This window comes from Polaromonas sp., assembly GCF_029945925.1.
In the GTDB taxonomy this organism is placed as follows: Bacteria; Pseudomonadota; Gammaproteobacteria; order Burkholderiales; family Burkholderiaceae_C; genus Polaromonas.
Map to the genome: position 1 here is coordinate 1 of NZ_JAQSDN010000062.1, position 55,936 is coordinate 55,936.

General features: G+C 62.3%; 55 protein-coding genes (1 of these 55 cut by a window edge). 31 read left to right on the top strand and 24 right to left on the bottom strand.

Annotated features, from left to right (window positions below; genetic code table 11):
- The first annotated feature begins 345 nt into the window (after positions 1-345).
- Positions 346-1,053, top strand: coding sequence for a 7-cyano-7-deazaguanine synthase QueC (gene queC / locus PSV40_RS20410; protein WP_300541337.1), 708 nt, complete (start codon positions 346-348; stop codon positions 1,051-1,053).
- Here the strand turns inward: queC and PSV40_RS20415 are convergent, their stop codons facing one another.
- Entirely contained in the window at positions 1,054-2,883 is a 1,830-nt protein-coding gene (locus tag PSV40_RS20415) for an ABC transporter ATP-binding protein/permease (RefSeq protein WP_300541338.1), read from the bottom strand.
- A gap of 101 nt (positions 2,884-2,984) precedes the next feature.
- Between PSV40_RS20415 and PSV40_RS20420 the strand changes: the two genes are divergently transcribed.
- Positions 2,985-3,797, top strand: a complete 813-nt coding sequence (locus PSV40_RS20420) for a crotonase/enoyl-CoA hydratase family protein (RefSeq protein WP_300541340.1) — start codon at positions 2,985-2,987, stop codon at positions 3,795-3,797.
- Between the two features lie 119 nt (positions 3,798-3,916).
- On the opposite strand, the gene PSV40_RS20425 is transcribed toward PSV40_RS20420, so the two are convergent.
- The 6 genes from PSV40_RS20425 to ilvA form a co-directional block, all read right to left on the bottom strand.
- On the bottom strand, positions 3,917-4,885 hold the full coding sequence (locus PSV40_RS20425) for a 5'-nucleotidase (RefSeq protein WP_300541342.1): 969 nt from the start codon (positions 4,883-4,885) through the stop codon (positions 3,917-3,919).
- A gap of 13 nt (positions 4,886-4,898) precedes the next feature.
- Positions 4,899-5,465: a histidine phosphatase family protein gene (locus PSV40_RS20430; protein ID WP_300541344.1), complete on the bottom strand. Its 567-nt coding sequence runs from the start codon at positions 5,463-5,465 to the stop codon at positions 4,899-4,901.
- 118 nt (positions 5,466-5,583) lie between these two features.
- A complete protein-coding gene (locus tag PSV40_RS20435) occupies positions 5,584-6,432 on the bottom strand; it encodes an adenosylcobinamide-GDP ribazoletransferase (protein ID WP_300541346.1) in 849 nt (282 codons plus the stop codon).
- Positions 6,433-6,612: 180 nt separating this feature from the next.
- On the bottom strand, positions 6,613-7,668 hold the full coding sequence (cobT, locus tag PSV40_RS20440; protein WP_300541348.1) for a nicotinate-nucleotide--dimethylbenzimidazole phosphoribosyltransferase: 1,056 nt from the start codon (positions 7,666-7,668) through the stop codon (positions 6,613-6,615).
- Positions 7,631-7,873, bottom strand: a complete 243-nt coding sequence (locus tag PSV40_RS20445) for a cysteine-rich CWC family protein (protein WP_300541350.1) — start codon at positions 7,871-7,873, stop codon at positions 7,631-7,633. Before PSV40_RS20445 ends, cobT begins: the two co-directional genes overlap by 38 nt.
- Positions 7,874-7,884: 11 nt before the next feature.
- Entirely contained in the window at positions 7,885-9,498 is a 1,614-nt protein-coding gene (gene ilvA, locus PSV40_RS20450; protein ID WP_300541352.1) for a threonine ammonia-lyase, biosynthetic, read from the bottom strand.
- Between the two features lie 244 nt (positions 9,499-9,742).
- On the opposite strand from ilvA, the gene PSV40_RS20455 reads away from it, so the two are divergent.
- A complete protein-coding gene (locus tag PSV40_RS20455) occupies positions 9,743-10,213 on the top strand; it encodes an OsmC family protein (protein ID WP_300541354.1) in 471 nt (156 codons plus the stop codon).
- A gap of 257 nt (positions 10,214-10,470) precedes the next feature.
- On the opposite strand, the gene coq7 is transcribed toward PSV40_RS20455, so the two are convergent.
- Together coq7 and PSV40_RS22905 are read right to left on the bottom strand one after the other, a co-directional pair.
- A complete protein-coding gene (gene coq7 / locus PSV40_RS20460; RefSeq protein ID WP_300541573.1) occupies positions 10,471-11,100 on the bottom strand; it encodes a 2-polyprenyl-3-methyl-6-methoxy-1,4-benzoquinone monooxygenase in 630 nt (209 codons plus the stop codon).
- The gene (locus tag PSV40_RS22905; protein ID WP_366915055.1) at positions 11,097-11,327 is read right to left on the bottom strand and encodes a hypothetical protein; all 231 of its coding nucleotides are present in this window, start codon (positions 11,325-11,327) and stop codon (positions 11,097-11,099) included. Before PSV40_RS22905 ends, coq7 begins: the two co-directional genes overlap by 4 nt.
- On the opposite strand from PSV40_RS22905, the gene PSV40_RS20465 reads away from it, so the two are divergent.
- The 10 genes from PSV40_RS20465 to PSV40_RS20510 all read left to right on the top strand — a co-directional run bounded on the left by PSV40_RS20465 (position 11,236) and on the right by PSV40_RS20510 (position 22,394).
- Entirely contained in the window at positions 11,236-11,475 is a 240-nt protein-coding gene (locus tag PSV40_RS20465; protein ID WP_300541356.1) for a hypothetical protein, read from the top strand. The two genes, PSV40_RS22905 and PSV40_RS20465, sit on opposite strands and share 92 nt — an antisense overlap.
- 205 nt (positions 11,476-11,680) lie before the next feature.
- Positions 11,681-12,766 carry a porin gene (locus tag PSV40_RS20470; protein ID WP_300541358.1) on the top strand — a complete coding sequence of 362 codons (1,086 nt, stop codon included), beginning with the start codon at positions 11,681-11,683 and terminating at the stop codon, positions 12,764-12,766.
- A gap of 82 nt (positions 12,767-12,848) precedes the next feature.
- A complete protein-coding gene (locus PSV40_RS20475; protein WP_300541360.1) occupies positions 12,849-13,667 on the top strand; it encodes a DUF3047 domain-containing protein in 819 nt (272 codons plus the stop codon).
- Between the two features lie 163 nt (positions 13,668-13,830).
- On the top strand, positions 13,831-15,411 hold the full coding sequence (locus PSV40_RS20480; RefSeq protein ID WP_300541362.1) for an ABC transporter substrate-binding protein: 1,581 nt from the start codon (positions 13,831-13,833) through the stop codon (positions 15,409-15,411).
- A gap of 129 nt (positions 15,412-15,540) precedes the next feature.
- On the top strand, positions 15,541-16,521 hold the full coding sequence (locus tag PSV40_RS20485) for an ABC transporter permease (RefSeq protein WP_300541364.1): 981 nt from the start codon (positions 15,541-15,543) through the stop codon (positions 16,519-16,521).
- On the top strand, positions 16,521-17,759 hold the full coding sequence (locus PSV40_RS20490) for a M20 aminoacylase family protein (RefSeq protein ID WP_300541366.1): 1,239 nt from the start codon (positions 16,521-16,523) through the stop codon (positions 17,757-17,759). Before PSV40_RS20485 ends, PSV40_RS20490 begins: the two co-directional genes overlap by 1 nt.
- A gap of 28 nt (positions 17,760-17,787) precedes the next feature.
- Positions 17,788-19,371: an ABC transporter substrate-binding protein gene (locus tag PSV40_RS20495; protein WP_300541368.1), complete on the top strand. Its 1,584-nt coding sequence runs from the start codon at positions 17,788-17,790 to the stop codon at positions 19,369-19,371.
- Positions 19,372-19,380: 9 nt separating this feature from the next.
- Positions 19,381-20,292, top strand: a complete 912-nt coding sequence (locus PSV40_RS20500; RefSeq protein ID WP_300541370.1) for an ABC transporter permease — start codon at positions 19,381-19,383, stop codon at positions 20,290-20,292.
- A gap of 108 nt (positions 20,293-20,400) precedes the next feature.
- On the top strand, positions 20,401-21,378 hold the full coding sequence (locus PSV40_RS20505; RefSeq protein ID WP_300541372.1) for an ABC transporter ATP-binding protein: 978 nt from the start codon (positions 20,401-20,403) through the stop codon (positions 21,376-21,378).
- The gene (locus PSV40_RS20510; RefSeq protein WP_300541374.1) at positions 21,375-22,394 is read left to right on the top strand and encodes a dipeptide ABC transporter ATP-binding protein; all 1,020 of its coding nucleotides are present in this window, start codon (positions 21,375-21,377) and stop codon (positions 22,392-22,394) included. Before PSV40_RS20505 ends, PSV40_RS20510 begins: the two co-directional genes overlap by 4 nt.
- Before the next feature lie 508 nt (positions 22,395-22,902).
- Here the strand turns inward: PSV40_RS20510 and PSV40_RS20515 are convergent.
- Complete coding sequence (locus PSV40_RS20515; RefSeq protein WP_300541376.1) at positions 22,903-23,751, bottom strand: SIS domain-containing protein; 849 nt, start codon at positions 23,749-23,751, stop codon at positions 22,903-22,905.
- Positions 23,752-23,889: 138 nt separating this feature from the next.
- The gene (gene zwf, locus PSV40_RS20520) at positions 23,890-25,356 is read right to left on the bottom strand and encodes a glucose-6-phosphate dehydrogenase (protein WP_300541378.1); all 1,467 of its coding nucleotides are present in this window, start codon (positions 25,354-25,356) and stop codon (positions 23,890-23,892) included.
- Between the two features lie 121 nt (positions 25,357-25,477).
- On the opposite strand from zwf, the gene tal reads away from it, so the two are divergent.
- The 3 genes from tal (at position 25,478) to PSV40_RS20535 (ending at position 29,086) form a co-directional block, all read left to right on the top strand.
- Positions 25,478-26,425, top strand: coding sequence for a transaldolase (gene tal / locus PSV40_RS20525; protein WP_300541380.1), 948 nt, complete (start codon positions 25,478-25,480; stop codon positions 26,423-26,425).
- An 8-nt stretch (positions 26,426-26,433) separates the two neighbouring features.
- Complete coding sequence (pgi, locus tag PSV40_RS20530; RefSeq protein ID WP_300541382.1) at positions 26,434-27,999, top strand: glucose-6-phosphate isomerase; 1,566 nt, start codon at positions 26,434-26,436, stop codon at positions 27,997-27,999.
- A 115-nt stretch (positions 28,000-28,114) separates the two neighbouring features.
- Positions 28,115-29,086 (top strand): MBL fold metallo-hydrolase, encoded by a 972-nt coding sequence (locus PSV40_RS20535; protein WP_300541384.1) that lies wholly within the window; start codon positions 28,115-28,117, stop codon positions 29,084-29,086.
- 90 nt (positions 29,087-29,176) lie between these two features.
- Here PSV40_RS20535 and PSV40_RS20540 read toward each other — a convergent pair whose 3' ends face one another.
- Genes PSV40_RS20540 through phnC form a run of 4 tightly spaced genes read right to left on the bottom strand, consistent with a single transcriptional unit; the run spans position 29,177 to position 32,727 of the window.
- Positions 29,177-30,169: an NAD(P)-dependent oxidoreductase gene (locus tag PSV40_RS20540; RefSeq protein WP_300541386.1), complete on the bottom strand. Its 993-nt coding sequence runs from the start codon at positions 30,167-30,169 to the stop codon at positions 29,177-29,179.
- Positions 30,170-30,191: 22 nt separating this feature from the next.
- On the bottom strand, positions 30,192-31,004 hold the full coding sequence (gene phnE, locus PSV40_RS20545; RefSeq protein WP_300541388.1) for a phosphonate ABC transporter, permease protein PhnE: 813 nt from the start codon (positions 31,002-31,004) through the stop codon (positions 30,192-30,194).
- Positions 31,001-31,870: a phosphate/phosphite/phosphonate ABC transporter substrate-binding protein gene (gene phnD, locus PSV40_RS20550; RefSeq protein WP_300541390.1), complete on the bottom strand. Its 870-nt coding sequence runs from the start codon at positions 31,868-31,870 to the stop codon at positions 31,001-31,003. Before phnD ends, phnE begins: the two co-directional genes overlap by 4 nt.
- Positions 31,867-32,727: a phosphonate ABC transporter ATP-binding protein gene (gene phnC / locus PSV40_RS20555; protein WP_366915053.1), complete on the bottom strand. Its 861-nt coding sequence runs from the start codon at positions 32,725-32,727 to the stop codon at positions 31,867-31,869. Before phnC ends, phnD begins: the two co-directional genes overlap by 4 nt.
- Positions 32,728-32,857: 130 nt before the next feature.
- On the opposite strand from phnC, the gene PSV40_RS20560 reads away from it, so the two are divergent.
- Together PSV40_RS20560 and PSV40_RS20565 are read left to right on the top strand one after the other, a co-directional pair.
- Positions 32,858-33,766, top strand: coding sequence for a LysR substrate-binding domain-containing protein (locus tag PSV40_RS20560; protein ID WP_300541392.1), 909 nt, complete (start codon positions 32,858-32,860; stop codon positions 33,764-33,766).
- Between the two features lie 129 nt (positions 33,767-33,895).
- Entirely contained in the window at positions 33,896-34,207 is a 312-nt protein-coding gene (locus PSV40_RS20565; protein ID WP_300541394.1) for a DUF805 domain-containing protein, read from the top strand.
- Between the two features lie 97 nt (positions 34,208-34,304).
- Here the strand turns inward: PSV40_RS20565 and groL are convergent, their stop codons facing one another.
- Both groL and groES read right to left on the bottom strand, forming a co-directional pair.
- On the bottom strand, positions 34,305-35,960 hold the full coding sequence (gene groL, locus PSV40_RS20570; RefSeq protein ID WP_300541396.1) for a chaperonin GroEL: 1,656 nt from the start codon (positions 35,958-35,960) through the stop codon (positions 34,305-34,307).
- Positions 35,961-36,130: 170 nt separating this feature from the next.
- The gene (gene groES, locus PSV40_RS20575) at positions 36,131-36,421 is read right to left on the bottom strand and encodes a co-chaperone GroES (protein ID WP_300541398.1); all 291 of its coding nucleotides are present in this window, start codon (positions 36,419-36,421) and stop codon (positions 36,131-36,133) included.
- A 364-nt stretch (positions 36,422-36,785) separates the two neighbouring features.
- On the opposite strand from groES, the gene PSV40_RS20580 reads away from it, so the two are divergent.
- On the top strand, positions 36,786-36,998 hold the full coding sequence (locus PSV40_RS20580) for a hypothetical protein (protein WP_300541400.1): 213 nt from the start codon (positions 36,786-36,788) through the stop codon (positions 36,996-36,998).
- Positions 36,999-37,109: 111 nt separating this feature from the next.
- On the opposite strand, the gene metK is transcribed toward PSV40_RS20580, so the two are convergent.
- On the bottom strand, positions 37,110-38,291 hold the full coding sequence (gene metK, locus PSV40_RS20585; protein ID WP_300541402.1) for a methionine adenosyltransferase: 1,182 nt from the start codon (positions 38,289-38,291) through the stop codon (positions 37,110-37,112).
- A 169-nt stretch (positions 38,292-38,460) separates the two neighbouring features.
- Between metK and PSV40_RS20590 the strand changes: the two genes are divergently transcribed.
- Positions 38,461-39,348 carry a lysophospholipid acyltransferase family protein gene (locus tag PSV40_RS20590; RefSeq protein ID WP_300541404.1) on the top strand — a complete coding sequence of 296 codons (888 nt, stop codon included), beginning with the start codon at positions 38,461-38,463 and terminating at the stop codon, positions 39,346-39,348.
- Positions 39,349-39,374: 26 nt separating this feature from the next.
- Entirely contained in the window at positions 39,375-40,241 is an 867-nt protein-coding gene (locus tag PSV40_RS20595; RefSeq protein WP_300541406.1) for a lipid A biosynthesis acyltransferase, read from the top strand.
- Positions 40,242-40,319: 78 nt separating this feature from the next.
- Here the strand turns inward: PSV40_RS20595 and PSV40_RS20600 are convergent, their stop codons facing one another.
- Together PSV40_RS20600 and yihA are read right to left on the bottom strand one after the other, a co-directional pair.
- Positions 40,320-41,246: an alpha/beta fold hydrolase gene (locus PSV40_RS20600; protein WP_300541408.1), complete on the bottom strand. Its 927-nt coding sequence runs from the start codon at positions 41,244-41,246 to the stop codon at positions 40,320-40,322.
- 107 nt (positions 41,247-41,353) lie between these two features.
- Complete coding sequence (gene yihA, locus PSV40_RS20605) at positions 41,354-42,079, bottom strand: ribosome biogenesis GTP-binding protein YihA/YsxC (protein ID WP_300541574.1); 726 nt, start codon at positions 42,077-42,079, stop codon at positions 41,354-41,356.
- Between the two features lie 220 nt (positions 42,080-42,299).
- Here yihA and PSV40_RS20610 point away from each other — a divergent pair, with 220 nt between their 5' ends.
- The 5 genes from PSV40_RS20610 to PSV40_RS20630 all read left to right on the top strand — a co-directional run bounded on the left by PSV40_RS20610 (position 42,300) and on the right by PSV40_RS20630 (position 48,473).
- Complete coding sequence (locus PSV40_RS20610; RefSeq protein WP_300541410.1) at positions 42,300-42,944, top strand: c-type cytochrome; 645 nt, start codon at positions 42,300-42,302, stop codon at positions 42,942-42,944.
- A gap of 177 nt (positions 42,945-43,121) precedes the next feature.
- A complete protein-coding gene (locus PSV40_RS20615) occupies positions 43,122-45,338 on the top strand; it encodes a cytochrome c biogenesis protein ResB (protein ID WP_300541412.1) in 2,217 nt (738 codons plus the stop codon).
- Complete coding sequence (ccsB, locus tag PSV40_RS20620) at positions 45,335-46,684, top strand: c-type cytochrome biogenesis protein CcsB (protein WP_300541414.1); 1,350 nt, start codon at positions 45,335-45,337, stop codon at positions 46,682-46,684. The genes PSV40_RS20615 and ccsB overlap by 4 nt, the downstream gene beginning before the upstream one ends.
- Positions 46,685-46,761: 77 nt before the next feature.
- Positions 46,762-47,760 (top strand): protein-methionine-sulfoxide reductase catalytic subunit MsrP, encoded by a 999-nt coding sequence (msrP, locus tag PSV40_RS20625; protein WP_300541416.1) that lies wholly within the window; start codon positions 46,762-46,764, stop codon positions 47,758-47,760.
- Between the two features lie 68 nt (positions 47,761-47,828).
- On the top strand, positions 47,829-48,473 hold the full coding sequence (locus PSV40_RS20630) for a protein-methionine-sulfoxide reductase heme-binding subunit MsrQ (protein ID WP_300541418.1): 645 nt from the start codon (positions 47,829-47,831) through the stop codon (positions 48,471-48,473).
- 71 nt (positions 48,474-48,544) lie between these two features.
- On the opposite strand, the gene PSV40_RS20635 is transcribed toward PSV40_RS20630, so the two are convergent.
- The 3 genes from PSV40_RS20635 to PSV40_RS22910 all read right to left on the bottom strand — a co-directional run bounded on the left by PSV40_RS20635 (position 48,545) and on the right by PSV40_RS22910 (position 51,092).
- On the bottom strand, positions 48,545-49,372 hold the full coding sequence (locus PSV40_RS20635; RefSeq protein ID WP_300541420.1) for an MBL fold metallo-hydrolase: 828 nt from the start codon (positions 49,370-49,372) through the stop codon (positions 48,545-48,547).
- 86 nt (positions 49,373-49,458) lie between these two features.
- Positions 49,459-50,748 carry a diaminopimelate decarboxylase gene (gene lysA / locus PSV40_RS20640; RefSeq protein ID WP_300541422.1) on the bottom strand — a complete coding sequence of 430 codons (1,290 nt, stop codon included), beginning with the start codon at positions 50,746-50,748 and terminating at the stop codon, positions 49,459-49,461.
- Between the two features lie 11 nt (positions 50,749-50,759).
- A complete protein-coding gene (locus tag PSV40_RS22910; protein WP_366915054.1) occupies positions 50,760-51,092 on the bottom strand; it encodes a lipoprotein in 333 nt (110 codons plus the stop codon).
- On the opposite strand from PSV40_RS22910, the gene cyaY reads away from it, so the two are divergent.
- The gene (gene cyaY, locus PSV40_RS20645; RefSeq protein ID WP_300541424.1) at positions 51,066-51,422 is read left to right on the top strand and encodes an iron donor protein CyaY; all 357 of its coding nucleotides are present in this window, start codon (positions 51,066-51,068) and stop codon (positions 51,420-51,422) included. The two genes, PSV40_RS22910 and cyaY, sit on opposite strands and share 27 nt — an antisense overlap.
- Here cyaY and PSV40_RS20650 read toward each other — a convergent pair.
- Positions 51,412-53,838, bottom strand: a complete 2,427-nt coding sequence (locus PSV40_RS20650; protein WP_300541426.1) for a penicillin-binding protein 1A — start codon at positions 53,836-53,838, stop codon at positions 51,412-51,414. The genes cyaY and PSV40_RS20650 overlap by 11 nt on opposite strands.
- Before the next feature lie 41 nt (positions 53,839-53,879).
- Between PSV40_RS20650 and PSV40_RS20655 the strand changes: the two genes are divergently transcribed.
- The 4 genes in view from PSV40_RS20655 to PSV40_RS20670 are tightly spaced (at most 40 nt apart) and all read left to right on the top strand, a layout consistent with a single transcriptional unit that may run on beyond the window.
- Entirely contained in the window at positions 53,880-54,065 is a 186-nt protein-coding gene (locus tag PSV40_RS20655) for a hypothetical protein (protein ID WP_300541428.1), read from the top strand.
- Between the two features lie 40 nt (positions 54,066-54,105).
- Entirely contained in the window at positions 54,106-55,185 is a 1,080-nt protein-coding gene (locus PSV40_RS20660) for a pilus assembly protein PilM (protein ID WP_300541430.1), read from the top strand.
- On the top strand, positions 55,182-55,835 hold the full coding sequence (locus PSV40_RS20665) for a PilN domain-containing protein (protein ID WP_300541432.1): 654 nt from the start codon (positions 55,182-55,184) through the stop codon (positions 55,833-55,835). Before PSV40_RS20660 ends, PSV40_RS20665 begins: the two co-directional genes overlap by 4 nt.
- Positions 55,836-55,863: 28 nt before the next feature.
- On the top strand, positions 55,864-55,936 hold the start of the coding sequence (locus PSV40_RS20670; protein ID WP_300541434.1) for a type 4a pilus biogenesis protein PilO. Its footprint extends 602 nt past the window's final position; the window shows 73 of its 675 coding nt (coding positions 1-73); its start codon is at positions 55,864-55,866; its stop codon lies beyond the right edge, outside the window.

The following is a 55,936-nucleotide window of genomic DNA, read 5'->3' on the forward strand; positions in this document are numbered from 1 at the left end:
ATGGCGGCAACGAGAGTTTACACATGTTTCGTTATTTATGTGTCAATGTACTAGTACTGCAGCACGGAAGTAGCGAAACAAAATGAAAGTGATGACTTCGTGCCCAGGGCAAGGCGCAAGCCGCAGCGAAGGCTGTGCGCCTTCGCAAGGATTGCAACGCCGCCATGGGTGCGAAGGCGCGCTTTCATGTTTCGATATTTTCGGGTTGCAGTACCAGGGATCTTTCCAATTACACGACAGTGAATTGGGCCGCCTTCACCCTCGCCCTTTGTGAGAGGGCCGGGGTGAGGGAGGGGGCGGCGCGGGCACAATAGCCGCTCCCGCACAACGCCCCGACTTCTTCCCATGCACACCACCGCCCTTGTCCTGTTCTCTGGTGGGCAGGACTCCACCACCTGCCTGGCCCAGGCGCTGTCGAAATACGAACGTGTGGAAACCGTGGGTTTCGACTACGGCCAGCGCCACAGCGTCGAGTTGCAGGCGCGGCTGGTGGTGCTGCGCGAGATCCGGTCGCAGTTTCCGCAGTGGGCGCACAAACTTGGTGAAGACCACCTGCTGGACCTTGCCGTGCTGGGCCAGGTCAGCGAAAGCTCGCTGACGCGCGACACGGCTTTCAGGATGGAGAGTTCGGGCCTGCCCAACACTTTTGTGCCGGGGCGCAACCTGCTGTTCCTGACGCTGGCGGCGGCGCTGGCCTACCGGCGCGACCTGCAGGTGCTGGTCACCGGGGTCTGCGAAACCGATTTCTCCGGCTACCCCGACTGCCGCGACGACACCATGAAAGCCATGCAGCTTGCCTTGTCGCTGGGCATGGACAAACGCTTCCTGATCGAGACACCCCTGATGTGGATAGACAAGGCGGCGACCTGGGCACTGGCCGAGGCGCTGGGCGGCCGGCCGCTGGTTCAACTCATCATCGAACATACGCACACCTGCTACCTTGGCGACCGCACGCACCGCCACGCCTGGGGTTATGGCTGCGGTCAGTGCCCGGCCTGCGAGTTGCGCTTGCGGGGTTATGCGGCCTATGCGGCCGCGCCGGCCGGGCGCTGATCAGGCGCGGGTTTCCGTCAGCCGGTACAGCGCCGGTGCGCCTTCCGGCAGTTTTTCAAGCTCCCAGCGCTTGCCGTGAAACGCTGCCACCGTGGGTCGATGTGCTATGGAAACAATAGCGCCTCCCGCTTGCCGGGTCTGGGCCAGCAGCCGTTCGTACAGTGTTTTTTCCGCGTCCTCGTCGAGCGCGCTGGTGGCTTCGTCGGCAAACAGCCAGGCCGGCTTTTTCAGCAGCACGCGGGCAATCGCCAGGCGCTGCTGCTCCCCGCCCGAGAGTTTCTGGCTCCAGGCGTCCTCGTCATCGAGGCGCTGCGTCAGCTTGGGAAGCAGTGCTTCTTCCAGTGCCTGCCGCAGTTGCGCGTCGCTGTAGCTGGCGGCCGGTTGGGGGTAGGCCAGCGCATCGCGCAGGCTGCCGTTCGGGAAGTAGGGGCGTTGCGGGATGAACATGGTGTTGGCCGGCAGACGGGTAGAGCCGCGGCTGAAGGGCCAGATGCCGGCCAGCGCGCGAAACAGCGTCGATTTGCCGCTGCCCGACGGGCCCTTGATCAACACGTTCTCGCCCGCTTCGGCATGCAGCGAGACGCCTTCCAGCAGCACCGCCCCGGTGGGCAGCGCCAGCGTCAGGTCCTGCGTTTCCAGGCTGGTGGCGGATTCGTCGGTTGCTACTGAATTCATAGCTGTCTGCGCCCGCTGCGCCTGGGTCAGGGCCGTAAAACTCTCTTCAAAACTGGTCAGCCGGTCGGTCGTGGCGCGCCAGGCGGCCAGGCTGCTGTAGTTGTCGACAAACCAGCTCAACGAGTCCTGCACGCGGCCGAAGGCCGACGAGATCTGCATCAGCTGCCCGAGCTGGATGGCGCCGCTGAAAAAGCGCGGGGCGGCCACGACAAAGGGAAAAACCACGGCGGCCTGGCCAAAGAAGTTGGTGAACCAGATCAGGTTTTTCTGTTTCTTGATCAGGGTCAGGTAGTTGCCCAGCACGGTGGAAAAGCGGCTTTCCAGGTGCACGCGCTCGACGGCCTCGCCCTTGTCGAGCGCAATCGATTCGCTGTACTCGCGCACCCGCACGAGGTGGTGGCGGAAGTCGGCCTCGTAACGCTGCTGCAGGAAATTGAGCCGGATCTGCGGCCGGCCGATATAGTGCGTGATGATGCTGCCGGCCGCGCAGTACAGCACCGCCATCCAGACCATGAAGCCGGGAATGTTGTAGCTGGTGCCGCCCAGCGTGAAGCCAAACGGCCCCGACAGGCTCCACAGGATGCCGACAAAACTCAGCAGCGTCACCACGGCATTGAGCAGGCCCATGCTCAGGGAGATGGTGTAGGTGGTGAACAGGTTGAGGTCTTCCTGGATGCGCTGGTCGGGGTTGTCCGGTGCGGCCGTGCTGTTGCCGCCATTGCCATTGGTGCCACTACTCGCATAACGGGCCAGCTCCATCCGGTAGAAGGCGTGGTCGGCCAGCCAGCGCTGCAGGTAGTGGGCCGTCATCCAGGCGCGCCAGCGGATTTCCAGCAGCTGCGTCAGGTAAAAGCGGTAGACCGCGATGATGATGAAGGCAAAGGCCAGGTAGGTGAAGCGCCCGAGCTGCTCCCAGAACACCGGCTGGTTCTTGTCCTGCAGCGCGTCGTAGAACACCCGGTTCCATTCATTGATCAGCACCAGCATGTACACCGCGCCGAGGTTGAGCAGCACGATGGCGACCAGCAGCCCGCGCGCCCTCCATTTGTCCTCGGACGCGAAGTAGGGCCGTGTCAGCGCCCAGGCCTTGCGGCAGAAGTCCTGGAAGGCGGCGAACTTGCCGTGCACGGTGGGGACCAGGGGCGTCAGGGGCATGGAAGTCATCCTTGGAGGAGGCGGAAATGGAAGCCAGTGTAGTGCCGCGCCCTGTCGCGCGAGTGAACATCCGCAGCGCGGGAACTCGCTAGCATGCCGGCATGAACACCTCCACGTCCCCTTCCCCCGAAGGCAGCATCGACTGCACCGTGCGCGGCCCCTTGCTGCTGATCGCCATCAACCGTCCGGCCAAGCGCAACGGCTTCACGCCGAAGATGTTCCGCGAGCTTGGCCAGGCTTACACGCGCCTCGATGACGACCCTGCCTTGCGAGTGGGCGTGCTGTACGCGCTGGGCGAGCACTTCACCGCCGGGCTGGACCTGCCGACGATCGCGCCGCTGATGCAGCGCGGCGAAAAAGCCGTGCCGCTGGGCCTTGTCGATCCGCTGGACCTGGGCATGGAAGGTTACCGCCGCCGCAGCAAACCCATGGTGGTCGCGGTGCAGGGCATCACCTACACGCTGGGCATCGAGCTGATGCTGGCGGCCGACATCGTGGTGGCCGCCGACGACTGCCGCTTCTCGCAGCTCGAAGTGAAACGCGGCATCATGGCCACCGGCGGCGCCACGCTGCGCATGGCCGAACGTGCCGGCCTGGGCAATGCGCTGCTGCACCTGCTGACCGGCGACGAGTTCGGCAGTGCCGAGGCCCTGCGGCTGAACTTCGTGCAGAAGGTGGTGCCCGCCGGTCAGGCGCTGGACGAGGCCCTGCGGATTGCCGACGCCATTGCCGCCCAGGCGCCGCTGGCGGTGGTGGCCACGCGAAAAAATGCGCTCAAGGCGGTGGAACACGGCCCGGTGCTGGCCATGCAGGACTTCATCGCGGTGCAGCAAGGCCTGTCGCGCAGTGAAGACGCGGCGGAGGGGGTGCGCTCGTTTGTTGAAAAGCGGCCGGCGCGGTTTGTGGGGCGTTAGGCCTTATCTGTCATCCCGGGCGTGACCCGGGATCCATGCCGCATGAACTACCGGCCTATCGGTCTGCAGGCATGGATTGCGGATCAAGTCCGCAATGACAAACCTTTGGCAATGCGGTCTCACGATAGCTGGTTGGACACGCCGCTGACCACATGCCCCGAAGGCACATGTTGCGAAGCCGAATCGACATGGCCGGTCTGGTCGTCGAAGAAGAAGTCGGGCTCGAACTCGCGCAGGAATTCGCCCTTGGCCAGGCCGCCGAGAAACATGGCTTCGTCGACCTCGATGTTCCAGTCCATCAGTGTGCGGATCGCGCGCTCGTGCGCCGGCGCGCTGCGCGCCGTGACCAGCGCCGTGCGTATGCGCATGCGCGAGGTGCCCACCTGCTGCAGCCGGTGCAGCGCTTCGAGCAGCGGCTTGAAGGGGCCGGCCAGCAGCGGCTGCGTGGCCTTGTCGCGTTCATGCGCCTGGAAGGCCGACAGGCCGTGCGACTGGAACACACGTTCGGCCTCGTCGGAAAAAATCACCGCGTCGCCGTCAAACGCGATGCGCACTTCATGGGGGTGCTGGTCGCTGGCATGGGCCGACTGCGGATAAACCTGCGCGGCTGGCACGCCGGCGGCCAGCGCCTCGCGCACATCGCTGAGGTGGGTCGACAAAAACAGGTTGGCATGCAGGGGTTTCAGGTAGCGCCAAGGCGGCTCCCCGCGGTTGAAGGTGCCGCGCTGGATGGCCAGCCCGTAGTGCTGGGCCGAGCGGAACACCCGCATGCCCGAGACCGGGTCGTTGCGTGAGAGGATCACGACCTCGACGCGCTGGGCCAGCTTGGCGGCGCTTGATGCGTCGTCCAGGCTGTCGGGCGCGTCGTTGAAAGCCAGCAGTTTTTTGACCAGCGAAAAGGCCACGCCGGGTTTGGCCGGCACGTCGAGCCGGTCCAGCTGCAGCTGCATGTAGGCGGCATCGCGTTTGGTGCCGGGCGCGGGCGGCTGGCCCAGGCCGTCTTCGAACACCCGGTTTTCTTCCTCAAAATCAAACAGTGCGCGCGATGAAATCGCCACCACCAGTTGTCCGTCGAGAGTTGCTGCCATGAGGGTTACCTGTTTACTGCGGGGATGGATTCAACGATAGCTCAAGTGTGCGCCATTGCCCGCACGCCACGCCCTCGGGCGGCCACTGGTCGGCACGTGTGACTTCGCGGATGCCGCCGGCCAGCAGCTGCGCGGCCCGGATGATGCCGGCGTGGGTGATCCAGACGGTGGGCGGCCCGGCCGGCAGTTCATCGAAAGCCCGGGCCACGCGCGCCATCACGGCGCGCACACTTTCGCCATGGCCGCCAACGGCGTGGCCGGCAAAGTCGGCCGTCCAGGCGTCGAACTCGCTGCGCGTGATGTCGCTCCAGCGCCGGCCTTCCCAGGCGCCGAAGTTCATTTCCTGCAGCCGGGCATCGGTTTGAAGGGTCAAATCGGGCCGCAGCCCAAGCAGCGCCTGCGCAAGCAGCTCACATCTTTGTAGCGGCGAGGTGCTGATGCGTGCACCGCCGGGAAGCACGGCGGCCAGGGCCGCGGCGCTGTGTTGCGTCGCTGCCCGGTCCGCCGCCACATCCAGCGCGCCGTAACAGGTGCCCGGCGCCAGCAGGACCTGGGCGTGGCGCACCAGCCAGAGGGTCATGCCGTTTCCGGCATGAGGCCGCGAGACGCGGCAATTTTCCGCAGGGCCGTCCCAAGGAAAATTAGCCCCCCTGGGGGGCAGAGAGCTACACGCAGTGACGCGAACGTGGGGGCCATGTTTACAAGGCGATGGCCAGGCCGAGGTAAAAGGCGATCTCGCAGACCTGCTGCGTGGCGCCCAGGCAGTCGCCGGTGAAACCCTGCAGGCGGCGGGTGAACAGTCGGCCCATCCACAACAGGGCAATCACGGAGAAGCTGCAGGCTACTATCAAAGTCATAGCTGGCAGCGCATAACTGGCAAGGGCCAGGGCCGAAAATGACCATACAAACGCCACCCCCAGGCTGGTCAGCGTGATCTGGTCGGCCAGCGGTTTGGACTTGGAGCCCGCAGCATCGCCGACATGCGGCAGCGCGCGGATCAGCAGCAGCGGCAGGGTGCGCGAGACCACATGCGCGGCAAACAGGGCCGCGGCGACCAGCCAGCCGTCCAGGGGCAGGTCGGCAGGCGCTTCTTCCACGCCGGACAGGGCGGCTTCGATCGAGCCGAGCAGCGCCAACAGCGCCACCTTGCCCAGCAACGCGAGTACCAGCGCCATCGCGCCAAAAGCGCCGACCCGTGAGTCCTTCATGATCTCCAGGGCGCGGTCCCTCTCGTAACTGCCACCCAGGCCGTCCGTCACGTCGGCCAGCCCGTCTTCGTGAAAGCCGCCGGTCAGCAGCACCGTCGCCACCGTGGACAGGACGGCGGCCACCAGCGGTGCGAAGTTGGTGGCGGGCAGCAGCGCCAGCAGCAGGCTGTACACGCCGGCCGCCACGGCACCGACCAGCCAGCCGATGCCGGGGAAGTGCGCGGCACTGGCGCGCAGCATGGCCGGGCTGTAGCCGACCCAGTTGGCCAGGCGCCCCGTGACCGGAATGCGGGTGAAAAACTGGACGGCCAGCAGGTAGTGACGCAGGAACTGGCTCATAACTCAGTACTGCTTGCTTGTGTTAATCCCATGGTGCTGGAACGGCAACGGCGTTTAGCTGTCATTGCGGGCTTGACCCGCAATCCATGCTGGATCACTACAGCTGTTGGTAGAGGCGGCATGGATCCCGGATCGAGTCCGGGATGACAAACCAGGCGCATGGGCATCGGTCATGAACTGTTATTCCCTCGTTTTACCGCTGACCCCGGCCGAATCAAAACTCGCCATCTCGGCCATGAACAGCGCCGCCGACTGCAGCAGCGGCCAGGCGAGCAGGGCACCCGTGCCTTCGCCCAGGCGCATGTCCAGGTTGAGCAGCGGCACCGCCTTCAGGTGGTCCAGCAGCAGGTGGTGGCCGCGCTCGGCCGAACGGTGGCAAAACACCAGGTAGTCCAACACCTGCGGCACCAGGGCGCGCGCCACCAGCGCGGCCGCGCCGGCAATAAAGCCGTCGACCAGCACCACGCGGCGCTCGCTGGCGGCCTGCAGCATGGCGCCGGCCATCATGGCGATTTCAAAGCCGCCCAACGCCGCCAGCACGGCCAGCGGCTCATGCACATCGGCGTGGCGGTCCAGGGCACGCTGCAGCACGGCCTGTTTGTGCGCCAGTTGCGCATCGTCCAGCCCCGTGCCGCGCCCGACCACGTCGCTGATCGGCAGGCCGGCCCGCCGCGCCAGCAGCAGGGCGGCGGGCGAGGTGTTGGCAATGCCCATCTCGCCAAAGGCCACGACGTTGCCGGGCAGGCCCTGCATGACATCCATGCCGGCTTGCAGCGCGGCGTGGGCCTGGGCCAGCGACATGGCGGGACCCTCGCACATGTTGTGTGTACCGGGCGCTATTTTTCGCTGTTGCAGTTGCGGGTGATCGGCCAGGTCGGCGGCCACGCCGGCGTCCACCACCTGCAGGGCAAAACCGTGCTGGCGTGCAAACACATTGATGGCGGCACCGCCTGCCAGCATGTTGCCCACCATCTGCACCGTCACGGCCTGCGGAAAGGCCGACACGCCCTCGCTGGCAATGCCGTGGTCGGCGGCAAACACCACCATTTGCGGCGACTCGAAGGTGATGGCCTCGCTGCGCTGGATCAGGCCGAGCTGCAGCGCCAGCGTTTCAAGCTGGCCCAGCGCGCCCAGCGGCTTGGTTTTCTGGTCGATTTTGTGCTGCAGCCGGGCGGCCAGCGCGGCGTCGGCGGTCGGTTCAATCGCGGGCAGGAGAAGTGTCTTGTTGTCGGTCATCGGTGATTTTCTGGAGGCAGGCGGGGCAAAAGCAGGATGCCTCTGACGTGCCGATGGAGGAAGACGTGCTGGAGGGAACGGGCACGACATGGGGCAGCTTGACGCACCAGCATTCGGCGTCCGCTCCCACCATGCCGCAGCGAAAAGTCGCACCGCAACGGGGGCACGATGAATTGGAGGGAACGGATGCGCCTGCCGCAGTCATCGCCAGGCCCGTCAGCTCTGCAGAAACAGCCGGTAGACCGGGTTGTCGGTCTCTTCCACATGCGGGTAGCCCAGGGTGTCGAGAAAGGCCTTGAAAGCCTTGTTGTCGGCCTTGGGCACCTGCAGTCCGACCAGGATGCGGCCATAGTCGGCGCCCTGGTTGCGGTAGTGAAAGAGGCTGATGTTCCAGCCCGGCTTCATGGCGCCCAGAAACTTCATCAGCGCCCCGGGCCGCTCGGGAAACACAAAGCGCAGCAGGCGTTCGTCTTTGGACAGCGCGGTGTGCCCGCCCACCATGTGGCGGATGTGTTCCTTGGCCAGGTCGTCATGGGTCAGGTCGAGCGTCTTGAAACCGTGTTTGCTGAAGTTGCCGGCGATTCTGGTGCTCTCGCCCTTGCCGTGGGTCGTCAGGCCGACGAACACATGGGCCTGGCTGGCATCGCTGATGCGGTAGTTGAACTCGGTCACGCTGCGCGGGCCGCCGGGCAGCTCGCCGATCAGTTCGCAAAAGCGCCGGAAGCTGCCGCGCTCTTCGGGAATCGTCACCGCAAACAGCGCCTCGCGTTCCTCGCCGACCTCGGCACGTTCGGCGACAAAACGCAGGCGGTCGAAATTCATGTTCGCGCCGCACAGAATCGCCGCGTAGGTCTCGCCTTTGGTCTTGTGCGTGGCCACGTACTGCTTGATGGCGGCCACGCTCATCGCGCCCGAGGGTTCGACAATGCTGCGCGTGTCGATGAACACGTCCTTGATCGCGGCGCAGACGGCATCGGTGTCCACCGTGATGAATTCATCGACCAGCTCGCGGCTGATGCGAAAGGTTTCCTCACCCACCAGCTTGACGGCGGTGCCGTCGGCGAACAGGCCCACATCGGGCAGCGTGACACGTTTGCCAGCGCCGACCGATTGGGCCATTGCGTCGGAGTCGTTCATCTGCACGCCGATGATCCTGACTTCGGGACGCACCGCCTTGATGTAGTTGGCGACGCCGGAAATCAGCCCGCCGCCGCCTATGGCCACAAACACCGCGTCGAGCGAGCCTTTGCCGATGGTCTGGATCTGGCGCAGGATTTCCATGGCAATCGTGCCCTGGCCGGCAATCACGTCCGGATCGTCGAACGGGTGCACAAAGGTCAGGCCGTTCTTTTTTTCCAGCGCGACGGCATGCAGGTGGGCGTCCGAGTAGCTGTCGCCGTGCAGGATCACCTCGCCACCCAGGGCCCTGACGGCATCGACCTTGACCTGCGGCGTCGTCACCGGCATCACGATCATCGCGCGCACACCGAGCTTGTGCGCACCGAGCGCCACGCCCTGCGCATGGTTGCCGGCCGAGGCGCAGATGACGCCTTTCTTGAGCTGGGCCGGGCTCAGGTGCGCCATCTTGTTGTAGGCGCCGCGCAGCTTGAAGCTGAACACCGGTTGCTGGTCTTCCCGCTTGAGCAGCACGGTGTTGTGCACCCGGCGGCTGAGGTTTTTCGCCGGCTCCAGGGCGGATTCCACCGCCACGTCGTAGACACGTGCGGTCAGGATTTTTTTCAGGTAGTCGGCGGGCGTGAGCGCCCCGGCGGCGGATGGCTTGGGGGTGCCGGGTGACCGGCGGGTAACGGGTTTGGGGGGGGTGGGCATGTGTTTTTCTCGCAACCCGACATCATAGTGGGCAAGAAAAAAGGCCCAGACCTTGCGGTCTGGGCCTGTAAATCCACCCTTTCAGGGATGGAGGAGACAAACATTGCATGAAAACAAAGGGTGTGTTCATGCGATGATTTCAGTATAGCGGAGGCATGTTGCGCTGCAACAATGTTTTGTTGCGAAAAATAAACACTCGCCGCTACTTTTGACAACTATTTCTGACTTTTGAGGATGGCAATTCATGGAATGCACAGTGAGCTGGACCGGCCCCAACACCGCCACGGGGACAACAACAACCTCTGGCTCGGCCATGAGTTTTCTGGCAACCACAGGCAGCGGCCATACGCTGGTGATGGATGGCGCGCCCGACGCCGCCAAGCCGGAAAACGGCGGCGCCAACCTGGCGCCGCGCCCGATGGAAACCGTGCTCGCCGGCACCGGCGGCTGCACCGCCTACGATGTGGTGCTGATCCTCAAACGCGGCCGCCACGATGTGCGCGGCTGCACGGTCAGGCTGACGTCCGAACGGGCCGAGGCCGACCCCAAGGTGTTCACGAAAATCCACATGCATTTTGTCGTGGCGGGAAGCGGTATCGCGGCCAGCGCGGTGGAACGCGCGATTGCCATGAGCCACGAAAAGTACTGCTCGGCCACCATCATGCTCGGCAAAACGGCCGACATCACCACCAGTTTTGAGTTGATCGAAGCCTGAGCTTTATTAACTCCTCAGGTAGTTTGGGCTGGTTTTACTCCCTCTCCCCCTGGGAGAGGGCGGGGGTGAGGGCAAACGGCGTGTGCGTAGAGCTATCGTCTGTTGTGGCTTGCTGGCCCTCACCCCAACCCTCTCCCAGAGGGCGAGGGAGCAAGAAAAGCGCGCTGCAGCGGCGACCTGAGTAGGTACGAGTTTTAAGCAAAATCGGGCCGCAGCCCGTGTCTATAAAGCGTTGTAAGCTACTGAAAATATAGCAACTAGAGGTAGTGCGCGGTTGTCGTCATGACTTTGGCGGAAGCCCGCATCAGCGCCTTGACCGGCGCGGGAAGCGCCAATGCCCCGGCACCTTGCGCCTCCTGCGCATGACGCGCTTCGTCGTCCTTCATCTGCGCCACGATGGCGCGCGAGGCATGGTCGCCTTCCGGCAGGCGTTCCAGGTGGCTGGCCAGATGCGTTTCGACCTGCCGCTCCGTCTCGACCACAAAACCCAGGCTGACCCGGTCACCGAGACGGCCCGCCAGCAGGCCCAGCCCGAAAGCCCCGGCATACCACAGCGGGTTCAGCAGGGAGGGGCGGGCGCCGAGTTCATCGAGCCGCTCACGTGTCCAGGCCAAGTGGTCGCCTTCCTCCTTGCTGGCCTCCAGGAACTGCTGGCGCAAAACGGGATTGCGTGTGCTCAGGGCTTGCGAGGCGTACAGCGCCTGCGCACAGACCTCGCCGACATGGTTGACCCGCATCAGCGCGCCGGCCAGCGACTTGTCCGCGGCGCTCAGCTCGGTGTCTTGGGCCGGCACAGTCGGGCATGTCCGGCTGGCACGGGGCTTGGCAAACAGGGTGCGCAGGGCGCTGTCGGCGGAAGTGAGCAGGGCATCCATGGTGGTATTTATCGCTGGTCAGTGGGCGGAAGGGCAGATGAAAGTTTATCCAGTCGCGCTTCAAGCTGGCGGACACGTTCCCCGAGGGAGGCGGCCAGCGCGGCTTTTTCGGCGGGCAACCGGTTTTGAACGCCAGGTGATTTTGCCGTGGGTTCAGGCGTGGGCGAGGGCGTCAACCGCGCCACTTCCTGGCCGCGCCGGGTGATGCAGAAGGCCTCGCCACGTTCAACCGCGGCGATGAGCCTCGAAAAATTCTGGTTGGCGTCGCGCAGCGAGATCAGCTGGAATGTCATGGGGAAGGTGGGCCGGAAAGTTATTGATCGCGGCTATCTTTTTGTCCAGATGATTTTTGTAAATGTAGTACAAATTGTAGTACATGAGTATTGAGGGCCGCCAGCTTTTGGAAGACGAATAAATGCCGCGCAAGGGGTTTTTGCGTTTGTTGCAGGGGTGCAACGGAATTGAATTTATCGGGCCAATTCCTTTGCGAAAGCTCTCAGCCTCTGGTGCAATACATACAACTTCCTAAATGGAGGTTGGCCCGGGGATCCAAAATCCTGGAGCCCTATGTTTAACCTTGGAGAAACTCGCAATGAAAAAATCCCTAGTCGCTTTGGCTATCCTGGCTGCTGCTGGCGTGGCTTCGGCCCAATCTTCCGTGACCCTGTTCGGCGTTGTTGACGTGAACTACGCTCACGGCTCCGGTTCCGGCGTTGGTTCTTCCAGCAAGAGCCAGATCACCGACTCTGGTTACAACTCCAGCCGTATCGGCTTCCGTGGTACGGAAGATCTCGGCGGCGGCATGTCTGCTTCTTTCTGGCTCGAAGCCGGCGTCAACCCTGACAACGGTACTGGCGATGCCACCAACACCAACAACCAAACCACTGGCGCGTCCACTGGTAACGGTCTGACTTTCAACCGTCGTTCGACGGTCAGCCTGGCCAGCGGCCTGGGTGAACTGCGTCTGGGCCGTGACTACACGCCACAGTTCTGGAACCAGACCGTGTTTGATCCGTTCGGCACCAACGGTGTGGGCACCACCCAGACCCTGAATTCTGGCGGCGCCCTGATGGGCTCGGTCGGTGTTCGCGCTTCCAACAGCGTGGGTTACTTCCTGCCAGGCAACCTGGGCGGCTTCTACGGCCAGTTCCAAACCTACATGGGTGAGAACAACAAGAACGGCCTCGCCACTGAAAAAGACGGCAACGGTTCTGCCATCCGTCTCGGTTACGCCAATGGCCCGGTCAACGTCGCTCTGGCAACGTCCAGCACCAGGTACGCTGCTACTGCTACCACCGGCAAGGTCAAGACCACCAACCTCGGCGGTTCGTATGACTTCGGTGTTGCCCAAGCCATGGCTTTGGTGACCCGTGACAAAGTCGCATCCACCCCCACCTCGGTGACGGGCAAAGGCGCTTTGATCGGTGCTTTGGTTCCCATGGGTGCCGGCCAGATCCGTGTGGCTTACTCCACCTACAAAACCGACGCAGCGACTACGCCTAAGTCCAAAAAATGGGCTCTGGGTTATGTGCACAACCTGTCCAAGCGTACGGCTCTGTACACCACGTTTGCTCGCGTGACCAACAGCGGCGGCGCATCCCAGGCTCTGAACGGCGCCGTGACCGCAGCGAACAACCGTTCGACCGGTTACGACTTCGGTATCAAGCACTCCTTCTAATTGATGGCTGGTCTTGTGCCAGCTTCAATCAAGAGAGTTCAAAAAGCCGCCTTCGGGCGGCTTTTTTTTATGGGAAATGGAAATGCATGCCGTTATGGGGGAGATGCTGATGGCGCAGGTTGACAGGGTGCGATGGTGGGGTAGGTCGGGTTCTGGCGTGGTGTTATTGGTCTTGCTGCAACTGGCGGGCTGTGCATCGTTGATGCCGCCGGCTACCCCGGCCGATCCAGCAAGACTCAGCGTCACCCCTTGGGTGACTGCGTCCACCGGTAACCGGGTCACGCCAGGCTGGCGGCACCACTCTTTTCCGGGCAAGAAGCCCAGCCACTTTCGCTATGAGCGCAAGGACGGGCGCGAGGCGATGGCTGCAACTTCCAGCTCGTCTGCAAGCATGGTGCGCCAGGTGCTGCGCGTGGATCCAGATGATCTGGCCAGCCTGCGCTTTTCGTGGAAAGTGCCTGAGCTGATTGCGCAAGCAGACATGGCGTTGCGTGATGCCGATGATTCCCCGGTACGTGTGGTGCTGGTGTTCGAGGGTGATCGCAGCAAGTTTTCCAGCAAGAACGCCATGCTGTCCGAACTTGCACGTGCGTTGACCGGCGAGGAGTTGCCCTATGCAACACTGATGTACGTGTGGTGCAACACGCGCCCGCAGGGCACGGTGATTGTCAATCCGCGTACCGACAGGATACGCAAACTCGTCGTGGAATCCGGCGCCGGCAAGCTGCGCCAATGGGTCGACTACGAGCGCAATATTCGCGCTGACTATGAAAAGACTTTCGGCGAAGCGCCGGGCGCGCTGGTGGGCATAGGCATCATGACCGACAGTGACAACACGCGTTCGAATACCACGGCCTGGTACGGGCCGGTCACGCTCGACAAGGTCGCGCAAGCGCGCTAGCCGCTTGCCTGGCCTGAGAGTTGCAAGCGTCTGACGGGCGTGCACCCTGGGCGCACCGCCTTGGCCCTCGCGCAGGTTTGAAGGGGTTCAGTTCAGGGGAAATCCCTTGCTTTGTCCTGATGGGCCGGTTGTATATTTGGCGCTTACTTTCCAGAGGAAAACCATGAAATTCCATCCGCTTTTTATCGCTGCTGCTGCGGCCGCGTCATTTGCTGTTGTGCCTGCCGCGCAGGCCAAGACCTTCAAGTGGTCGAGCGCGAGCGACATCCCCACGTTCGACATCCACTCGCAGAACAATGCGCTGGGCAATGGCGTTCACGCGGCCGTTTACGATTCGCTGGTCTACTACAACAGCCGCACCTTCAAGGTGGAGCCCCAACTCGCCACGTCCTGGCGTGACGTCTCGCCGACGCAGGTCCGCTTTACCTTGCGTTCCGGAGTGAAGTTCAGTGACGGCACACCACTCACGGCGGATGACGTGGTGTTCTCATTGACCCGTGCGACCGCCAAAACATCCAACTATGCGGTGTATACCCAGGGCATCGACAAGGTGGTCAAGGTCAACGATTCGACCGTGGACATCATGATGAAAGGTCCGAACCCGGTGCTGCTCAACCAGTTGACCGAGCTGCGCATCATGAGCAAGGCGTGGGCCGAGAAAAACAAGTCGACCGAGCCAAAAGACATCCGCGCCAAGGACGAAACCTTTGCGCACCGCAATGCCATGGGCACCGGCCCGTTCATGGTCAAGGAGTGGCAGCCTGACCAGAAGCTGGTTCTTGTTTCCAATCCTAATTACTGGGGCAAGAACGAGTCCAACGTGACTGAAGTTGTCTACACGCCGATCAAATCGGAAGCCACCCGGGTTGCCGCCCTGCTGTCGGGCGAAGTCGATTTTGTGCTTGACCCCAGCATCCAGGATCTGGGCCGGCTGCGCAGCACCGGCAATCTCAAGGTCATCGACGGCATCGAGAACCGCACCATCTTTTTCGGCATGGACCAGTTCCGTGAGGAGTTGCCGGGTTCCAACATCAAGGGCAAAAATCCGCTGAAGGACCAGCGCGTGCGCATGGCCTTGTACCAGGCGATTGACATCAGCGCCATCAACCGCGTCACCATGCGCGGCCTGAGCCAGCCGACGGGCGCGATTGTGGCGCCGCAGGTCAACGGCTGGACCGAGGGTGTCCACAAGCGCCACCCGCATGACCCCGAGGCGTCGAAGAAGCTGCTCGCCCAGGCCGGTTACCCCAATGGGTTCGAGGTGGATTTTGCCTGCCCGAACAACCGCTACATCAATGACGAGGAAATCTGCCAGGCTGTGACTGCGATGTGGGCCCGGGCCGGCGTGAAAGCCAAGCTGCGCACCTTGCCGCTGGTCACCTATTTCCCGATGATCCAGCGCTACGAAGCCAGCATCTACATGCTGGGCTGGGGGGTGCCGACCTTTGATGCGCTTTACAGCCTGCAGTCGCTGGTCCGCAGCGTGGGCACCGGCGGTGATGGCAACTACAACGTGGGCCGCTACAGCAACCCGCGCATGGACTACATCGTGGACCGTGTGAAGGTGGAAACCGATTTGCCGGTGCGCAACCGCCTGCTGACCGAGGCCCTGCAGCTGTCGAACGACACGGTCTCGCATATTCCGCTGCACAACCAGATCATTCCCTGGGCAATGAAGAAAAACATTGATGTCGTGCACCGCGCCGACAACCGGCTCGACTGGCGGCTGATCAAGGTCAATTGAGCGTGCCATCAAAGAGGGCCTTCCGGGGCCCTTTTTTGCAGTTCTTTTCTTTAGGCCTAAAGGAAATCCCGGTGTCGGCACAGTGCTTGCTCTGCTAGCATTGACTCTCGCTCAAAACCATACCCCCGAATGTTTGCATTTATTCTCCGTCGCCTGCTTCAGGCTGTGATCGTGATGGTTGCTGTGGCCTTTATTGCATTCATGCTGTTCCAGTATGTCGGCGATCCGGTGGTGTTTCTGCTTGGGCAGGATGCGCAGCCTGACCAGATTGCGCAGCTGCGCGCCGATCTGGGGCTGGACAAGCCCTTTTTCGTGCAGTTCGGCCACTTTCTGGTCAATGCCGTGCAGGGCGAGTTCGGTCTGAGCCTGCGCCAGGGGGCCAAGGTTTCGCGCCTGATTGCCGAGCGTTTCCCGGCGACGCTGGAACTGGCGCTGGTGGCCGCCGTCATGGCGCTGGTGATCGGTGTACCGATGGGTGTGTATGCAGCCCTGCGCCGCGGGACTTTTTTGAGCCAGCTGCTCATGACGGTGTCGCTGGTGGGTGTGTCGCTCCCGACCTTCCTGATCGGGATCCTGCTGATTCTGGCTTTCTCCGTGGGCCTCGGCTGGTTCCCCAGTTTCGGACGTGGCAACGTGGTGCAGATGGGCTGGTGGAGCAGCGGCCTGCTGACGGCCAAGGGCTGGCACCATATCGTGCTTCCGGCCGTGACACTGGCGATTTTCCAGCTCACGCTGATCATGCGGCTGGTCCGCGCCGAAATGCTGGAGGTGCTGCGCACCGACTACATCAAGTTTGCGCGCGCACGCGGCCTGTCCAACCGCGCCATCCATTTTGGGCACGCGCTCAAAAACACGCTGGTGCCGGTCATGACCATCACCGGCCTGCAACTGGGCGGCCTGATTGCCTTCGCCATCATCACTGAGACCGTTTTTCAGTGGCCGGGCATGGGCCTGCTCTTCATCCAGGCGGTCACTTTCGCCGACATCCCCGTGATGGCCGCCTACCTGTGCCTGATTGCACTGATTTTTGTCGTGATCAACCTGGTGGTTGACCTGCTGTATTTTGTGGTGGACCCACGCTTGCGCGTGGGTACGGCGGGGGGTCACTGATGTTGTCACCCCGGCCTGCTCCGGTGCTCAAGGCCAACGGCCGCGCCTTCGCGCAAATCAGCGAGTTCCATCCTGAAATCACGGCGTTTCGCCGTGACCTGCATGCCCACCCGGAACTCGGTTTTGAAGAGCTCTATACCAGCGCCCGCGTGAAGGAAGCGCTGCAGCGCTGCGGCGTGGACGAGGTGCATACCGGCATCGGCAGGACCGGGCTGGTGGCCGTCATCAAGGGCCAGCAGAGCAGCAGCGGAAAAATGATCGGCTTGCGTGCCGACATGGACGCGTTGCCGATGACGGAGCACAACGACTTTGCCTGGAAATCCTCGCGGGCCGGCATGATGCACGGTTGCGGCCATGACGGGCATGTTGCCATGCTGGTGGGCGCGGCCCGCTACCTGGCGGCCTCGCGCAATTTCGATGGTACGGCCGTGCTGATTTTTCAGCCCGGCGAAGAAGGGTTTGCCGGCGCCCGCGTCATGATTGAAGACGGTCTGTTCGACCGGTTCCCGGTGCAGGCGGTTTACGGCATGCACAACTGGCCGTCCATGAAGCCGGGCACAGTGGGCATCAACCCGGGGCCCATGATGGCCGCGGCTGACCGCATCACCATCGACATCACCGGCCGGGGCGGCCATGGCGCCCACGCCTACATGACGGTCGATCCGGTGCTGGTGGCGGGGCACATCATCACGGCGGTGCAAAGCATTGTCTCGCGCAACGTCAAGCCGATTGACAGCGCCGTGATCAGCCTGTGCGCGATGCACGCCGGCGACATGGGTGCCTTCAGCGTGGTGCCGGGCAAGGCCACGCTGGTGGGAACGGTCCGCACCTTCAACCCGGACGTGCAGGACATGATCGAGCGCCGTCTCAACGAACTCTGCACCGCAGTCGCGCTCGGCTTTGGTGCAACCGCTGCCGTGCATTACGAGCGCATTTATCCGGCCACCATCAACTCGTTTGATGAGGCCATGTTTGCGGCCGATGTGGCGGAAACCCTGCTGGGCGAGGACCGTGTCGTGCGCGACATGGAGCCCAGCATGGGCGCCGAAGACTTTTCCTTCATGCTGCAGGTCAAACCCGGCGCGTACATGCGCATCGGCCAGGGCGCCGAAAACGGCGTCGGCAGCTGTTTTCTGCACAACAGCCGTTACGATTTCAACGACGACATCCTGCCGCTGGGTGCCGCCCTGCATGCCGGGCTGGTGGAGCAGTCCATGCCTTTGTTCGAGCCGCGCTGATTATTTTTTTGTTCAACAGGAGAGTCCCATGAATTTCACGAAAAAAGCCGCTTTTGCCCTTGTTGGTACAGCGCTGGCAGCTACAACTTTTGTAGCGTCCGCAGTGACCCTGCGGGTCGGAAACCAGGGTGATGCCCTCTCGCTGGACCCGCATTCGCTCAACGAATCCCTGCAACTGACGGTGGTGGGCAATGTGTATGAACCGCTGGTCACGCGCGACCGCAGCTACAAGCTCGCCCCCTCGCTGGCGACCGACTGGAAGCAGACGTCGCCGACGGTCTGGCGTTTCAACCTGCGCAAGGGCGTGCAGTTCCACGACGGCTCGCCGTTCACCGCGGACGATGTGATTTTCAGCTACGAACGCGCCAAGGGTGACGGCTCCGACATGAAGAGTTATGTCGGCCAGATCAAGGAAATCAAGAAAATCAACGATCACACGATCGACTTCGTGCTGAACAACCCCTTTCCGATCCTGCCCGAGCTGTTCACGCAGTGGCACATGATGAGCAAGAAGTGGTGTGAAACGAACCAGGCCACCAAACCGGTGGACCGCCGCAAAGGCATTGAAAACGCCGCGTCTTTCCGTGCCAACGGCACCGGCCCTTTCCGCGTGCGTGAGCGCCAGCCCAATGTCCGCACCACCTTTACCCGCAACGGCAACTACTGGGGCAAGATCGACGGCAATGTGGACGAAGTGGTCTTCAACGTCATCGGCAACAACAGCACCCGCGTCGCGGCCCTTCTGTCCGGCGAAATTGACGTGATGGAGCCGGTGCCGGTGCAGGACGTGGCCCGCATCAAGGGCAACGCCGAGCTCAAGGTGCTGCAAGGCCCCGAGCTGCGCATCATCTTCCTCGGCATGGACCAGAAGCGCGACGAACTGCAGTTCTCCAGCGTCAAGGGCAAAAATCCCTTCAAGGACAAGCGCGTTCGCCAGGCCTTCTACCAGGCCATCGACATCGAAGCCATCAAGAACCGTGTGATGCGCGGTGCGGCCACGCCGGTGGCCACGCTGCTGGCACCCGAGATCAAGGGTTATGCCCCCGACCTCGCCAAGCGCCTGCCGTTTGACGTGGAAGCCGCCAAGAAGCTGATGGCCGACGCAGGTTATGGTGCAGGGTTCGAGCTGAAGATGAACTGCCCGAACGACCGTTATGTCAACGACGGTGAAATCTGCCAGGCTGTGGCCGCAAATCTGTCGCGCATCGGGGTCAAGATCAATCTGGAAGCTGAAACCAAGGGCACCTACTTTCCGAAAATCCTGCGCCGTGACACCAGCTTCTACATGCTGGGCTGGACACCGAGCACGGTGGACGCCCACAACGTGCTCTACCCCATCCTGTCCACCCCGGGTGACGGTGGCCGCGGCCAGTTCAATCTGGGTGCTTACAGCAATGCCCGAATTGACCAGCTGACCGACCTGGTGGCTTCCGAGACCGATGACAAGAAGCGCAACGAGATGATCCACGAGGCGCTGAAGATCCATCAGGATGAGGTGGGCCATCTGCCGCTGCACCAGCAGGCGCTCAACTGGGCGTCCAGGAAGAACATTGAAATGGTTCAGTGGCCCGACAACGGCATGCCCTGGAAATACGTCAAAGTCAACAAGTAACAAGGGTTGATGAAAAGCGCGCTATTCCGATGGTGGGATGGCGACATCGGCTACAGCTTTCGCACCTCCCCGGTGGCGATGGCTGCGGCTGCAGTCGCCCTCATATGCATCTTCTGTTCGGTGTTTGCGGGCTTTGTGGCGCCGCACAACCCGTTTGACCTGACGACGCTCGAACTGAGCGATGCCCGGCTGCCACCGGCCTGGTCGGCCGAGGGCTCGAGCAAGTACCTGCTGGGTACCGATGACCAGGGGCGGGACATCCTGTCGGCACTGATGTACGGCGCCCGCGTTTCCCTGGCGGTGGGTTTTGCCTCGGTGATCCTGTCGGTCGTGTTCGGCGTGGGCATGGGGCTGCTGGCCGGTTTTTATGGCGGCTGGATTGACTCTGCCCTGATGCGCCTGTGCGACGTGATGCTGTCTTTTCCGGCCATTCTGGTGGCCCTGCTGATTGCGGGGGTGGGGCGGGCCATGTTTCCCAATGCACAGGATTCCCTGGCGCTGGGGGTGCTGATCATATCGATCACGCTCACAGGATGGGTGCAGTACGCCAGAACGGTGCGTGGCTCGACCCTGGTCGAGCGCAACAAGGAATACGTGCAGGCGGCCCGTGTGACCGGTGTGACGCCGATGCGCATCATGCGCCGCCATGTGCTGCCCAACGTGATGGGGCCGGTGCTGGTGCTGGCGACCATTCAGGTGGCCACGGCCATCATCACCGAAGCGACCCTGTCCTTTCTGGGTGTAGGCGCGCCGCCCACATCGCCTTCGCTGGGCACGCTGATCCGCATCGGCAACGACTACCTGTTTTCCGGGGAATGGTGGATCACGGTGTTTCCCGGCCTGATGCTGGTGCTGATTTCGCTGAGCGTGAACCTGCTGGGTGACTGGCTGCGCGATGCGCTGAACCCGAGACTACGATGACACCCCCGAAGCAGCCTGCGGCCGCCTCTCCCTCAAGGAGGCGCCACCATTGGCCCGGCAAAGCCGGTTCTGCGGTGACTGCTTGAACAGAACTTACCCGTCCAATCAATGAGCCTCTTACAAGTCAAGAACCTGATCGTCGAGTTTCCCGGCCGGCGCGGCACGCTGCGGGCGCTGGACGACATTTCGTTTGATATCGCCCCCGGTGAAATCCTGGGCGTGGTCGGCGAGTCGGGTGCCGGCAAGTCGCTGACCGGCGCTGCCATCATCGGCCTGCTGGAGCCGCCGGGCCGCATCGGCGGCGGGCAGATCCTGCTCGAAGGCGAGCGCATCGACAACCTGCCCTACGAGCAGATGCGCCACATTCGCGGCCGCAAGATCGGCGCGATTTTCCAGGACCCCTTGACCTCGCTGAACCCTCTGTACACGGTGGGCCGGCAATTAATCGAGACGATACAGGCGCACCTGCCGGTCAGCAACGCGGAAGCGCGCCAGCGTGCCATTTCACTGCTGCAGGACACCGGCATTCCGGCGGCCGAGCAGCGCATCGAACATTTCCCGCACCAGTTCTCGGGCGGCATGCGCCAGCGTGTGGTGATTGCCCTGGCGCTGGCCGCCGAGCCCAAGCTGATTGTTGCCGACGAACCAACGACGGCACTTGATGTGTCGATCCAGGCGCAGATCATCATGCTGCTCAAGAGCATCTGCAAGAAGCGTGGTGCCGCCGTGATGCTGATCACCCATGACATGGGCGTGATTGCCGAAACCTGCGACCGGGTGGCCGTGATGTACGCGGGGCGTATTGCCGAGATCGGCCCGGTGCACGAGGTGATCAACCATCCGGCCCATCCCTATACCGCAGGCCTGATGGAGGCCATCCCCGACATCACGCTGGACCGCGAACGGCTCAACCAGATTGATGGCGCCATGCCGCGTCTGAACGCCATTCCACAAGGCTGCGCCTTCAATCCGCGTTGCCCCAGGGTGTTTGACCGCTGCACGCAGGACAGGCCGGACCTGCTGCCTGCCGGGGCCACACGTGCCGCCTGCTGGCTGCACGATGCCACTGTGGGAGCGACCGCATGAGCAACAGCGAAACGACAAGCGTGGGGGCGCCTCTCGTTCAGGCGTTTGACCTGGCCAAGACGTTTGATGTGTCCCCACCCTGGCTGAACCGCGTGCTCGAGGGCAAGCCCCGGCTGATGCTGCATGCAGTGGACGGCGTCAGCTTCGAGATTGAAAAGGGCAAGACACTGGCGCTGGTCGGCGAGTCGGGTTGCGGCAAAAGCACGGTGGCCCGTTTGCTGGTGGGCCTGTACGAGCCGACCCGTGGCGGCCTGACCTTTGACGGCCAGGATGCGCATGCCGCCTTCAAGACGCCGCAGGGCAGGCAACTGCGCCGCCGCATCCAGATGATTTTCCAGGACCCGTACGCGAGCCTGAATCCGCGCTGGATCGTGGAGGACATCGTGGGTGAGCCGCTCAAGGAACACGGCCTGATCACTAACGAGGCCGAACTCAAGGCCCGTGTGGGCGAGCTGCTCAAGTCGGTCGGCCTGTCGCCGCTGGACATGGTCAAGTTTCCGCACCAGTTTTCCGGCGGCCAGCGCCAGCGCATCTCGATTGCCCGGGCACTCGCCACCGAGCCGGAATTCCTGGTCTGCGACGAGCCCACCTCGGCGCTCGATGTGAGTGTGCAGGCGCAGGTGCTCAACATCATGAAAGACCTGCAGCGCGAGCGCGGGCTGACCTACCTGTTCATCTCGCACAATCTCGCGGTGGTGCGCCACGTCAGTGACCAGGTGGGCGTGATGTACCTGGGACGGCTGGTCGAACTTTCCGACAAGCAGACGCTGTTTGCCGCGCCGCGCCATCCCTACACGCGCATGCTGCTCGACGCGATCCCGAAAATGCACGACACCGGCCGCGCCCGCACCCCGGTGCAGGGCGAGGTGCCCAACCCCCTGAACCCGCCGACCGGCTGCACCTTCCACCCGCGTTGCCCGCACGTCAACGACCGCTGCCGCGCCGAGAGGCCGCAGCTCCTGACCATCCAGGGTGTGAAGATCGCCTGCCACGCTGTCGAAGAAGGCCGTATCTAGCTGCTCCTGTTTTTGTAGCTGGCAGCGCTTGCAGGATATGGGCTGGAGGCCGATTTCACTAAAAAAGTCGGGTGAAATCCTTTGTGGCATCACGCTGCGCCTGTGGTCCTTTCTGGACAGTAGGTCGGACTCCCCACTCCCACCCCTAACCCCTCCCTCGCCCCGCTGGGCGATGGAGGGGGACTTCATGTGGCCGCGTGTGCTGCGCGCGCGTGCATACATGCCTGCCGCGTAAGAACGACGTGGCGCGCTGCGCGCGTCACGTCTCCCAGCATCCGATCCCGATCCTGCATTTGTTCCCCCACCCGTCGGGCTGGGCCGAGGAGCGCAGGCAAAAGCGGATCAGGGCGAGCGATTGTCTGAGGCAAAGCCGAGTTCGAGCGAGACCCCGCTTTTGTCGAGCACCGGAGGTTGCCCGCAGCGAAGCGAAGGGACCCGGCTTGCTTGAAGACCCGCCGAAGCGCAAGCTTGCACAGGCCTCAACAGGCGCAGCCAGAGCCGAAAAAGCTCAAGCGTACCGCTTGCTCCGCAAATTGTTCTTCATTTCCTTGAGCAGCGGATGCAGGGTCGGGCTGCCGATGCGCAGCGCCACGCAGGTGGCCAGGATGTCGATGATCATCAGGTGCAGCAGGCGCGACACCATGGGGCTGTAGCGGTCGTAGCCCTCCGGGTGGTCGGCGGCCAGGTGGATGTGGCCGGCGGCGGACAGCGGCGAGCCACTGGCCGTGATCACGATGGTGGTGGCGCCGTTCCTGCGGGCGATGTCGCAGGCATCCATCAGGTCACGCGTGCGGCCAGAGTTGGAGATGATGACCACACAGTCACCCGGCCTGAGCAGCGAGGCGCTCATGACCTGCAGGTGCCCGTCGCTGTAGGCAATGGCATGTACCCCGAGGCGGAAGAACTTGTGCTGCGCGTCCTGCGCGACGATGCCGGAATTGCCAACACCGAAAAATTCGATGCGTTGCCCGCTGGAGCAGGTCGCCAGCAGGGCCAGCACGGCCTTTTCAATCAGCGCCGAACTGGCGTCGTTGCGGTACTTCAGGAAGGCGGCCACCGTGTTGTCAATCACCTTGACCAGCACGTCGCCGGTCTTGTCATCGGCATCGACACTGCGGTGAATGAAGGGCACACCTTCGCTGACATTGCCGGCCAGCTTGAGCTTGAAGTCCGACAGGCCGTCATAACCGACGCTGCGGCAAAAACGGATCACCGTCGGCTTGCTGACATGGGCACGCGCGGCCAGCTCGGTAACCGGCAGACTGGCAAAGGCACGCGCATCGCTGAGCACCAGCTGCGCAACACGCTGCTCGGCCGGCGCCAGCGAAGGAAGGCAGGCTTTGATGCGGTCAAGCACTGGGAGATCCCCAAATGTCGCGAACTACGTCCCCGATGGCGTATTCCAAGCAGGGGCCGCGGGTCCGGCTTTGCCGGCCCGCAGGCGCAGCGGCCCCCCCGGGGGGCAGCGCAGTACGCGAAGCGACAAGCGTGGGGGTCAAGACTCTTCGCTCCACCAGTGGCTGTCCCGCGCAATCATCGCGCTCGATGCGCTGGGTCCCCAGGTGCCGGCCGTGTAGGGGCGCGGGCCGTCGGTGTCGTGTTGCCAGGCGTCCAGAATCGGCTCGACCCAGCGCCAGGCTTCCTCCTGCTCGTCGCTGCGGACAAACAGGTTCAGCCGGCCATCGATCACGTCCAGCAGCAGGCGCTCGTAGGCACCGACACGTTCGGTGCCAAAACGCTTGTCAAAGTCGAGGTCGAGCTGTACCGGCGCCAGCGTCTGGCTGGCCGCACGGCTGCCTTGCCGGTTGTCCTGGCCTTGCGCCAGCAGGTGCAGCTCCAGCCCGTCCTTGGGCTGCAGGTTGATGATCAGCCGGTTGCCGGCGCCCAGTGGCGACTTGAAGATGGCATGCGGCGTTGGGCGGAAGTTCACCTCGATGTGTGCGTCGCGGTCGGCCAGCCGCTTGCCGGTGCGTATGTAAAACGGCACGCCGGCCCAGCGCCAGTTGGCGATTTCGGCGCGCAGTGAGACGAAGGTTTCGGTCCGGCTGTCCGGGCTGACGCCGCTTTCCTGCAGGTAACCGGGCACGGCTTCGCCGTTGATGGTGCCGGCGGTGTACTGGCCGCGAATCACGTGATGCTTCAGGGTTTCCGGTGTCCACGCCTTGAGCGAGCGCAGGACCTTGAGCTTTTCGTCACGGATGGCATCGGCGTGGGCGTTGATCGGCGGTTCCATGCCGATGGCGCAGAGCAACTGCAGTGCATGGTTTTGCACCATGTCGCGCAGTGCGCCGGTGCTGTCGTAAAAGGCACCGCGTTTTTCCACGCCAAGCTCTTCGGCAATCGTGATCTGGATGTTGGCAATGGTCTCGCGGCGCCACAGCGGCTCGAACAGGGAGTTGCCAAAACGCAGCGCAAACAGGTTTTGCACCGAAGGCTTGCCGAGGTAGTGATCAATGCGGAAGATCTGCTTTTCCGGCAACACACGCAGCACGGCCTCGTTGATGGCGCGATTCGAGGCGAGGTCATGGCCCAGTGGTTTTTCCAGAACGACGCGGGTTTGCGGGCCGTTGAGCCCGACGGCCGCCATGTTTTCGCAGATCGCCTTGAACAGTGTCGGCGCGGTGGCCAGGTACATCACCACGGTGTCGGCCTGGCGTGCTTTCAGCAGGGTGGCGAGTTCCGCATAGTCGGCCGGACCGGACAGGTCCATGCGCAGGTAGTGCAGCAGCGCGGCAAAACGTTCGAACTCGTCACCGGTGGGGCGTTTGGCCAGCTCGACACTGTCAAAACGTGAGCGTATCAAGGAACGGTACTCTGCATCGCTCATGGCGTCGCGGCCCACACCCACAATGCGGCCGTCTGCGGGCAGCGAGCCGTGCCGGAAGGCCTGGAACAGCGCGGGCATCAATTTGCGCCAGGTCAGGTCGCCCGTGCCGCCAAACAGGACCAGATCAAAACTCATGTTCCCCAACCTTCCCGATCGGGAGATATGTAATAAAGTTTCATATTATGTTGCCATAATCGTAACTCAATCAGGTCATGGTCTTACAGTGCCCTGGCCGTGACCCATCTACACTTTCACCATGAACCAACTCGAAGCCCTCAAGCAGTTCACCACCGTGGTGGCCGACACCGGTGATTTCAAGCAACTCGACGCTTACAAGCCGCAGGACGCGACCACCAACCCCTCGCTGATCCTCAAGGCCGTGCAGAAGCCCGACTACCAGCCGCTGTTGGTGGACACCGTGGCGAAGTTTCGCGGCCGCGCGCTCGATGAAACCATGGATCGGCTGCTGGTGCGTTTTGGTTGCGAGATCCTGTCCATCATCCCGGGCCGGGTGTCGACCGAAGTGGATGCGCGCCTGAGCTTCGACAGCAACGCCACCTTCACGCGCGGCGAACGCATCATCGAGCTGTACGAGGCCGAAGGCATCCACATCGACCGCGTGCTGATCAAGGTGGCTGCCACCTGGGAAGGCATCCAGGCGGCGCGCCGGCTCGAAGACCGGGGCATCCACACCAACCTGACCCTGCTTTTTTCCTTCTGCCAGGCGGTGGCCTGCGGCCAGGCCGGGGTGCAGCTGATTTCACCCTTTGTCGGCCGCATTTACGACTGGTACAAAAAGTCGGCCGGCGCCGCGTGGGACGAAGCCGCCCGGGCCGGTGCCAGGGATCCGGGCGTGCAGTCGGTGCGCGAGATCTACAACCACTACAAACATTTCGGCATCGCCACCGAAGTCATGGGGGCGAGCTTTCGCAATATCGGCCAGATCACCGCGCTGGCCGGTTGCGACTTGCTGACCATCAGCCCGGAACTGCTGGCCCAGCTCGCCGCCAGCGAGGCGCCGCTTCAGCCCGCGCTGGATGCCAAAGCCGCCCAGGCGCTGGACTTGCCGGCCGTCAACTTCGACGAGGTGACTTTCCGCTACGCCCTCAACGAGGACGCCATGGCCACCGAAAAACTGGCCGAGGGCATACGCGCGTTTGCGGCGGATGCAGTCAAGCTTGAGCAATTGATGCTGGCTGCGTGAGGGAAACCATGCTCCGCTGCGACCGTACACCTGCCTGGGGAGCGCTGCAGGCGCACTACGCCACGGCCGGCAAAAGCTTCGACCTGCGTGAGGCCTTTGCCGCCGATCCGAAGCGTTTTGCCGACTTCAGCCAGGACGCGCCGCATGTGTTTGCCGACCTGTCGAAAAACCTGATTGATGCCGAAACGCAGACCCTGTTGCTGGAGCTGGCGCGCCAGTGCGGGCTGGAGGAGCATCGCGACGCGATGTTTGCGGGGGAAAAAATCAACCGCACGGAAAACCGTGCCGTTTTGCATTTTCTGTTGAGAAATCCGGCTCCAGCCCATGGTGGGCGGGCGCCGGCAGCTCCTGAAAAGATAGCAGAAGAACTTGCCGAAGTGCATCAGACACTCGACGCCATGCTGGCTTACGCCGAGCAGCTGCGGCAGGACGAGGCCATCACCGACATCGTCAACATCGGTATCGGCGGGTCCGACCTCGGGCCGCAGATGGCGGTGCTGGCGCTGGATGAATTCCGCCTGTCGGGCAAGCGCTTGCACTTTGTCTCCAATGTCGACGGTCAGGAACTGGCCGGCGTGCTGGCGCCACTGAAGCCGCAGAACACCCTGTTCCTGATTGCCTCCAAGACTTTCACCACCATCGAAACCATGACCAACGCCGCCTCGGCAAAACACTGGTTTGAGGCGCAGGGCGGCACCAACATCGCCCGCCATTTCGCCGCGTTGACCACCAACGTCGCGGCGGCCCGGGACTTCGGCATCAACACCACCTTCGGCTTCTGGGACTGGGTTGGCGGGCGTTATTCGCTGTGGTCGGCGATCGGCCTGCCGCTGGCCATCGCCATCGGCGCTCAGCGTTTTCGCGACTTTCTGGGCGGCGCCCATGCCATGGACGAGCACTTCCGCAATGCGCCGCTGGCGCAGAACCTGCCGGCGCGCCTGGGCCTGCTGGATGTCTGGTACCGCAACTTCCACGGTTTCACCAGCCGCAGCATTGCGCCCTACAGCAGCGTCCTGCGCCGCCTGCCGGCCTACCTGCAACAGCTCGAGATGGAGAGCAACGGAAAACGTGTCGGTCTGGATGGGCAGGCCCTGCCATTCGCGACGGCGCCGGTGCTCTGGGGCGAGCCCGGCACCAATGGCCAGCATGCCTACTTCCAGATGCTGCACCAGGGCACCGAAGTGGTTCCGGTTGAGTTTGTTGCCGTCAAGCGGGCCGCGTGCAGCCTGCCGGGTCACCATAACAAGCTGCTGGCCAACGTGCTGGCCCAGGCGCAGGCCCTGATGCAGGGAAAGAGCGACGACGGTGGTCATCAACACTTCCCCGGCAACCGCCCCAGCACTTTCCTGCTGCTGGAAGCGCTGACCCCGGCCAGCCTGGGCGCCCTGATTGCCCTGCAGGAGCACCGCGTGTTTGTCAGCGGCGCGATCTGGGGGATCAACAGTTTTGACCAGTGGGGCGTCGAGCTGGGCAAGGTGCTGGCCAGGGGCCTGGAGGGCCGGCTGGACTCGGGAGATACCGCTGGACTGGACGCTTCGACGGCCGGCCTGCTGCAGCGCCTGCGCTTTTCCTGAATAACCCGGATTCCCCCAAACCGCCGCCGGGTAATCAGAACATCGCGGACGGCGGGTGCCTGAGTCGGAGAGCATTCACGGGTTTTCTTCAACCCATGACTCAGGAGATATTCAAATGATGAATCGCCGTGACCTGCTCGTCGGAGGGGGTGCCGCCACCGTCGCTTATCTGGCCGGATCCTTCGTACCTCTGGTGGCGCAGAACGCCCCGAATTTCGGTGCACCCAGCGTCGTGCAGGTGGGTTATCGCAAGCAGAAGCTGGGCGATATGGAAGTCATTGCGCTGAACGATGGCGTGGTGCGCCGCCCGCTGGCGGCGGAGTTTGTGCGCAACGCGCCATTGGCAGAGGTGCAGGAACTGCTGCGTTCGCAGAATCTCCCCACCGAGTACGTGGACGTTCCCTACACCGCGTTCCTGATCGTCGCCGGCAACCGCCGCGTGCTGATAGACACCGGTTTTGCCGACAACGGCCCCGCCACCACGGGCCGGCTGCAGGCCAACCTGAACGCCGCCGGCTTCACGGTCAATGACATCGACACCGTGGTGATCAGCCATCACCATGGCGACCACATCAACGGCCTGCGCAGCAAGGCGGGCCAGCTGGTGTTCCCCAAAGCCAAAATCATGGTGCCCAGCGTCGAGCACGCTTTCTGGATGGACGAGGCCAGAATGGCCGCGGCGCCGGACGCCATGAAGGGCGCCTTCCAGAACGTACGCCGTGTCTTCGGCGGCCTGGGCGCCGACCAGCTGGTCCAGTTCCAGGCGGGGCAGGACATCCTGCCGGGCGTCACCACCACAGCCGCCTACGGCCACACCCCGGGCATGGTGACGGTCAGCGCGCAAAGCCGGGGTGAGAAGTTTGCTTATCTGGCTGACCTGACCAATGTGCCCCAGCTGTTCGCCCGCAATCCGGACTGGTCTGTGGTTTTTGACATGAACCCCGAGCAGGCGCGCCAGACCCGTCGCTCGGTATTTGAGATGGTGGTCAACGAGAAGGTCATGGCCGGTGGCTTCCACTTCCCTTTCCCGGCCTTCGGCCGCATCGAGAAGATGGGCAACGGTTACGACTTCAAGCCGGTGGCCTGATCCTGAATGTGCAACAACAACCCGCAGGGCTGACGCCCTGCGGGTTTTTTGTTGCTTGCGCGGGGTCGCAGACAGGGTCCTCTGCGCTGCTCACGCCGCGATTTTCTGCGGCATGTTGATGGCGTCGGGTGGGGTTTTGCCCTGCAGCACCGCAATGATGTTGTCTGCAGCACTTTGCTCGATGGCGATGCGTACACGGTGCACAGCCGAGCCGATGTGGGGCGTGAAGACGGTGTTCTCCTGCGCCAGCAGTTCGTCGGAAATGGACCGTGGCCGGTCGTCCAGCTGCCAGTCCTCACAGGCAAACACGTCAGCGGCATAACCACCGAGGCGGCCGGCTTGTAGTGCCCGCAGCACCGCCGACTCGTCCACCACCGATCCCCGCCCGATGTTGATGACGAGCTGGCCGGCCCTGGCCTGCTCAAACTGGGGATCGCCCATCAGGTGGCGGGTCGTGGACGTGAGCGGGGCAGCCACAAACAGAAAGTCGGCTTGTCTGGCAGCGGCTTCCAGTGAAACCATCTCGACGCCCGCAGGTGTCGCATCGGGGTCCACCCCCAGGATGCGCGCGCAGCCAAAGCCGGACAGTCGTTGCACGATTGCCCGCCCGACCTGGCCGAGCCCAACAACGGCGGCGACGGAACCGTGTAAACCGGTTCCGTAAAAATGGGTACGCCACCCTGCGAAATCGCCAGATCGGACATAGTTGTCTCCCTGACGCACATGCCGCGCCAGTGTGATCGCCAGGCCGACGGCCAGCTCCGCCGTCGGCTCGGTGAGCAGATCCGGCACGATGCTGAGCCAGACGCCGGCCTGAGTGCAGGCCTGTACGTCGAAGTTGTCAAAACCCTTGAGTGCGCAGGCGACGATCTCCAGCTGCGGCGCGGAGCGAAGCAGTTCATGGCCGACCTGATCGGTCATGAAACCCATGATGGCTGTGGCCTGGGTCGCCCGCCGCATCACCTCTGACGCGGGCCAGGGTTCGGGGCTGGTGTTCATGTCGAGTTCGCCATGGGCGGACAGGCGGCGCTGGACGTCTTCATGGATGCGCTGGGTGACCAGAATTTTCGGGCGATTGCTCATTGAATTGTTTGTGGGAATATGGTTATTTGAGTTTTCGTCGCAGGGCTGCGCCTATGCTGTCGACCACCAGCACACAGGCCAGGATCGCCAGCAATATCGCCGACACCTCGTCGTACTTGATGAGCCGCAATGCGGCCATCAGCTCGAAACCAATACCGCCGGCGCCGACAATGCCCAGCACCGCGGAGGCGCGGAAGTGGTATTCCCAGCGGTAGATGGTGATGTCGGCCAGTTGGGGGAGCACCTGCGGCAGTACGGCATGAGTGATCACCTGCAAGCGGCTTGCCCCTGCGGCGCTGGCCGCTTCCAGCGGCTTGGGGTCCACATGCTCAATCGATTCGGCATAAAACTTGGCCACCATCCCCATGGAATGCAGCGCCAGAGCCAGCACCCCGGGCAGGGCGCCAAAACCGACCACGGCCACAAACAGGATGCCCAGAATGATTTCCGGGACCGACCGGAATGCCGCCAGAAAAACACGCGTGACGCGGTAAACCACGGCGTTGGGCGTGGTGTTGGGCGCCGCCATCAGGGCCAGAGGCAGTGAAAAGAGGACCGCCAGCGCTGTGCCGGCAATCGACATGGCCAGCGTATCGAGCAGGGGTTTAAGCCAGCTCTGCCAGCGCGAAAAGTCGGGCGGCACCATTTCGGAGGCCAACTGTGCCACCGCCGGTGCGCCTTCGGCAAAGCGCGCCAGGTCAAAAAAGCCGGTGAGCCACAGCGCGCCCAGGCAAACCGCGACGATGCAGGCCACCAGCCTTGCCTGGCGGCCCGATTGCCTGCGGGCGTGCGTGAGGATCTGCGCGTAGCGCGCTGTCGCCGGCAGGGTCGTCATTTGGTTTTGGCCAGATCGAGCTTGAGCAGCGTGGCGGTTTCGCGCAACACGTCGTAGGCCTTGTCGTCGGTGGCGGCGAAACCCTCGATGCGGAAAGCCTTGAGGACTTCCTTGTCCTTCATTGTCAGGAATGCGGCCCGAATTGCCTGCTTCAACCCCGGCGCGAGGTTGCCCTGCATCACCATGGGGTAATTGGGAATCGGCGGAGACAGGTCCAGTTGCACCACTTTGCTGGCGTCTATCGAGCCTTTTGCCACCAGATTGTCGAAAATCGCTTTGGAGAGCGCGCCGGCCGGGACCTGCCCTGCCTGCACTGCGCGGGCTACCGCGTCGTGAGCGCCGAGGTGCACCGGTTTGTAATCTTTCGTGCCGTCCAGCCCGGCCTTCTTGAGAAGGTGGGCGCGCGGCGCCAAGTGGCTGGAGGTCGAGGCCTGGTCGCCAAAGGCAAAGGGCTGGCCCTTGATGTCTGCCAACGTCTTCACCGGCCCGCCTGCGGTGGCGATCAGGATGGAGTTGTAGGTTGGAGAACCGCGCTCCACGCCGACGGCAAAGGGCTCGATCTCGGGTGCGCGGGACTTGGCCAGCACGTACGAAAACGGGCCGAAATACGCCACTTCGATGCGGCCGAAACGCATGGCTTCGATCATCGAGGAGTAGTCGGTGGTGACGATGAGCTCAATGTCTTTCTTGAGGGTCTGCTCGAGATACTGCTTGAGGGGCTGGGCGTTCTGGATCAGCGTGGCGGCGTTTTCGTCGGGCAGCAAGGCGACGCGAAGTTTGGCCGGATCTTTGCCCTGGGCAACAGCAGGGACAGCCAGACTGGTGGCCAGGACGGCGAGGGCGAGCAGATGGTGGCGACGGTTCATGACAGGGCTCCAGTAGGTTGCAAATGGGCGAGGTTGGGGAGATGGGGTTTGGGGGGTGCTGTCTCGCCTGCAGGGCGATACAGGCTTTGTGCGCGGCCTTGGGTCAGCTCGCCCGGCGCGCCATCGAAGACAACGGAGCCAGCTTGCAATCCCACAATGCGGTCGGCAAACTGGCGTGCAAATTCGACCTGGTGCAGGCTGACAATGAGCGTCAAGCCATCACCGCGGCAAATGCCGTGCAGCAGCGCCAGCAGGCGCTCGGCGGTGCTCGGGTCCAGGCTGGCCACCGGCTCGTCGGCCAGCAGCACCTTGGGTTGTTGCACCAGGGCCCTGGCAATGCCCACCCGCTGCTGCTGGCCGCCAGACAACTGGTCGGCACGGTCCAGCGCACGGTCCAGCAAGCCGACCCGGTCCAGCGCGGCCAATGCGCCTTCCTTTTCGGCCCGCGACCATGGGGCCAGGGTGGACAGGGCGCTGTGGTATCCCAACCGGCCCATCAGCACATTGGCGAGAACGGACAGCCGGCCGATCAGGTGATGCTGCTGAAACACCATGCCCGTTTGCCGGCGGTGACGACGCAGGTTGGCGGGCTCCGACAAGGTCCCGATGTCGGTGGCCACGACCTGCCCCGCCCCGGGGCGAACCAGCCCGTTCAATGAACGCAGCAGCGTGGACTTGCCCGCACCCGATGCGCCCAGCAGGACGACAAACTCTCCCTGTACAAAATCCAGGGAGGTTGGATGCAAGGCGCGCGTGCCATTGTCGTAGGTGACCTCGATCGCCTCGGTGCGCAAGGCGACGGGTGCTTGCCTTGCAACGTGAAAAGCGCGGGAAGCAACTGCAGCGTGAGAGTTCATGACAGTTCGGCCAGTTTGATGTGAAGAGCAGACCCCGGTTGAGGACCCTTGGCACCCAGTATCTGCAGCGTGCATGACACGGGTATTAATCAAACTGTCATCTCTGCCGATTAACCTATAGATCCAACCTATGGATCTTTCGTCTTCCGCCGAATTGAAAGCGTTTGATGCCACTGCCCGCAGCGGCAGCATGTCGGCGGCCGCCCGGCTGCTGGGCATTCGACAGCCCACCATTTCGGCGCACATTGCAGGCCTGGAAATGCGTTTTGGCGTCGAGCTTTTTGTGCGCCGTGGGCGCGGGGTCGAACTCACGACGTTTGGCCATGCACTGCACGAAGTCAGCAACCGTATTTACCGCGCCGAGCAACAGGCGGCGCTGCTGTTGCTGAGTGCGCGCAGTCAGTACGAAGGGCATCTGAAAATTTCAGCGGTGGGTCCCTACAACGTCCTGCCCATGGTCAAGAACTACCGCGCCCTGTTCCCGAAAATTCGCCTGGCGGTCAGCGTGGGCGATTCCCGGCAAATCGTCGAGCGCATCCTGGACCATCGGGACGATGTCGGCGTGCTGCTGCATGCAGTCCACGACGAGCGGGTGTATTGCGTGCCCTACAGCCGTCAGACCTTGATTGTTTTTGCTGCTGTAACGCATCCGCTCGCGCACCTCAGGGACATGCAGCTTTCCGACCTGGAAGGCCAGGAATTTGTGTTGCGCGAACAGGGATCGCAAACACGGTCGGTGTTTGAGGCCGGATTGGCAGCGGCCGGTGTACGGGTGCGAAGTTCGCTGGAGATGGGGAGCCGGGAGGCGGTGCGGGAAGCGGTGGCACAGGGCCTGGGCCTCGGCGTTGTGGCGCAAACTGCCTTCGTGGCGGATTCTCGCCTGGTGGTGCTGCCCATTACGGACATGGCGCTCAGTACCCATGTCCACGTGATCTGCCTGGCGGAGCGTCAGTCAGCACCGCTGATCGCCGGTTTTCTGGAGGTGGTGGACCGGCTCAAGCACGGTGACAGCGCGCAGGTGCTAGCGCCCGCTTCGTAAGACGCAGTACCGGCGGCATCAGTGGCATGTTGTGACAACGCCCTTCAAGGCCTGCGGGACCTGGCCTCGTTCCCGTCGAATATCATGTCGCGGGGATTCACCCTGCACACTCCTGAGGAGGAGAAAACAATGAACTTCGGTCAAGCCATCTCGACCTGCTTTTCCAAATACGCCACTTTCTCCGGGCGCGCCTCGCGCCCCGAGTTCTGGTGGTTCTCCCTTTTCCAGATTCTGATGATGATCGCCGCATCTCTGTTCGGCGACATCGTGGCCGACTTGGTGGCCTTGGCCTTGCTGCTGCCTGCGCTCGCGGTCGGCGCTCGTCGCCTGCACGACATCGGCAAAAGTGGCTGGTGGCAACTGATAGCCCTGACCATCATCGGTTTGCTGGTGCTGATTTACTGGTGGGCTCAGCCTGGCAATAGCGACGCTTCCGACTAGTTCGAGCGCTCAAGAAAAAACCCGCAGGGCGCGAGCCCTGCGGGTTTTTTTGTTTGCTGCCCGGAGAAGTCCGGACGGCGCCTGCGCAGTAGCCGGATTACATGCCCATGCCGCCCATGCCGCCCATATCACCCATGCCACCACCCATGCCGCCGCCGCCGGCGCCGGACTCGTCTTTCGGAGCCTCGGCCACCATGCACTCGGTCGTCAGCATCAGTGACGAGACAGACGCTGCATTTTGCAGGGCCGTGCGGGTCACCTTGGTGGGGTCCAGAATGCCCATGTCGATCATGTCACCGTACTGGCCGTTCTGGGCGTTGTAGCCGTAGTTGCCTTTACCGGCCAGCACCGCGTTCACAACAACGCTTGGCTCTTCGCCGGCGTTGGAAACGATGATGCGCAGCGGCTCTTCGATGGCGCGCAGGATCAGCTTGATGCCGGCGTCCTGATCAGCGTTGTCACCCTTGATGACGCCGGCCGACTGCTTGGCGCGCAGCAGAGCCACGCCACCACCAGCCACAATGCCTTCTTCCACAGCAGCGCGGGTAGCGTGCAGGGCGTCTTCCACGCGGGCTTTTTTCTCTTTCATTTCGACTTCGGTGGCAGCGCCAACCTTGATCACGGCCACGCCGCCGGCCAGCTTGGCCACGCGCTCTTGCAGTTTTTCACGGTCGTAGTCGCTGGTCGCTTCTTCGATCTGGACACGAACCTGCTTGACGCGGGCTTCGATGTCAGCAGCCGCGCCGGCGCCGTCGATGATGATGGTGTTTTCCTTGCCCACTTCGATGCGTTTGGCCTGGCCGAGGTCAGCCAGTGTCACTTTTTCGAGTGTCAGGCCGACTTCTTCAGCGATGACCTTGCCGCCGGTCAGGGTGGCGATGTCTTCGAGCATGGCTTTGCGGCGGTCGCCGAAACCAGGGGCCTTGACAGCGACAACCTTCAGGATGCCGCGGATGGTGTTGACCACCAGCGTGGCCAGGGCTTCGCCTTCGACGTCTTCCGAGATGATCAGCAGCGGACGGCTGGACTTGGCGACTTGTTCCAGGGTAGGCAGCAGGTCACGGATGTTGCTGATCTTCTTGTCGTAGAGCAGCACAAACGGATTGTCCAGAATGGCAGACTGCTTTTCCGGGTTGTTGATGAAGTAGGGCGACAGGTAGCCGCGGTCAAACTGCATGCCTTCAACGACGTCGAGTTCGCTGTTGAGCGACTTGCCGTCTTCAACAGTGATGACGCCTTCCTTGCCAACCTTGTCCATCGCTTCAGCGATGATCTTGCCGACTTCTTCGTCGCTGTTGGCGGAAATCGTGCCGACCTGGGCAATTTCCTTGCTGGTGGTGGTGGGCTTGGAAGCTTTTTTCAGCTCTTCGACCAGGGCCGTGACAGCCTTGTCGATGCCGCGCTTCAGATCCATCGGGTTCATGCCAGCGGCGACATATTTCATGCCTTCGCGGACGATGGCCTGGGCCAGAACGGTAGCGGTCGTGGTGCCGTCACCAGCGATGTCAGAGGTCTTGGAAGCAACTTCCTTGACCATCTGCGCGCCCATGTTCTGCAGCTTGTCCTTGAGTTCGATTTCTTTCGCGACGGACACACCGTCCTTGGTCACGGTGGGGGCGCCGAAAGAGCGCTCGAGCACCACGTTGCGGCCTTTGGGGCCCAAGGTAACCTTGACTGCGTTGGCCAGGATGTTCACACCCTCGACCATGCGTGCGCGGGCTTCGCCGCCGAAAATGACGTCTTTTGCTGCCATGTTTAATTCTCCAAAAAATTCAATAAAGGTTTACGGATGACCGTTGTCGTGAAAGAAAGCGTAGCGAGCGGCTGTCAGGCCAGGCGCACCGCGCACAGCAACCGGAACGTACTCAGGTACGTGAGGATTGCGAGCACGGAGCAACGACGCATGGCGGCCGCACAGTAGCTTTATTTCTCGACAACAGCGAAGAGGTCGTCTTCTTTCATGACCAGCAGTTCGTCGCCATCAACCTTGACGGTCTGGCCGCTGTATTTGCCGAACAGAACGCGGTCGCCGACCTTGACGTTCATGGCGATCAGCTCGCCCTTGTCGTTCTTCTTGCCGGGACCCACGGCCAGCACTTCGCCCTGATCGGGCTTTTCGGCGGCGCTGTCAGGAATGACGATGCCGGAGGCGGTTTTGGTTTCGTTTTCGACGCGTTTGACGATCACGCGGTCTGCGAGAGGACGAAGTTTCATGGTGGCTCCTTGTTTTGAAACAATGGTTTTGAAATCAAAAAACACCCGCGCGAACGCGTGTGCCTGTGAACAGTCTGGCTTGAAAGGATTGTTGTTAGCACTCCATACCAGCGAGTGCTAATCATAAGGCCGTTTGATGGCGGTTTCAAGTCAGTGGTGTCAAAACAAGCTTCCAGGGGGATAAAACCGGACTGTTTCCTGACCATCGGCTCCAGGCGGGACGGTGGGATGTTGGCCATCGGCCAAGGTTGAGTTGTCCTACGCAACTTTCGTCGGAATCCGACAGATAGCCCCAATTCGCCGGCCTATAGTGAATCAAGTAAGCACGTTACGGCTGGAATCAACCCGTTCCTGAGGAAAAATCATGATCATGAATCAGTTCAGTAGCGACTTGACAGCAGGTCGATCCGGACATCGGACAGGCAGCATGGTTGCCGGTGACGATAAAAACCTGGTTGCAGGTACAAGGGGCGGCGTCGGGCGGCCGGTCTGGCCCTTTCTGGTGGCTGCAAAACGTGAAACGGCAGGTTCGCTGACACGGCAGGCGGCAAACCACCCGCCCAGCTTTTCAAGCTGAACAGACTGTCTTGGGCAGGAGCAGACCCGTTGGGTCTTTTGAGGCCTGAGTGACAGGCAACAAAAAGCCACCCTTTTGGGGTGGCTTTTTGTCGTTTGGCCAGTGGCTGACTTACAGGCCCGCAGCAGCGCGCAGCGCTGCTGCCTTGTCCGTTTTTTCCCAGGTGAATTCCGGCTCGTCACGACCGAAGTGGCCGTAGGCAGCGGTTTTCTCGTAGATCGGACGCAGCAGGTCCAGCATCTGGATGATGCCTTTGGGACGCAGGTCGAAGTGTTCATTGACCAGGGCCGAGAGTTTCTCGTCGGACATCACGCCGGTGCCTTCGGTGTACACCGTGACGTTCATCGGGCGTGCCACGCCGATCGCGTAGGCCACCTGGATCTGGCACTGGCGCGCCAGGCCGGCGGCCACGATGTTTTTGGCCACATAACGGGCGGCGTAAGCGGCCGAACGGTCCACTTTCGAAGGGTCCTTGCCTGAAAATGCGCCGCCACCGTGCGGGCAGGCGCCGCCGTAGGTGTCGACAATGATCTTGCGGCCGGTCAGGCCGCAATCGCCCTGTGGGCCGCCGATGACAAAACGGCCGGTGGGATTGATCAGGTACTTGGTGTCCTTGAGCCATTCCTTGGGCAGCACCGGCTTGATGATTTCTTCAATGATGGCTTCAACGAAGGATGCCTTCATCTTGTGCGCGGTTTCGCTCTGGTCGGGGCTGTGTTGGGTCGACAGCACCACGGTGTCGATGCTGTGCGGCTTGCCGTCCACATAACGCATGGTGACCTGGCTTTTTGCGTCCGGACGCAGGAACGGCAGGCGGCCGTCCTTGCGCAACTGGGACTGGCGTTCCACCAGGCGGTGGGCGTAATAAATCGGCGCGGGCATCAGCTCCGGCGTCTCGTCGCAGGCATAACCAAACATCAGGCCCTGGTCGCCGGCGCCGGTGTTCAGGTGGTCGTCGGATGCATGGTCCACGCCCTGGGCGATGTCGTTGCTCTGCTTGTCATAGGCGACCAGTACCGCGCAGCCTTTGTAGTCGATGCCGTATTCGGTGTTGTCGTAACCGATGCGCTTGAGCGTGTCGCGTGCGACCTGGATGTAGTCCACATGCGCATTGGTGGTGATTTCACCGGCCAGCACCACCAGACCGGTGTTGGTCAGGGTCTCAGCGGCCACGCGCGAAAGCGGGTCCTGCTTGAAGATGGCATCGAGGATGGCATCGGAAATCTGGTCGGCAACCTTGTCGGGATGGCCTTCGGAGACGGATTCGGAAGTAAAGAGAAAATCGTTCGCCATTGCGTACACTCCATGAAGTTAGTCGGCGCGTTGCCGGCTTGGGGTGCCTCGGCGAACGCTTTAGCAGTTTGGTTTAATGTCGCCCTGCAAGTAGTTCAATAACTCGGCGACAGCTTGAATTATATCGTTTTGTCCTTCGGCAGGAGTTTCCCGCCCATATCTGCCTTCCATGATCCTGCTGTTTCGTTTTTTCTCCCACTGGCCTTTGCGCGCACTGCATGCGCTGGGCGCGGCCCTGGGCTGGTTGGTCTGGCTGCTCAGCCCCAGCTACCGTCGGCAGTTTCACGACAACGTGGCGCAGGCCGGCATCACTTTTGATGTAGCCCGGCCGGCGATTGCCGAGGCCGGACGTTTTGTGGCTGAACTGCCCAAGCTCTGGATGCGGCCGCAAACCGAGTCATGCCTCGGCAACGTGCAGCTTGAAGGCCAGATACATGTCGAGCAGGCCTTCGGCCGGGGCCGGGGGGTGATTTTTTTCGGGCCGCATTGCGGCAGCTTCGAGCTGGGCCCGCAGGCGCTGGCCGAGTTGTATGGCCCGATCACCGCGATTTACCGGCCGGCCCGCAAGTCCTGGCTGGCGGCGATTGAACAGGCGACCCGGCAACGGCCGCAACTGACGGTGGTGCCCGCCAGTCTGAGTGGCATCCGGCTGATGCACAGGACACTCAAGGCCAACCAGGCCGTGGCCTTGCTGACAGACCAGGTGCCGCCCGAGGGGCTGGGGGTGTGGGCCCCGTTTTTCGGCAAGCCGGCCTACACCATGACGCTGGCGGCCCGGTTGGCGCTGCAAAGCTGCGCCGTGCTGCTGCCGGTGAGTTGCGAGCGCCTGCCGCGCGGCGAAGGTTATTTCCTCAAGATCTGGCCGCCCGTGGCCGGCCTGCAGGCGCAAGAACTGGCGCCGGCCGAAGGCGGCCCGCGCAGCGGGCCATTGCCGGCCGACATCCTCCATGTCGTGACACGCATCAACCAGGCGATCGAGGCCATCGTTCTGAGCCAGCCGGGGCAATACCTGTGGGGCTACGCACGCTACAAGACACCACGCAAGGACGCGTTTTGAAGCGCCCCCGCCCAGGGTTTGGCCGCTTGGTCACCCGAACCGGCATCTGCCTGATGCAGGTGCTGGCGGTATTTCCGCTGCCCCTGGCGCGGGCGCTCGGTGTGGCCCTGGGCTGGGTACTGTATGGCCTGGTCGGGGCGCGCCGGCGCGTCGTGCAGGCGAATCTGCAGCTGTGTTTTCCTTCACTCGGCGAGGCCGAGCGGCGCCGGCTGACCCAGCAGATCTTTGTGTATTTTGCGCAGGCCTGGCTGGATCGCGCCTGGCTGTGGCACGCGCCGCAGGCCTGGGTGCAGCGGCGTGTGCGGCTGACCGGCGCGGTGCACGAACTCGCCGGCAACGACCCCACGGTGATCTTCCTGCCGCATTTTGTCGGTCTCGATGCGGCCTGGGCCGCTGCCGCCCTGCATTCGCCGCGCCCGTCGACCACCATTTATACCGACCAGTCGAACAAGCTGGTGGACCGCTGGATACTGCGCGGCCGCCAGCGTTTTGGCCACCTGCGCCTGTTCGGACGGGCCGACGGCGTCAAGCCCATCGTGACGGCCCTGCGCGAAGGGCAGCCGCTGTACCTGTTGCCCGACATGGACTTTGGCCCCGACGATTCCGTGTTTGTGCCGTTTTACGGTTTGCCGACGGCGACCGTGCCTTCGCTTTCCCGCTTCGCCCGCCTGGGCCGCGCCAAGGTGGTGCCGCTGGTGCCGCGCCTGACGCCCTGGGGCTACGAGGTGGAGGTGCTGCCGGCCTGGACCAACTTCCCGTCGGAGGATCCGGTGGCGGATACCGCCTTCATGAATGCCCAGTTGCAGGCCTACATCGACACCATGCCGGCGCAGTACTACTGGGTGCACAAACGGTTCAAGACCCGGCCGGACGATGAGCCGTCGCTTTACTAGGCCGGATCAGCCCGGTTTACAGGTGTTTTCGGGCTCCAGCCCTTGTGGAGTAAGCGCAGTCAGCTATAAAAACAGTAGCTAACGAGCATGGCCCAAAAAATCCTGCAGATAACCGGCCACCCGTTCGGGCTGCTCATGCACGATCCAGTGGGAGGCGCCAGCTACCTGCTGCAGCTGCATGTCCGGCACGTAGTCGGCCAGGCCATCGATCAGGGCCGGCGGCAGCGCGATGTCGTCGAGTGCCCAGATCGCCAGTGTTGGCAGCAGGACCATCAAGCGCTCGCGCGCCAGCGTGACAGCGGCGGCGGCCGGGTCGTTGTACGGTGGCCCGGGCCGGGGCGGGCGCAGCGGCGATGCGCGGTACAGGTTGCAGCCGCCGGTGAGCCCGGCGCGCCAGACCTCGCGGTACTGGTCCCTGACGCTGTCGGTGAGCCAGGCCGGTGGGTGGTCGCTGCCATTGGTCAGAAATTGCCACAGGCGGCGGAAATCGTCCTTCGCCAGCAGCGCCTCGGCGTCCGGGCGAATCAGGAAATTCATGTAGGCGCTGGCGGCCTGCTGGGCCGGCGAGTCCTGCAGCTCGCGTAAAAAGGTGCCTGGATGGGGCGAATTGATGATGGCGAGTTTTTTCATCAGCTGCGGCATGGCGGCGGCCAGGTTCCAGGCAATCGCGCCGCCCCAGTCGTGGGCGACCAGGCATTCAAGCTGGCGCTTGTCGTACGGACAGACTGCCGCCACCAGCGCGGCGATGTCCTGCATCAGGTATTTGGGCCGGTAGGCGTCCACCTCTGGCGGTGCGCTCGACTTCTCGAAACCGCGCAGGTTGGGCGCGATGCAGAAGTAAGCGCCGTTTTCCGGCTTGGCAAAGTGCGCCAGCAGGGTGTCCCAGACAAAAGCCCCTTCCGGAAAGCCGTGCAGGAACATCAGGACGGGCCGGCCCGGTTGACCCGCCATGCGGCAGGACAGGCTGATGCCGTGAGGCAGGGGAATCAGGCGGGTTTCAATCATGGTGCTATGCATTCGATAGCTGCCTGCGCCCGTAGGAATTGGGCTGCAGGCAGTTTTTGCTTAAAAATGCACAAACGGCAGAGCCGGCCCTGCCTGCCGGGCCGGACTCAGGCGTCGCCGGACTCTTCTTCTGGCGGCGGGGTTGGCACCGCCTTGGCGGCCTTGTCAGGCTTGACCGGTGGATGGACCCACTGCCACAGGTGCTGGGCCACTTCTTCCACGCCTTGCCGCTTGAGCGCGGAAAACAGTTTGACATCGCCGCCGCCGGCCTGCAGTCGCACAATGGACAGCGCCTTGGCGGCCTCGGTTTTGTTGAGCTTGTCGGACTTGGTCAGCAGCACCAGAAACTTCAGGCCTTCCTCGACCCGCGGGCGGATCACGTCCAGCAGGATTTCATCGAGCTCGGTCAGGCCCAGACGCGGATCGCACAGCAGCACCACGCCCTTGAGGTTGTCGCGCGTCTGCAGGTAGTTGCCCATCACCTGCTGCCAGCGGTATTTGGCGGCCTTGGGCACGGCTGCGTAACCGTAACCCGGCAGATCGGCCAGAACCGCATCGGTCACCCCCTGTTTACCGAGAGAGAACAAATTGATGCTCTGCGTTCGGCCCGGGGTTTTGGATGCAAAGGCGAGGCGGTTGATCTGCGTCAGCGTGTTGATGCAGGTGGACTTGCCCGCGTTGGAGCGGCCGACAAAGGCAATCTCGGGAAACTCATACATCGGCAAGTGTTTGAGTTCGGGCGCTGTGGTCAGAAACTTGGCGGTGTGCAGCCAGCCCATGGCAATTTTCGCCTCGGCGGACTGGGGCGGCTGGGCGGCCAGCGCGGCAGCCATTTTGGCCGCTGCTTCTTTGGGCGGCGCCCGCTTGGCGGTCGGCTTCTGCGTTTTAACGGGTGTAGATCGGGGAGATATGCTCATATTTGGGATTGTCCCCCAAGCCATTGTAAAATCAGGGAGTTTTGCGTTGGTCGGCGCCCCAGCGGGCTATTATTTCAGCCCAAGGCTGTGCGCCGATTGCCTGGTCCACTTTAGAGTCAACTATTAAACCCCCGATATGAAGCTTGTTTCCACTTCGTTGATTACTTATTTATTTGCCGCCCTGCTGCTTGTACCGGCTGTCTCGCGGGCCGCCGGCGAGGCCGCTCCGGCCAAGGTGGCCAAGCCGGATCTGGTCAAGGGGGAGGCAACTTACACCGCGGTGTGTGTCGCCTGCCACGCGGCGGACGGCAACTCCGCCATTGCCGCCAATCCGAAGCTGGCGCAGCAACACCCCGAATACCTGGTCAAGCAACTTCAGGAATTCAAGTCGGGCAAGCGCAACAATGCCGTCATGAAGGGTTTTGCCAGCGCCCTCAGCGACGACGACATGAAAAACATCGCTTACTGGGTGACCAGCCAAAAGGCCAAGCCCGGTTTCGCGAAGGACAAGGCCCTGGTGGCGCTGGGTGAGCGCATCTACCGCGGCGGCATCTCCGACCGCCAGGTGCCGGCCTGTGCCGGTTGCCACAGCCCGAACGGCGCCGGCATTCCGTCGCAGTACCCGCGTCTGGGCGGCCAGCATGCCGAATACACCGCGGCCCAGCTGACGACTTTCCGCGACGGTGGGCGCAACAACAACCTGCAGATGACGCAGGTTGCCGCCAAACTGAACGACAGGGAAATCCGCGCCGTGGCTGACTACATTGCCGGTTTGCGCTGAATCCCCTGAAAAACCCATGGAATCCATGGCCGGGGGGAAGGGCAAAACCTCTTTCCCGGGAAAATACAGGGGCTCGCCCGGTTTGTATTGAACCCCAGCCAGAATAATCACTCCATACAGGGCGGGTCTTTTTCAGAAGACCCGCCTTTTTTGTTGCCGCCCAACCGAACACCACGCATGACCGTTCCCAGCCACGCAGTTTCCACCCACGGCATGAGGCTCAAGGCGGGCTCTCACGCCCTGCGCTCCACCGTGGAGTTGCTGTCGTCGATGCGCTTTTCCATCTCGCTGCTCACGGTGATCTGCATCGCCTCGGTGATAGGCACGGTGCTCAAGCAGCAGGAGCCGATAGGCAACTACGTCAACCAGTTCGGCCCGTTCTGGGCTCAGGTGTTTGGCGCAGTCAGCCTGTACACGGTATACAGCGCCTGGTGGTTCATGCTGATCCTGGCCTTTCTGGTGGTCTCCACGTCCCTGTGCATCAGCCGCAACACGCCCAAGATCCTGGCCGACCTGAACCAGCTGAAGGAAAACATCCGTGAACAAAGCCTCAAGGCTTTCGGGCACCGCGCCGAAGCGGCCTTGGACGAGGGGCCGGAAGCGGCCGCGCGGCGCATCGGGCAAACGCTGGTGCAGGGCGGCTGGAAGGTCAAGCTGCAGCAGAGAACCACGTCCGGCGGCGAAGGCTGGATGGTGGCGGCCAAGGCGGGTGCCGCCAACAAGCTCGGTTACATTGCTGCACACAGCGCCATCGTGCTGGTGTGTGTGGGTGGACTGCTTGATGGCGATCTGATCGTGCGTGCGCAGATGTGGCTTAACAACAAGACCATCTACACCGGCGGCGGCTTGATTGCCGATGTGCCGGCTCAGCACCGCCTGAGCGAGCGCAACCCGACCTTCCGCGCCAACCTGCTGGTCGCCGAGGGCACCCAGTCGAGCACCGCCATCCTGAACCAGCCCGGCGGCGTTTTGCTGCAGGACCTGCCTTTTGCGGTGGAACTGAAAAAATTCATCGTCGAGTACTACTCGACCGGCATGCCCAGCCTGTTTGCCAGCGACATCGTGATCCACGACAAGGAAACCGGCGAGAAGATCCCGGCCCGTGTCGAGGTCAACCATCCGGCCCGCCACAAAGGCATAGAGATTTACCAGTCCAGCTTTGATGATGGCGGCTCCAGCGTCACGCTCAAGGCGGTACCGCTGGCTACCGGCAGCCAGGGGGCCAGCAAGCCTTTTGAAATCCAGGGCACGATTGGCGGCTCCAGCAGCTTGAGCAATGGCGCCGAAAAGATGACGCTGGAATACACCGCCTTGCGTGTCATCAACGTCGAGAATTTTGGCGACTCGGGCAGCATGGGTGCGACGTCGGGCGCGGATGTGCGCAAGGTCGATTTGCGCCAGGCCCTCGATTCACGCCTGGGCGCGGCCAACAAGACCCGCGAAAAGAAGGAACTGCGCAACGTCGGCCCCAGCGTGACCTACAAGCTGCGCGACGCGTCCGGCCAGGCCAGGGAGTTTCACAACTACATGCTGCCGGTGAAGATGGACACGGCCGAGTTCAGTCCGGCGCTGTTTTTGCTGGGCGTGCGTGAAACCCCGGCCGAGCCTTTCCAGTACCTGCGCATTCCCGCCGACGAGCAGGGCAGCATGGAGGGTTTCTTGCGGTTGCGTCGTGCGCTGGCCGACCCGGCCCAGCGCGACAAAGCCGTCCAGCGTTATGTACGCCAGGCCATCGCGACGGACCGGCCCGATCTGGCAGAGCAGCTGTCCGCGTCCGCGTCGCGGGCGCTGGCCCTGTTCGCCGGCCCCGACCAGCCGGTGGCTGGAGCCCAGGCCGGGGCACTGGCCGGGCTGCAGGCGATTTCCGATTTCATGGAAACCAATGTGCCGGAAGACGAGCGCAGCCGCGCCGGCGAAGTGCTGGTGCGCATCCTCAACGGCGTGTTGTTTGAACTGGTGCAGCTTACGAGGGAGCAAGGCGGCTTGCCGCTGCTGCCGCGCGACGAAACAACCCAGGCTTTCATGGCACAGGCCGTGTTGTCCCTCAGTGATGCCCACCACTATCCGGCGCCCATGGCGTTTGAACTGAAGGACTTCACGCAGTTGCAGGCCAGTGTCTTCCAGGTGGCGCGTGCACCCGGGAGAAACATTGTCTATCTCGGTTGCGCCCTGCTGATTCTGGGCATCTTTGCCATGCTGTATGTGCGCGAGCGCCGCCTTTGGGTCTGGCTGGCGCCGGCCGGCGCAAGTGCGGCTTTCACAGAGTCCGGAAAAGGGCCAGAATCAGGCGCGGGCAGCCAGGCCACCATGGCCATGTCGACCAATCGCCAGACCATGGACGGCGGCAAGGAATTTGAAATGCTGAAAACAAAACTTTTACAGGTGCCCCGATGAACACCACCACCACCCTGAACTCGCGCACCACGGACGCGACCACCATCATCCTGCAGCAAGGCTATTTCGCCAAGCGCAATGCGCTGGACTGGATTTTTGCGGCGCTTGTCCTGGCCGGCGGGCTGTATGCCTTTGCCCGGTACAGCGCTTTCATGGATGTCTATGAAAAAGGCATTTTGCTCGGGTCCATTCCCGCCGCCATTGCGATGGGCTGGTTCTGGCGGCCGCTGCGCGCGCTGATGCTGCTGGTGGCGGGCTTCTCCCTGCTCGGCATCGTGTCCTACCAGGGCGATCTGGCACGCGCCGAACAGGTGTTCTGGCTCAAGTATTTCCTGTCCAGCCAGTCGGCCATTCTCTGGATGAGCGTGCTGTTTTTCATGAGCACGGCGTTTTACTGGCTCGGCATGTTCGTGCGCGGGCAGGGCGACACCATGGAATCGCTGGGCTCCAAAATTGCCTGGGTGGCCGTGGGCATGGCACTGATCGGCACCATGGTTCGCTGGTACGAAAGTTATCTGATCGGCACCGATGTCGGCCACATCCCGGTGAGCAACCTGTATGAGGTGTTCGTCATGTTCTGCTGGATGACTGCGGCGTTTTACCTCTACTTCGAAGCGCAGTACAAGACCCGTGCCATGGGCGCGTTTGTCATGCTGGTGGTCAGTGCCGCCGTGGGGTTTCTGCTCTGGTATACCGTGGTGCGTGAGGCGCATGAAATCCAGCCGCTGGTGCCGGCCCTGAAAAGCTGGTGGATGAAGCTGCATGTGCCGGCCAACTTCATTGGCTACGGCATGTTCGCACTGGCCGCCATGGTGGCGCTGGCCTACCTGGTCAAGCAGCAGGCCGGCGAGACCCGCTGGTACAAGCTGACGCCCTTGTGGCTGCTCGCCGTGGTCCTGTGTTTTGTGCCGATTGTGTTTCGCAAGTCAACCGAAACCGGGGGTACCAATTACTGGCTGGGTTATCTGCTGGTCTCCGGCCTGGTTGCCGCCGCCATTTTGCTGGGCCGCCAGCGCATTGCGGCACGCCTGCCGAGCGCCGAAGTGCTCGACGACGTGATGTACAAGGCCATTGCCGTCGGCTTTGCGTTTTTCACCATCGCCACCGTGCTTGGCGCCTTGTGGGCGGCTGAGGCATGGGGCGGTTACTGGAGCTGGGACCCGAAAGAAACCTGGGCATTGATCGTCTGGCTCAACTACGCGGCCTGGCTGCACATGCGGCTGATGAAGGGCCTGCGCGGTACCGTGGCCGCCTGGTGGGCCCTGGTGGGGCTGGCCGTCACCACCTTTGCCTTTCTGGGGGTGAACATGTTCCTGTCGGGCCTGCACAGTTACGGAACCTTGTAGCCGGGGTTTGAATCCTTGTAAGAAGCGGCTGCGTACCCAGACTAACTCCCAGCCCTTCCCCACAACAAGGACACACCATGCTGATCAAGACTGACCACAGTGGCTTCGACCACGCCGTTTCCAGCGACATCACGCCTCAGGGCGTTTACCAGCAGCGGCGCAAGCTGATCAAGCTGATGGCTACAGGTGCCGCCGGTGCGACCATCGCTTCCTGGGCCGGTCGACAAGCGCTGGCGCAGGCGGTTGTCAAACCCGGGAAGCTGGCTGCTTTGCCCGGTGCCAAATCGGGGGTGGCCGGCGCGGTCACGATGGAGAAAGTGACGGACTACAAGGACGTCACAAGCTACAACAACTTCTATGAATTCGGTACCGACAAGTCGGACCCGGCCAAAAATGCCCACACGCTGGTGACCAAGCCCTGGACGGTGGCCATCGAAGGCCTGGTCAAGCAGCCCAGAAACTGGGCCATCGAAGACCTGATCAGGCTCAGCGCCCAGGAGGAACGCATCTACCGGCTGCGCTGCGTCGAAGGCTGGTCCATGGTGATTCCCTGGGTTGGCTATTCGCTGGCGGAGCTCATTAAAAAGGTCGAGCCGCTGGGTAACGCCAAGTATGTCGAGTTCATCACCCAGGCCGATCCGAAAACCATGCCGTTTGTCGGCTCGCGCGTGCTGGACTGGCCCTATGTCGAGGCACTGCGCATGGACGAGGCGATGCACCCGCTGACCCTTTTGAGTTTCGGCATGTACGGCGAAGTGCTGCCCAACCAGAGCGGTGCGCCGGTGCGCCTGGTGGTACCATGGAAATACGGTTTCAAGAGTGGCAAGAGCATCGTCAAGATCCGCTTTACCGACAAGGAATCGCGTACCGCGTGGAACAAGGCGGCTGCCAGCGAATACGGGTTTTATTCCAATGTGAACCCGTCCGTGGACCATCCGCGCTGGAGCCAGGCGACCGAGCGCCGTATTGGCGAAGATGGCCTGTTCGCCAAGAAACGCAAAACCCTGATGTTCAACGGCTACGAGGCCCAGGTGGGGCAGTTGTATGCGGGCATGGATCTGAAGAAGTTTTATTGATTCGAAGCCGGGGCTCGCCAGTACGCAAAACCTCGTTCGGCGCCGCGGCGCCGATTTGGTTTTCAACCATGAAAAAACTTCTCCTCCATCCTGCGGCCAAGCCGGCAGTCTTCATTACCTGCCTGTTGCCGTTCATCTGGCTGTTCTACAGCGCGCTGGCCAACCAGCTGGGCGCCAACCCCGCGGAAGCGCTGATCCGGGCAACGGGCGACTGGACCCTGCGTTTCCTGTGCATCGTGCTGGCCGTCACACCGCTGCGGGTGATCAGCAACACGCCCGCGCTGGCGCGTTTTCGCCGCATGCTGGGGCTGTTTGTGTATTTTTACGTGCTGGTCCACCTGCTCAGCTACAGCTGGTTCGACATGGGCTTTGATGTGGCCGATATCGTCAGGGACATCATCAAGCGGCCGTTCATCCTGGTGGGATTTGCCGCTTTCCTGCTGTTGACACCGCTGGCTGCGACCTCCTTCAACGCAGCCATCCGCCGGCTCGGGGCGAAGCGCTGGCAGATGCTTCACAAGCTGGTGTACCTGATTGCGGGCTTGGGCATCCTGCATTTCTTCTGGATGCGCTCAGGCAAAAACGATTTTGCCGAGGTGTCGGTCTATGCGGCCATCATCGCTGCGCTGCTGGGCTGGCGTGTATGGCAGCGCTGGGGTCGGCGCAAGCGTCCGGCGGGTTCCCGTCCTGCCGCAGCGACGCGCCTGCAGTGAAGCAAATGCTCCTGAATCAGGAGCTGAAGGCGCACGATTGATAAGGGCTGGAGCAGGTTTTTGCCTGAAACCTAGGCGTTCACGGCACGCAGCGCGGGCCGGATCTGGCGCGCGACCGGATCGATGCTTGCCGTAGGCAACTGGTAGGCGCGATCGTCAAACAGGTCGATACCGCACATCAGGTTTTCAATCCAGTCGAAGAATTCGTTCACGGCCTGCTTGCCGACGATCGGTGCGCCGTGTTGCGGCACCAGCATGGCGATGTCCATGGGACGCACCATGTTGACCCACAGCCGCAGGATCTTGTTCGAGACCATGTAGCGCCGGTGGAAACCTTCCATCAGGGGAATGTGCGGCTTGAGGCTGGTGACCGGTTGGCGCGCCTGGGCGCCGGACATCATCGACACCCCGAGATCGCCCGTGAACAGGATGCGACTGACCGGATCGTAGAAGTGAAAATTGCCTTCGGAGTGCATGAAGTGCGCCGGGATCAACCACAGTTCATTGGCGCCCAGAGGCAGGCGCCCGCCACCGTCGGGCACGCCGATCACGCGTTTGTCGGTCTTGCCGACCTTGGTGAAATGTGGAACAAAACGCTCCCACACCCGTGAAATCACGAGCATGGCCTGGGTACTGCTCAGCCAGCGATCCAGCGAAGCGATGATGTCGGGGTCTGCATGTGAAGCGATGATGTAGGACAGCTTGTGCGGCGGAAAATGCTGCGTCATGCCCATGAACAGTTCGTTGTAGGCCAGGTTTCCGCCGGGATCAATGATGGCCCCCGTGCCGTTGTCCACGATGAGAAACTGGTTGGCCTGAACCGCCTGTCCATCTTCCTCGATGAGGTCGGTGAACATCAGGCAGGCGTGGTTTTTGTCGCGATAAAGTTCCAGAGCCATGTCAGTGCTTAACGTCGATTTGAAGAAAACCGACTGTACTTCCACCTCTGCAGACGTCTCTTGATGGGCATCAAGAGACGTCGTCCTCACGGCAACAATTTTTCGCCGCGGAAGGTGTCGGCCGCTGTTTCGCGCTTGCGTATGAGGTGGGCTTGTTCACCATCGACCAGCACCTCGGCGGCACGGCCCCGGGTGTTGTAGTTGCTGGCCATGCTCATGCAGTAGGCCCCCGCCGACAGCACGGCCAGTCGATCCCCGGCGACCACTGCCAGCGTGCGGTCGCGGCCTATCCAGTCGCCGCTTTCGCAGACCGGGCCGACCACGTCGTAGGACGCCTGCTGCCTGTCCTGGTGCGTCTCAAGCGGCACGATTGCATGAAACGCCTGGTACATGGCGGGACGCGGCAGGTCGTTCATCGCGGCATCAATCACGCAGAAATTCTTCTGCTCACCGGGCTTGAGGTAAAGCACCTCGGTCAGGCAGACGCCGGCGTTGCCCACCAGCGAGCGACCCGGCTCGACCATCAGTTTTTTGCCGCCATGGCCGCGTGCATCCAGTTTGGCCAGCAGTTCCTGCCAGAGCACATCTGCCGCGGGCGGTGCGTCCTGGTTGTAATTGATGCCCAGGCCGCCACCAAAGTCGATGTGTTCAATCGTGATGCCCGCCGCTTCTATGCTGTCGACCAGGTCCAGCACCCGGTCCATGGCGTCCAGGTAAGGCGTGGTCTCGGTAATCTGCGAGCCGATGTGGCAATCGATGCCGACCACCTGTAGCCCTTCAAGTGACGCCGCGTATCGGTAAATCCGCAGTGCATCCTCATGCGCCACGCCGAACTTGTTGCCCTTGAGGCCGGTCGAGATATAGGGGTGGGTTTTCGGGTCGACATTGGGGTTGACGCGAATGCTGATCGGCGCGATGCGGCCCATGGCCAGCGCTACCCCGGACAGCACATCCAGTTCGGCCTCACTCTCGACATTGAAGCAGCCGATGCCTGCGGTCAGGGCCTGCTGCATTTCGGAGCGTGTTTTGCCGACCCCGGAAAAAATGACTTTGCGCACATCGCCGCCCGCGGCCAGCACCCGCTCAAGCTCGCCCCCGGAGACGATGTCAAAGCCGCAGCCTGCACGGGCAAACACCTGCAGCACGCCCAGCGAGGAGTTGGCCTTCATGGCGTAACAGATCTGCGCATGGCGTCCGGCAAAGCCCTGCTGGTAGGCCGCAAGGGCCGCCAGCATGGCAGCTTTGGAATACACGAACAGCGGTGTGCCGTACTGGCTGGCCAGGGTATCGAGGCGGGCCGCTTCGAGGTAGAGGCCATCTTGGCGGTAGGCCAGCTGGGGTGCGCCTGGCAGGGTAGTCGGTGCCGTGGTGGGCATGGCCGGTGCTTTCATCGCGGCGGCAAAGTGGCGGGACCGGATGCTGGCGGTGGTGCCGGCAGATCAGTCGGGGTGGCTGTGGCGCTTTCCGGTGCGCTGGCGGCGGCGGCGGGCGCTGCGACAGGGGCAATGCCGGCCGGACGGGCTTTGGGCGGTGGCGGGAGAAAGAGGGGGCCCTTCTGGCCGCAAGCCGCAAGACCCATGGCAATAGCCAGGGTCGCGGCGACGGTTGAAAGGCCATGAGCCCAGGAGGCCGCTTGGCGACGGCCTAGAATTTGACGCTGGATTTGAAATCTTGCAAACATGATGGGATTGTAATGACCGACCTGGAATATCTGGACCATGCCGAAGCCGCCCTCAAGGCGATTGAAATGGCGTGTGACCGCATCAACGACGAAACGGATGCCGACGTCGACAACCAGAGAACCGGGGGCATGATCACGCTGACTTTTGCCGACCGCAGCCAGATCATCATCAATCTCCAGAAGCCGCTTCAGGAAATCTGGATGGCCGCCCGCGCTGGCGGTTTTCATTACAGATTCAACCAGGGCCAGTGGACCGACACCAAGGATGGCAGCGCGCTGTTTGCGGAGCTGTCGCGTTATGCCAGCGCGCAGGCCGGGCAGCCGCTGGTGTTCAGCGCACCGTCAGGCGCGCGCCCCGCTAGTTCTTGAACAGATCCAGAATCCGGCGGCGTTCATCGCTCGGTGGCGGGGTCTGGATGGCGGCGCCGGGGGGCACTGGTTGGCCGGTGATCGGGTTGTCCACACCGGCGCCTGCGGCGGGACGGTCTCCCAGTCCGACGCTGCTGATGCCGGACCCTTTGGCGTATTCATCATAAAACCACTCGCCGCCGATATTGACAACTCCCTCGGGGGCTGAAAACTCGGTTACCGGCACGCCTTTGAGCGCGTAGTCCATGAAGTTGATCCACACCGGCAGGCTTAGGCCGCCCCCGGTCTCCCGGTCACCGAGTTTTTTCGGCGTGTCGTAGCCCATCCACACGGCTGCGGTGAGGGTCGGCTGGAAGCCCACAAACCAGGTGTCGATTGAATCGTTGGTGGTGCCGGTTTTGCCATAGAGGTCTGGCCGTTTCAGGGTCGCCTGGGCCCGGGCGGCGGTGCCGCTGCGGGCAACTTCCTGCAAGAGGCTGGACATGATGAAGGCGTTGCGCGCTTCGATACCACGGACCGACTCGTCGAGTGTTGGAACGGGGCGGTCGACCACGACCTTGCCTTTCTGGTCGGTGATTTTGGTGATCAGGTAGGGGTTGACGCGGTAGCCGCCATTGGCAAACACCGAATAGCCGATGGCCATTTGCAGCGGTGTGACCGAGCCGGCGCCCAGTGCCATCGTCAGGTAGGCCGGGTGTTTGTCACCGTCAAAACCAAACCGGGTCACCCATTCCTGGGCATATTTGGGGCCTATGGCCTGCAGTATCCGGATGGAAATCATGTTTTTTGACCTGGCCAGCCCCCGGCGCAGGCTCATCGGGCCTTCGAAGGTGCCGTCGTAATTTTTTGGCTCCCAAGGCTGGCCGCCGGTGACGCCAGCGTCAAAAAACAGGGGCGCGTCGTTAACGACCGTCGCCGGGGTGAAGCCTTTTTCGAGGGCGGCCGAATAGATAAACGGCTTGAAGCTGGAGCCGGGCTGGCGCCAGGCCTGCGTCACATGGTTGAACTTGTTTTTCTCATAGTCAAAGCCGCCGACCAGCGCCTTGATGGCGCCGCTGCGCGGGTCCAGCGCCACAAAAGCGCCCTCGACCTCCGGTAGCTGTGTGATTTCCCAAGTGTTTTTGGCTGTTTTGGTCACGCGGATCAGGGCGCCGGGACGGATCCTGATGTTGGGTGCCGCTTTTTCGGACAGGCCCGACTGGGCCGGTTTGAGACCGTCGCCGGTGATTTCAATGGTTTCGCTGTTCTGGCGAAGGGCCACGATTTTCTTCGGCCCGGCTTCCAGCACCACAGCCGACATCACATCATCGTTGTCCGGACTCTCTGCCAAGGCATCGTCAATCGCGTCTTCGGTTTCCTTGGGATCGCTGGACAGGGCAATGAATTTTTCGGGGCCGCGGTAGATCTGCCGCCTTTCATAATCCATGATGCCTTTGCGTAGCGCCTTGTAGGCCATGGTCTGGTCGGCAGCCCGCAGGGTGGTGAAGACATTCAAGCCGCGCGTGTAGGTTTCGTCGCCATACTGGCTATACACCAGTTGGCGCACGGTTTCTGCCACAAATTCGGCATGCACCCGCCCAGTGTCTGGGCCGGATTTGACCTTGATGTCCTCGTTTTTGGCTGCCACCGCCTGTTCCGGCGTGATGAAGCCGTTTTCTTCCATGCGCTCAATGATGTAAAGCTGGCGCGCCCGGGCCCGCCTGGGGTTGCTGACCGGGTTGTAGGCGGATGGGGCCTTGGGCAGGCCCGCGAGCATGGCGGCCTCGGCGATGCTGATGGATTTAAGCGGCTTGCCGAAATAAATCTCGGACGCGGCGGCAAAACCATAAGCGCGTTGCCCCAGGAAGATCTGGTTCATGTAGATCTCCAGGATCTGATCCTTGCTCAGCAGGTGTTCCAGCTTGAAGGTCAGCAAGATCTCGTAGATTTTCCGCGTGTAGCTCTTTTCGGTAGACAGGTAGACGTTGCGGGCGACCTGCATGGTGATGGTCGAGGCGCCCTGACTCTTGGCCCGTCCCACATTGGCGAGGCCGGCCCGGATCACGCCGATGTAATCAACCCCGCCATGAGAGAAGAAGCGAGCATCCTCAATAGCCAGCACCGCATCCTTCATGACCTTGGGTATCTCGCCGATCGGTGTCAGGTTGCGGCGCTCCTCGCCAAACTCACCAATCAGAACCGCATCCGCTGAATAGACGCGCAAAGGAAGTTTCGGGCGGTAGTCCAGCAAATCGGACACATCCGGCAGGTTGGGGTAGGCGACGGCCAGCGCAACCGCAATGATGATCAGGAGTGAAACAAGGCCAGCCAGCGCCAGACCCAGGCCCCACGCAAAGGCCTTGAGCAGCTTGGGCAGCCAGGACAGCTGGCTGACAGGGGAGGGACGGGATTCGGAAGTCGAAGAATTTGACGGCATGGGTTTAACGTAAGTTCGCGCCAGCATTGTAAAAATCCACGATGCTGGAAGACTTTGCAGGTTGTCAGGGATTTCACATTTTGCAATTGTGGCCTTGTCGCCGCGCCGACATCAACCCGGTCAAGCCATTGAAAGCGTCTACTTTTGACAACGGTGATAGTAAGCTAAAACTGAAAAATCCTTTGTTGTACAAGGACCTTACTGATAGCATTCAAGTGATTTCTTAAGTTTGTAGGGCTACATATTAGCCGTCATCTGGGGACCGTCTTGATCTCTCTGGGGTCTTTATTAAACCGTCAATCGCCAGCCTTGCTGGGCCTGGACATCAGTTCGTCCAGCGTCAAGCTGGTAGAGCTCAGCCATGACAAGGCTGGCAACCTGGTGCTTGACCGGTGCGCCATTGAGCCCCTGGAACGGGGCTGGATCACCGACGGCAACGTCGAGAAATTTGACGAAGTTGCCGAGGCAGTCCGCCGACTGGTCAAAAAGAGCGGGACACGCACCAAAAATGTGGTCATGGCCCTGCCCGCGTCGGCCGTGATCACCAAGAAAATCATCCTGCCCGGCGGAATGAGCGAGCAGGAGCTGGAGATCCAGGTAGAGGCCGAGGCCAATCAATACATCCCCTTTTCTCTGGATGAGGTCAGTCTTGATTTTTGTGTCATAGGTCCCAGCGCCAGCTCGGCGGGTGACGTGGAGGTGCTGATCGCCGCATCCCGCAAGGAAAAAGTCAACGACCGGCAGGGGCTGGCCGAGGCGGCAGGTCTCAAACCGGTGGTGGTGGATGTGGAGTCCTATGCTTCACGGCTGGCGACGGCCCGACTGATTGAGAGCCTGCCGAACAAGGGCCTGGACACCATGGTGGCCCTGTTCGAAGTCGGTGCCCTGACCACCAGCATGCAGGTCATCAAGAACGACGAAGTGCTGTATGAGCGCGACCAGGCTTTTGGCGGAGCTCAGCTGACCCAGCTGATCGTCCGCCAGTATGGTTTTTCTCCGGAAGAGGCGGAAGGAAAAAAGCGCAGTGGCGACCTGCCGGATGACTACGATGGCAACGTGCTCAAACCCTTTGTTGACAGCATGGCGCAGGAAATTGGTCGTGCGCTCCAATTCTTTTTTACGAGTACTCCGCACAACAAGGTGGATTACGTGATGCTGGCGGGCGGTTCGTCGGCATTGCCGGGGTTGACCGAAGCAGTGACCCAGCAGACCTCATTTGCCTGCATGGTTGCCAATCCCTTTGAGGGCATGGTTTTGGGCGGCAATGTAAGGGAGAACAAGATGAAGCGTGAAGCCGCGTCTTACCTGACCGCTTGCGGGCTGGCTTTGCGGAGGTTTTTCCAGTGATTCTGGTCAATCTGCTTCCCCATCGCGAAGCGGCGCGCAAACGCCGCCGTGAGGCTTTTTTCGTCGCCTTGGGTATTGCTGCCCTCACTGGCGGTCTGCTCTGCGGAGCGGTTTATTCCTGGTACCAGGCCCAAATTTCGGGGCAGCAGGGAAAGAATACGTTTCTGAAAACCGAAATCACCCGTCTTGAGAACCAAATCAAGGAAATTGCGGGCCTGCAGCAGGAAATTGCCGCCTTGCGTGCCCGCCAAATGGCGGTGGAGGACCTGCAGGGCAACCGGAATCTGCCGGTCTACCTGCTCGATGAACTGGTCCGACAGTTGCCGGACGGGGTTTACCTGAGCACCATGAAGCAGGACAACCAGTCCGTGATGCTGACCGGGGTGGCCCAGTCCAACGAGCGGGTCTCCGAGTTGCTGCGCAATCTGGGCAACAACAGTCCATGGCTGACCCGGCCCGAACTGATTGAAATCACCGGCAGAACAATCACGCTGGGCGCGCGCGACCAGCGGCGCGTCGCGAATTTTTCGATGCGCGTGGGACTCAGGCGGGCCACGGATGTGCAGAAAGCGGCGGCATCAGCGGCGGGGTCTTCCGGCGCCGCCGTGGGCAAGCCCGCCCAGCCGGGCATGGCCGCGGCCAAGAGCTGACGAACCCAGCCCCGAACAGGCACTGACTATGGCACGTACACCGAAATTCAATGTTAATTTTTCCGCGCTTCAGGACGGTCTGAAGGCGCAATTTGTCGGAC

Excerpts from the sequence above, each read along its gene's own strand:
- queC (WP_300541337.1), top strand. The coding sequence starts at position 346 with ATGCACACCACCGCCCTTGTCCTGTTCTCTGGTGGGCAGGACTCCACC.
- PSV40_RS20415 (WP_300541338.1), bottom strand. The coding sequence starts at position 2,883 with ATGCCCCTGACGCCCCTGGTCCCCACCGTGCACGGCAAGTTCGCCGCC.
- PSV40_RS20420 (WP_300541340.1), top strand. The coding sequence starts at position 2,985 with ATGAACACCTCCACGTCCCCTTCCCCCGAAGGCAGCATCGACTGCACC.
- PSV40_RS20425 (WP_300541342.1), bottom strand. The coding sequence starts at position 4,885 with ATGGCAGCAACTCTCGACGGACAACTGGTGGTGGCGATTTCATCGCGC.
- PSV40_RS20430 (WP_300541344.1), bottom strand. The coding sequence starts at position 5,465 with ATGACCCTCTGGCTGGTGCGCCACGCCCAGGTCCTGCTGGCGCCGGGC.
- PSV40_RS20435 (WP_300541346.1), bottom strand. The coding sequence starts at position 6,432 with ATGAGCCAGTTCCTGCGTCACTACCTGCTGGCCGTCCAGTTTTTCACC.
- cobT (WP_300541348.1), bottom strand. The coding sequence starts at position 7,668 with ATGACCGACAACAAGACACTTCTCCTGCCCGCGATTGAACCGACCGCC.
- PSV40_RS20445 (WP_300541350.1), bottom strand. The coding sequence starts at position 7,873 with ATGACTGCGGCAGGCGCATCCGTTCCCTCCAATTCATCGTGCCCCCGT.
- ilvA (WP_300541352.1), bottom strand. The coding sequence starts at position 9,498 with ATGCCCACCCCCCCCAAACCCGTTACCCGCCGGTCACCCGGCACCCCC.
- PSV40_RS20455 (WP_300541354.1), top strand. The coding sequence starts at position 9,743 with ATGGAATGCACAGTGAGCTGGACCGGCCCCAACACCGCCACGGGGACA.
- PSV40_RS20470 (WP_300541358.1), top strand. The coding sequence starts at position 11,681 with ATGAAAAAATCCCTAGTCGCTTTGGCTATCCTGGCTGCTGCTGGCGTG.
- PSV40_RS20475 (WP_300541360.1), top strand. The coding sequence starts at position 12,849 with ATGCATGCCGTTATGGGGGAGATGCTGATGGCGCAGGTTGACAGGGTG.
- PSV40_RS20480 (WP_300541362.1), top strand. The coding sequence starts at position 13,831 with ATGAAATTCCATCCGCTTTTTATCGCTGCTGCTGCGGCCGCGTCATTT.
- PSV40_RS20485 (WP_300541364.1), top strand. The coding sequence starts at position 15,541 with ATGTTTGCATTTATTCTCCGTCGCCTGCTTCAGGCTGTGATCGTGATG.
- PSV40_RS20490 (WP_300541366.1), top strand. The coding sequence starts at position 16,521 with ATGTTGTCACCCCGGCCTGCTCCGGTGCTCAAGGCCAACGGCCGCGCC.
- PSV40_RS20495 (WP_300541368.1), top strand. The coding sequence starts at position 17,788 with ATGAATTTCACGAAAAAAGCCGCTTTTGCCCTTGTTGGTACAGCGCTG.
- PSV40_RS20500 (WP_300541370.1), top strand. The coding sequence starts at position 19,381 with ATGAAAAGCGCGCTATTCCGATGGTGGGATGGCGACATCGGCTACAGC.
- PSV40_RS20505 (WP_300541372.1), top strand. The coding sequence starts at position 20,401 with ATGAGCCTCTTACAAGTCAAGAACCTGATCGTCGAGTTTCCCGGCCGG.
- PSV40_RS20510 (WP_300541374.1), top strand. The coding sequence starts at position 21,375 with ATGAGCAACAGCGAAACGACAAGCGTGGGGGCGCCTCTCGTTCAGGCG.
- zwf (WP_300541378.1), bottom strand. The coding sequence starts at position 25,356 with ATGAGTTTTGATCTGGTCCTGTTTGGCGGCACGGGCGACCTGACCTGG.
- tal (WP_300541380.1), top strand. The coding sequence starts at position 25,478 with ATGAACCAACTCGAAGCCCTCAAGCAGTTCACCACCGTGGTGGCCGAC.
- pgi (WP_300541382.1), top strand. The coding sequence starts at position 26,434 with ATGCTCCGCTGCGACCGTACACCTGCCTGGGGAGCGCTGCAGGCGCAC.
- PSV40_RS20535 (WP_300541384.1), top strand. The coding sequence starts at position 28,115 with ATGATGAATCGCCGTGACCTGCTCGTCGGAGGGGGTGCCGCCACCGTC.
- PSV40_RS20540 (WP_300541386.1), bottom strand. The coding sequence starts at position 30,169 with ATGAGCAATCGCCCGAAAATTCTGGTCACCCAGCGCATCCATGAAGAC.
- phnE (WP_300541388.1), bottom strand. The coding sequence starts at position 31,004 with ATGACGACCCTGCCGGCGACAGCGCGCTACGCGCAGATCCTCACGCAC.
- phnD (WP_300541390.1), bottom strand. The coding sequence starts at position 31,870 with ATGAACCGTCGCCACCATCTGCTCGCCCTCGCCGTCCTGGCCACCAGT.
- phnC (WP_366915053.1), bottom strand. The coding sequence starts at position 32,727 with ATGAACTCTCACGCTGCAGTTGCTTCCCGCGCTTTTCACGTTGCAAGG.
- PSV40_RS20560 (WP_300541392.1), top strand. The coding sequence starts at position 32,858 with ATGGATCTTTCGTCTTCCGCCGAATTGAAAGCGTTTGATGCCACTGCC.
- PSV40_RS20565 (WP_300541394.1), top strand. The coding sequence starts at position 33,896 with ATGAACTTCGGTCAAGCCATCTCGACCTGCTTTTCCAAATACGCCACT.
- groL (WP_300541396.1), bottom strand. The coding sequence starts at position 35,960 with ATGGCAGCAAAAGACGTCATTTTCGGCGGCGAAGCCCGCGCACGCATG.
- groES (WP_300541398.1), bottom strand. The coding sequence starts at position 36,421 with ATGAAACTTCGTCCTCTCGCAGACCGCGTGATCGTCAAACGCGTCGAA.
- PSV40_RS20580 (WP_300541400.1), top strand. The coding sequence starts at position 36,786 with ATGATCATGAATCAGTTCAGTAGCGACTTGACAGCAGGTCGATCCGGA.
- metK (WP_300541402.1), bottom strand. The coding sequence starts at position 38,291 with ATGGCGAACGATTTTCTCTTTACTTCCGAATCCGTCTCCGAAGGCCAT.
- PSV40_RS20590 (WP_300541404.1), top strand. The coding sequence starts at position 38,461 with ATGATCCTGCTGTTTCGTTTTTTCTCCCACTGGCCTTTGCGCGCACTG.
- PSV40_RS20600 (WP_300541408.1), bottom strand. The coding sequence starts at position 41,246 with ATGATTGAAACCCGCCTGATTCCCCTGCCTCACGGCATCAGCCTGTCC.
- yihA (WP_300541574.1), bottom strand. The coding sequence starts at position 42,079 with ATGGCTGCCGCGCTGGCCGCCCAGCCGCCCCAGTCCGCCGAGGCGAAA.
- PSV40_RS20610 (WP_300541410.1), top strand. The coding sequence starts at position 42,300 with ATGAAGCTTGTTTCCACTTCGTTGATTACTTATTTATTTGCCGCCCTG.
- PSV40_RS20615 (WP_300541412.1), top strand. The coding sequence starts at position 43,122 with ATGACCGTTCCCAGCCACGCAGTTTCCACCCACGGCATGAGGCTCAAG.
- ccsB (WP_300541414.1), top strand. The coding sequence starts at position 45,335 with ATGAACACCACCACCACCCTGAACTCGCGCACCACGGACGCGACCACC.
- msrP (WP_300541416.1), top strand. The coding sequence starts at position 46,762 with ATGCTGATCAAGACTGACCACAGTGGCTTCGACCACGCCGTTTCCAGC.
- PSV40_RS20630 (WP_300541418.1), top strand. The coding sequence starts at position 47,829 with ATGAAAAAACTTCTCCTCCATCCTGCGGCCAAGCCGGCAGTCTTCATT.
- PSV40_RS20635 (WP_300541420.1), bottom strand. The coding sequence starts at position 49,372 with ATGGCTCTGGAACTTTATCGCGACAAAAACCACGCCTGCCTGATGTTC.
- lysA (WP_300541422.1), bottom strand. The coding sequence starts at position 50,748 with ATGCCCACCACGGCACCGACTACCCTGCCAGGCGCACCCCAGCTGGCC.
- cyaY (WP_300541424.1), top strand. The coding sequence starts at position 51,066 with ATGACCGACCTGGAATATCTGGACCATGCCGAAGCCGCCCTCAAGGCG.
- PSV40_RS22910 (WP_366915054.1), bottom strand. The coding sequence starts at position 51,092 with ATGGTCCAGATATTCCAGGTCGGTCATTACAATCCCATCATGTTTGCA.
- PSV40_RS20650 (WP_300541426.1), bottom strand. The coding sequence starts at position 53,838 with ATGCCGTCAAATTCTTCGACTTCCGAATCCCGTCCCTCCCCTGTCAGC.
- PSV40_RS20655 (WP_300541428.1), top strand. The coding sequence starts at position 53,880 with ATGCTGGAAGACTTTGCAGGTTGTCAGGGATTTCACATTTTGCAATTG.